This window comes from Bradyrhizobium sp., from assembly GCF_027307225.1.
Classification (GTDB): Bacteria; Pseudomonadota; Alphaproteobacteria; order Rhizobiales; family Xanthobacteraceae; genus Bradyrhizobium.
The window spans coordinates 1-56,100 of sequence record NZ_DAHUXJ010000128.1 but is presented as its reverse complement, the minus strand read 5'-3'; the positions used below and the strand labels follow the sequence as shown (position 1 = coordinate 56,100).

Genomic DNA, 56,100 nt, shown 5'->3' with positions numbered 1-56,100 from the left:
GTGACGGTCACCGGCCGCAACAAACAGACGCTTGATGCGGCAGCAAAGGAATTGGGGCCGAATGCTCTGGCCGTCATCGCCGACGCCAACGACGTTGCCGCAACCGAAGCGGCGGTGAAGCAGGCGGCGGAAAAGTTCGGCAAGCTCGATATTGTCTTCGCCAATGCCGGCATTCCCGGCAACACGCCGGTCGGCAAGACCACGCTTGCCGCCTTCGAGCAGGTGATCCGCACCAACCTCACCTCGGTCTTCTTCACGGTGCAGGCGGCATTGCCTTACCTGAACGACAATGCCTCGATCGTCCTCAACGGCTCGGTGATCTCCGTGCTCGGCAATCCCGGCTACTCGGCTTACGCGGCGACCAAGGCCGGCGTGACGGCGATGGCGCGGGTGATGGTGTCGGAACTCTCGCCGCGCGGCATCCGGATCAATGTCGTGGCGCCGGGTGCTGCCCGCACGCCGATCTGGAATGGCGCGGCGCCGACCGCAGAGGCTTTTGCGGCATTGGAGAAGCGCATCGCCGGCGTCACCCCGCTCGGGCGGATCGCCGAGCCCGATCACATCGCCAAAACCGTGCTGTTCCTCGCGTCTGACGATGCGGCCCACGTGCAGGGTCAGGAGATCTTCGTCGATGGCGGCGCGACCAGTTCGCCCGCGGGTGCGCCGGTCTTCCGCGGCTAATCGTCGAGCAGTGAACGAACCCGCTGCTTCATCGCAGCGGGCTCTTATTCGTCTTAAGCCGCGCGCAAGTTAGTGACGGCCTCAAGCGCGCTCGCAAGCGCTTTTTCGCGGTACTCCGGGCCGACCTGGATGCCATCAGCCGAAATGAATTCGGGTTGCGTCACGCCGATGAAACCGAAGATTCCACGCAGGTAAGATTCTAGGTGTTCCAGCGCCGCAGCGGGCGTGTCCGCGCCATAGAAGCCGCCACGCGAGATCGCCACGATGACGCGCTTGTCGCCGGCCAGGCCCTTCGGCCCTTGCGCGTCATATTTGAAGGTCTTGCCGGCCACGACGATACGATCGATCCAGGCCTTGAGCTGGCTTGGAATGGTGAAGTTGTACATCGGCGCGCCCAATACCACGGTATCGGAGGCAAGAAACTCATCGAGCACGACCTGACCCGTTGCCAATTCCTGCGCGATGTCCGCATTCGCAGTGGCGCCTTGCGCAGCCGCAAGATGTGCGCCGGACAGATGAGCAAGCGGCGTCGAAGTCAGGTCGCGGTAGCGGACCTCGAGGTTCGGCGCCGCTCGGCGCAGCTGGTCGACAATCGCGGCCGACAATTGCCGGCTGACGGAGTGAGGACCGAGCACGCTGGAATCGATGTGGAGGAGCTTTTTCATTGGGAGTCACCCTTGGTATTGGTTTGTAACCAACGCTATATGAGTGACTACCCCGACCCCACAAGAACGCACTTTTTTGAGCCCAAGGCACTTTCTTGAAACCCGAGGCACATTCTTGAAACCGAAGAACAGCAAAGTTCCCGTCCTTCCTTCGTCACCGGACCCGCACGCAGATTGCCGAAGCGTCGCTTCGGTGCTCGCGCGCATCGGCGACAAATGGAGCGTCTTCGTCATCATGATGCTGTTCGACGGGCCAAAGCGCTTCAACGAGATCAAGCGCCTGATCAACGGCATCTCGCAGCGGATGCTGACCCTGACGTTGCGGGGCCTGGAGCGAGACGGCCTCGTCACACGAACGGTCTTTCCGACCATCCCGCCGCGGGTCGATTACGAGCTCACCGATCTCGGACGCGGTTTGAGCAAGCCGGTGATAGCGCTTGGCCAATGGGCCATGGAGCATCAGACCGAGATCGAAGGGGCGCGCACCAAGTTCGATGGCCGGAAGGACGCGGCGGAGTAAGCTAAATCAGCGAAATCAATCCGCCGCCGTGCCGCTCCAGCCGCCCCGCGAGTTCAAGTTCGAGCAGCACGGTGCGCACCACCGCGGCCGAGGCGCCTGACAGGCGGATGAGGTCGTCGAGTTGGACCGGCGTGGGGCCGAGCAGGGAGACAACGCGGTCGCGTTCGGCCGTATCTGGATCGGGCGCGAGCGGCTCGACGTCGTCTTCGCGCAAGTCGATTGGCCGGCCCATGATCGGCTGGACCGCGTCGATCACGTCAGCCGCTTCGGTAATCAGCGTCGCGCCCTGCTTGATCAGGCCGTTGGTGCCGGCGGCCCGCGGATCGAGCGGCGAACCCGGCACGGCGAAGACTTCGCGGCCCTGTTCGTTGGCGAGGCGCGCGGTGATCAGTGAGCCCGACCGCAGCGCGGCTTCGACCACGATCACGCCCAGCGAGCTACCCGAGACCAGGCGGTTGCGCCGCGGGAAATCATGGGCGCGCGCCACATAGCCGAGCGGCATTTCCGAGATCGCGGCGCCATGCCTGAGGATCGCGGTCAACAGGTCCGTGTGTTCGGGCGGATAGATTTTGTCGGGACCGCCGGCGAGCACCGCGAGCGTGCCGCCTTCGATCGAGGCGCGATGCGCGGCCTGGTCGATGCCGCGCGCCAGGCCGGACACGACGACAAAACCGGCATTGGAAAGATCATGCGCCAGCACTTGTGCGAATTTCAATCCGGCGGCGGACGCATTGCGCGAGCCGACGATGGCGATCATCGGCCGCATCAGGACGTCAATGACGCCGCGCACGCCAAGCAAAGGCGGCGCATCGTCCAGCTCGGTCAGCCGCGGCGGATAGCCGGCTTCTTCAGGCGCGATGAGACTGACGCCGAGCTTCGCGCAGGCGTCCAGCTCCGCGTGCGCATCCGCCTCGCTCGGGATGCGCTGCGGACGCGATGCTCCGCCGCGGCGGGCGAACTCCGGCAACCGCTCCAGTGCAGCGCGCGCGCTGCCGAAATGACGAACCAGCGACCGAAACGTCCGTGGCCCGACGTTATCGGCGCGGATCAGCCGCAAGCGGTCGATGCGCTCTGCGTCGGTGAGATGTGTTGTCGGGGGCGATCGCTTGTCCATGCGGTGCAGGATGGATCAACCGGACGGTGAGGGGAAGGGGGCACGCCGCCCGCATAACACCCATCGTCAGGTGTGGGCTTGTCCCGGCCATCCACGTCTTGCTACGTGTCAAACCGAAGACGTGGATGCCCGCCATAAAGCGGGCACGACCAAGGGGGAAACCGCATGATCTCGCTCGCCGACCAGAAGTGCCGCATCGAGCAGGGCGCGCTCACCCCGGATGCCGCGCTTGCGGAGTCGCTTGCCGCGATCGACAAGCACGAGGGCGAGATCAAGGCCTTCGTCTGCCGTGCCAAAAATCCGAAGGCGCAGCAAAAGGGCCCGCTCGCCGGCATCGCGGTCGGGATCAAGGACATCATCGATACGGCCGACCTGCCGACCGAAATGGGCGCCGCGATCTACAGGGGTCATCAGCCGCTTGCGGACGCGCCGATCGTGATGCTGCTCAAGCAGGCCGGCGCTACCGTGGCCGGCAAGACGACGACCACGGCCTTTGCAGCGAACGATCCGACGCCTACGCACAACCCGCGCAACCTCGGCCATACGCCCGGCGGATCGTCGTCGGGCTCGGCCGCGGCGGTCGGCGCCGGAATGCTTCCGCTCGCGGTCGGCACGCAAACCGGCGGCTCGGTGATCCGGCCCGCGTCGTTCTGCGGCGTGGCGGCGATCAAGCCGTCCTATCGGCTGCTGCCGCCGGTCGGCGTCAAATGTTTTTCCTGGACGCTCGACACCGTCGGCCTGTTTGCCGCCGGCGTCGAGGATGTCGCGATCGCGCTTGCGGCCATCACCGGCCGCAGCGAGTTGAACGCGTCCGAGATGAAGTCGCCGCGCATCGGCGTGGTGACGCAGGATTTTGCCGGCGCTCCCGAAGCGGGCGGGGCGGAAGCCTTGCAGCATGCCGCACGTGCGGCGGCGAAAGCGGGCGCCTCGGTGCGCGAACTGAAAATGCCTGACATCGTCGCGGAAGCCTGGCGGATTCACAACGTGGTGCAGCAGGTCGAAGCACACCAGGCCTTCGCCTGGGAGTACCGCGAGAAGTACGACATCATGCCGCCGCTATTGCGCAAGCGGCTCGACGACAGCCGCCACTACACGGCGGCCGACTATGACGCGGCACGTATCGTGACGTTGAAAGCGCGCGCGGCGTTGAGCGAAATCCTGAAAGACGTCGACGTGCTGCTCGCGCTGTCGGCGCCAGGCGTTCCGCCTGCGGGTTTGGATTCGACCGGCGATCCCCGTTACAACCAGCTCTGGACGCTGATGGGATCGCCCTGCGTTAACGTGCCGGCCTATGTCGCCGAGGGTAATTTGCCGGTCGGCGTGCAGATTATCGCCGATTTCGGTGACGACGCGAAGGCGATCGCGGCGGCGCGCTTCATGGAGCGCGCGCTGAAGTCGCAACTACAAGAATGATCAATGGGATTCTGGTCATCTCAGTTTCCTTGAGGGTGCGTTAACGTTCAATCGCGTTCAAATCGAAAATTCCCGCCCTCCCGCTCGGTCAGCCGATAACCCTGATGGCAGGCCAGGAATATGGCTTCCGGGATCGACGTTTCGCGATAGGCAACATCTTTGACGTCAGTCGTCCCCGGAATGATGCCCGGGCCGTTGTCGACAAGACGCGTCACCTGCATTCGGCTTTCAACTGATGCTGTCGACAGAGTCAATCTCTTCCAAAGCATGATGCGAGCGCGGACGGCACACAGCGCGCGGACGGTTGCTTCCGGGTCTGGCGTGTACTGTATCGCGCCATTGGAATGCATGACGTCGACGCTGCCAAGCCAGCTGACTGCGGCGTCTATTCCCGTAAAGAATTGCAGGCTTTCGGTCGAGAGTTCAGCGGCGCGCCGCGCCATCGCCGGCGTTTCCACAACGGCCCAGCGGATCGCGGGGTCGCAGGCCATCTTGTAATGAACGCCGCAAGCGCCGCCAAAGTCCAGAACCGTTTTCGCGCCGGACAGCTCGTCGCGGAAAGATCGAAAGGCCAACGTTTTCCGGAAGGTGATTTCGATCAATTCCGGGTTTTCATAACCTTCCAATACCTCGCGATGTGGCGCGGCCGGAGCGCTGGTCTCGACCATTCTTCGCAAGAGACGTTTTGCGATCCCAATCATTCGTCCATCCACTTGTTCAGCTTCGCCGGCGTCACTTCTGCCCGATCTTGCCTTCGGTGCCCGCCATCAGCCGGCTGATATTGGCGCGGTGCATGTAGAACAGCAGCAGCGTAAGCAGCGCAAACAGCGCCGCGAGCGTGAGGTGCCCGAACGAGAGCAGGAAGATCGGCGTCACGACGCTGGCGACCAGCGCCGAGAGCGAGGAGTAGCGCGAGATCACGGCCGTGATCAGCCATACCGCGCAGAACACGATCGCGGCCGGCCAGAACAGGCCGATCAGAATGCCGATATAGACGGCAACGCCTTTGCCGCCCTTGAACTTCAGCCACACCGGAAAAAGATGGCCGAGAAAGGCGCCGAGGCCGGCGAGCATCGCCGCTTCCGCGCCACCATAGCTCGCAATGATCACGGCGACCGTGCCCTTCAGCGCGTCGAGCACAAGCGTTGCGGCCGCGAGACCCTTGCGGCCGGTGCGCAGCACATTGGTAGCGCCGATATTGCCGGAGCCGATCGAGCGCAGGTCTTCCGTGCCGGCCAACCGGGTCAGGATCAGGCCGAAGGGGATCGAGCCGAGCAGATAGCCGATGATCAAAGCGAGCGGCAGCCACATATTGGCGGACATCACAGCCTCCCCATTGCGCTCATTTCGCGCATCAGTGTGCCGCGTTTTGCTCGCGCAAGCTAGCTGGCTCAGACATGTTCATACGCAGTTCGTCCGCCGACGATGGTGCGGACGACGCGTCCCGAAAAGCGCGCTTCATCGAATGGCGTGTTCTTGCACTGCGACTTGAGGTCGGTGGGATCGAGCACCCACGGCGTGTCGGTGTCGATCACGATCACGTCCGCTGGCGATCCCGGCCGCAGCGAGCCGCCGGGCAGGCCGAGCAACTCGGCCGGTCGTGTCGACATCGCACGGATCAGCGTCTTGAAATCCATCTCGCCCTGATGGATCAGGCGCAGCGCCGCTGGCAGCATGGTCTCCAGCCCGACCGCGCCGACAGCGGCCTCCGCAAAGGGCAGGCGCTTGACCTCGACGTCCTGCGGATTGTGGTCGGACATGATCACATCGATCAGGCCCGAGGCGAGCGCCTCGACCAGCGCGCGCCGATCGTCCTCGGTGCGCAGCGGCGGGCACATTTTAAGGAACGTCCGGTAGGGGCCGATGTCGTTCTCGTTCAGCGTGACGTGGTTGATCGAGACCGAGGCCGAAACGTCGAGGCCTGCCTCGCGGGCGCGCTTGAGGATCTCGAGCGATTCCCTGCAGGTGAGCGATCCCGCGTGATAGCGGCCGCCGGTGAGCGCTACGAGCCGCATGTCGCGCTCGAGCATCACGGCTTCGGCCGCGGTCGGAATGCCCATCAGCCCAAGGCGCGTGGCGAATTCGCCTTCGTTCATGACGCCTTCGCCGACCAGATGCGGGTCCTCGGTGTGGTGGACGATCAGCGCATCGAAGTCCCGTGCGTAGGTCAGGGCGCGCCGCATCACCTGCGCATTGGTGACGCTCTTGTCGCCGTCGGTGAAGGCGACCGCACCGGCGGCCTTCAACAGCCCGATCTCGGTCATTTCTTCGCCGGCGAGGCCCTTGGTCAGCGCCGCCATCGGATGAATGTTGACGATCGCGGTGTCGCGGGCGCGCCGCAGCACGAAATCGACCGTCGCGGAATTATCGATCACCGGCGAGGTCGAGGGCTGGCAGACGATGGTGGTGATACCGCCGGTCGCTGCGGCCTGGCTGGCCGACGCAAAGGTCTCGCGGTGGCTGGCGCCGGGCTCTCCGACAAACGCACGCATGTCGATGAGGCCGGGCGCGACGATCTTGCCGGCGCAGTTGATGACGTCGGTGCCCTCGGGCACGCCGGCAGCACCAATGCCGCGCTTGTTGTCGCGGACCAGGCCGTCGGCGATCAGGATATCGCCGGGACCGTCGAAGTCCCGCGACGGATCGATCACGCGGGCGTTAGCGAGCAGGATGGGGCGGCGATCGGTTAACATCTAGAATAAATTCCGCTTCAGTAGAACGACGGGCTCTATCTCGGCCTCATGATCTCGGCCTCATGGTTCGAGACGCGCTTCGCGCTCCTCACCATGAGGAACAGGCCTATCGCCTCGTCCTGAGGAGCCGCGAAGCGGCGTCTCGAAGGATGACGCGACATCTGTATCATCGTCACGCGTTCGGCAGGTTGCGGGCGAGCGCTTCCAGCACCGCCATGCGCACTGCCACTCCCATTTCCACCTGCTCGCGGATCAGCGATTGCGCGCCGTCGGCGACAATGGAGTCGATTTCCACGCCCCGGTTCATCGGGCCCGGATGCATGACGAGCGCATCCGGCTTGGCGTAAGCGAGTTTCTTCTGGTCGAGCCCGAAGTAATGAAAGTACTCGCCGCTCGACGGCACGAACGAGCCGTTCATGCGCTCGCGTTGCAGCCTAAGCATCATCACGATATCGGCGCCTTGCAGTCCCTCGCGCATGTCGCGGGCGACCTCGACACCCATCCGTTCGATGCCGTGCGGCAACAGCGTGGAGGGCGCGACGACCCGCACGCGCGCACCCATGGTGTTGAGCAGGATGATGTTGGAGCGCGCCACGCGCGAATGCAGGACGTCGCCACAGATCGCAACCGTCAGTCCTTCGAGCCGCCCCTTGTTGCGGCGGATGGTGAGTGCGTCGAGCAGCGCCTGCGTCGGATGCTCGTGCGCGCCGTCGCCGGCATTGACAACGGAACCGTCGACTTTGCGTGCCAGCAGTTCCACCGCGCCGGAGGCGTGATGCCGGACTACGAGAATGTCCGGGTGCATGGCGTTCAGCGTGACGGCGGTGTCCATCAGCGTCTCGCCCTTGCGGATAGAGGACGAGGACACCGACATGTTCATGACGTCGGCGCCGAGCCGCTTGCCCGCCAGTTCGAACGAGGACTGGGTACGGGTCGAGGCTTCGAAGAACAGATTGACCTGGGTACGGCCGCGCAGCGACGTGCGCTTCTTGTCGACCTGGCGGTTGAGCTCGACATATTCCTCGGAGAGGTCGAGGAGGCCAGTAATGTCGGCGGCGGAAAGGCCCTCAATGCCCAGCAGATGCCGGTGACCGAGGACAAAGGTCGATTTCGATGCTGTAGTCATTAAAGCGAGAGCTATAGGCGTGGGGGCGGCATCGAGCAAGGGCGAAGCGGGAACTTAAAAGTTATCCCCCGGTCTGTCCGCCTCGCTAACGTTAATCCGGGCAAGGTCTTGTCCACCATGCCGGTGGAGGGGGCCATATATTTAACGTGGCGCCCGCGTATGATTGCGCGAAGGCCTCTTTCAGAGAGGGGAGTTTCCATGAGCTTGACGCACGAAGTGCTCAACCAGTCGCCGCCTTTTGCCGATGTCGATCTGTTCGCGCTCGATACCGCGTTGGCCGAGGCCGTAGCGGCCAATGGCGGGGCGGGAGCAGGCAGGGAACTATCCGAGTTCGGCCGCCACTGGGGTTCGGCGGTCATGGCCGAGCGCGGACGGCTCGCCAACGAAAATACGCCGAAACTGCGCACGTTTGACTCGAAGGGAAATCGCCGGGACCAGGTCGAGTTTCATCCGGCCTATCACGAACTGATGGCGCACAGTGCCCATGCCGGGTTGCACAATTCGACCTGGAGCCCGGACGGCCGCCCCGCGGGCAAGGCCTCCGAAGTGGTTCGCGCGGCGAAATTCTACATGGCCGCCGGTGTCGAGACCGGGCATCTCTGTCCGATCACGATGACCCGCGCCTCGGTGGCCGCGCTCGCCGTGCAGCCGGATCTCCTGAACGGGACCATGCCTGTCATAGGCACGCGCGCCTATGATCCGACGTTTGCGCCATGGCCGACCAAGCGCGGGATGACGCTCGGCATGGGCATGACCGAGAAGCAGGGCGGCACCGATGTGCGCGCCAACATGACGCGCGCGGAGCGCGACGGGAGCGCCTATCGCATCACCGGTCACAAATGGTTCATGTCGGCGCCGATGTGCGATGCGTTCCTGGTGTTGGCACAGGCCGAGCAGGGCTTGAGCTGCTTCTTCATGCCCCGCTTTCACCCGGACGGATCGGTCAACGCGATCGAGTTCCAGCGGCTGAAGGACAAGCTCGGCAACCGCTCGAACGCCTCATCCGAAGTCGAATTCCTCGGCGCTTATGGCGAACTGGTCGGCGAGGAAGGCAAGGGCATCCGCACCATCATCCAGATGGTGCAGCTGACGCGGCAGGATTGCGCGATCGCTTCCGTCGGGCTGATGCGCTCGGGGCTCGCGCATGCGCTGCATCACGTCAGGCATCGCAGCGTGTTCCAGAAACACCTCGCCGATCAGCCCTTGATGCGTGCGGTGCTCTCCGACATGGCGTTGCATGTCGAAGCTTCGATCGCGCTCGTGATGCGGCTCTGCCGTGCGTTCGACGGCGCGCCCGTGGACGCCAATGAAGCCGCTTACATGCGGCTGCTGACACCGGCGATCAAATACTGGACCTGCAAGAGCGCGCCCGGATTTCTCTATGAGGCGATGGAATGCCTCGGCGGCAATGGCTATGTCGAGGAAAGCATTCTCGCGCGTCACTACCGCGAGGCGCCGGTCAACGCGATCTGGGAAGGTTCGGGCAATGTGATGTGCCTCGACGTGCTGCGCGCGCTGTCGCGCGAAGCCGAGGCTGCGACGGGAATTCTGCAACGGCTCGCTGAGGAAACTCACGGTCTGCCGGGGGCGGGCGAGGCGATGGCCTTTATCGGCAAGGCTTTTCGTCGCCCGGACGCCGAAGGCGTGGCGCGGCTCGCAGTTGAAAAACTGGCGTTGCTGGCCGCAACGGCGGCGCTCAACCAGATCTCGCCGCGCCACTCCGAATTGTTTGCAACGACCCGCCTTGCGGGGAATCACGGCGGCATGTACGGCGCTGTGGACCTCCCGCCTGATGATATCGGCCGGTTGCTCGACCGCGCATTACCTCAGTAGAAGGTTAGTTGATGGATTCTCTCAACCCTGAATCTCCCATCGCCGCCGAGCCGACCGTCACGTCCAGCCCTCGGGTCTGGAAGTTCTGGGGCACGTCGTTCTGGGGCCTTGTCGTTTTCGCCGCGATGTTCATCGGCCAGCTGGCGGTCGTCGCCTGGTTTCTGTTCCGGCAAAGCGAGCCGATCAATCAGGAGACGTTTGCAGATGCGGTTGGTATTGTCGTCAGCAATGGCCTGACGATCTCGCTCTCGGTGATCACCGGATTGCCGGCGGTGGCCTTGGCGTTGTGGATCGCGATCCGGATCAAGGGAGCGCGGTTTGCCGACTACCTCGGCTTGCGTTCCTTCTCATGGATCAATCTCGCCATCGGCGTCGTCGCGCTGTTCGTCCTTGTCATGGGTTGGGATGCGGTGTCGCGAGCCACGGGACGCGAGGTCGAGCCGGGCTTCATGGGTGACGTGCTGAAGACGGCCCGGGCCGATGGCGCGCTCTGGATCCTGGTTTTTGCGTTTTGCGTCGCAGCCCCGATCACGGAAGAATTCTTCGCCCGCGGCTTCCTTTACCGCGGCTGGTCGGAATCGTTTCTGCGCGTTCCCGGCGCGATCGTGCTGTCGTCGCTGGTCTGGACCGGGCTGCACCTGCAATACAACTGGTATTTCCTCGGCGAGGTCTTTTCGATCGGACTCTTGCTTGGATATCTGCGCTATCGCTCCGGCTCGACGTGGCTGACGATCATTCTGCACGGTCTCAATAATCTCGGCGCCGTGGTGCAGACGATCCTGCTGACGAACTCATAGTTTCTTCGAAAGCCGGTCCAGCGCGCCCTGCAGGATAAAGATCGCCGCGTGCTCGTCGATCACTTCGGCGCGGCGGGCGCGGCTCATGTCCATGCCGATCAATTCGCGTTCGACGGCGGCGGTCGAAAGCCGCTCGTCCCATAGCGCGATCGCAAGCTGCGTCAGTTGCGAGAAATTGCGCGCAAAGGCGCGTGTCGACTGCGCGCGCGGCCCTTCGCTGCCGTCCATGTTGATCGGCAGCCCCAGCACAAAGCCGACCACCGCGCGTTCGGCCGCGATCCCGATCAGTTGCGCGGCGTCAGCCTTGAACGCCTTGCGCTGGATGGTGGTCACGCCCGTCGCCAGCCGCCGGTCGGGATCGGACACGGCGACGCCAACGGTCTTGGTGCCGAGATCGAGCCCGATCAGCGCGCCGCGTGCGGGCCAATGCGTGGCGGCTTCGATCAGGGGGAGAATAGGCGCGGGCATGTTGTCCCGAATAGCACCGGGCCAATCGATGCGCAAAGCTTCGGTCAGGCCGCGATGACGTGATCGGCGCCGGTCAGGCAGGAGGTAAAGCCGCCCAACGCGCTATATTGATGGGCGCTGCGGCGCTGGATGAAGAGCGTGTCGACCTGCGACCACGGCGCTTCGAGAGGATGGATGCTGACATCCTGGCGCTGCTCGCTGCGTTCGACGACCGCGCGTGGTAACACCGAGACTCCCATGCCCGCGGCGACGCAGCCGATCATGCCGTCCAGCGTGCCAAGCTCGAAACGGGCGGCCGATGGCCAGCCGAAATCGGTCAACAACTGCTCGAGCCGCTGACGGTAGGTGCAGCCTGTGCGAAACACCAGCGCCGTGGGACCGGATTCCGGCGTGCCAGTGCGCAATGAGGCCAGGCTCGTGAAACGCCGCGGCGTGACCAGCACCAGTTCTTCATGGAAAGCGACGGTCGAGGCGAGATCGTCATGCTCGATCGGAGCCGCGACAAAGGCGCCGTCAAGCGTGCCGTCCAGAACGGCAGCGATGAGATCCGCAGTCGTTGCCGTTTTCAGCGTCAGCGTCACTTTCGGAAGGCGGCGGTGGAATTCGGCCAAAAGCCCCGGCAAACGAACCGCGGCGGTTGTTTCCATCGAGCCGATCGCAAGCGGGCCCTTCGGCTCGCCGTCATCGCGCGCCGCCAGCACCGCTTCGCGCGACAGCGCCGCCATCCGCTGCGCATAAGGGAATAGCCGGCGGCCGGCGCCCGTTAGGGTCATGCCGCGGCTATGTCGCTCAAACAATGTGGTGCCGATTTCGGCCTCGAGCGCTTTCACCCGCTGGGTGACATTGGATTGCACAGTGTTGAGCTCTTCGGCGGCGCGGGTGATGCCGCCGTTGCGCGCAACGGCGGAGAACGTCACCAGGTCGATCAGTTCCACCGGCGGCTCCCGTTTTCATTTCGAGATAGCTAGCTTCTCGAATATTCACTTTTGAAGAATGCTAGTCCGGGCTACCATGCCTGTCCATAGGATAAGGAGCGATCATGCCGATCAGCACGCCACTCACCTCCTTGCTGGGAATCCGGCATCCTGTCCTTTCGGCTCCGATGGCGATCATTGCCGGTTCGCGGCTCGTTGAGGCGGTCGGTCGGGCCGGCGGCTTTGGCATTCTCGGCGGTGGTTACGGCGAGAAAGAGTGGCTGGAGCGGGAAACGGCGAAACTCCAAAAATCCTCGGTGCCATTTGGTGTCGGTTTCATTACCTGGAGCATGGCCAGGAAGCCCGAACTATTGGACATCGCGCTCAAGGCGCAGCCGCGCGCGATCATGCTGTCGTTCGGTGATCCAAAACCCTTTGGGCAGCGGATCAAGTCGGCCGGCAGCCTTTTGATCTGCCAGGTCCAGACCGAGGACATGGCGAAGCAGGCGCTGGATGCCGGCGCCGACATCCTGATCGCGCAGGGCACCGAAGCCGGTGGCCACGGCGCCTCCCGCACGACGCTCGACATCGTGCCAGCGATCGTTGATTTCGCCGCTGGCCGCGTACCGGTCGTCGCGGCCGGCGGCATTGCGGACGGGCGAGGGTTGGCGGCTATGCTGATGATGGGCGCGAGCGGCGTCCTGCTCGGCACGCGCTTTTATGCAAGCCGCGAATGCGATGGCGCCGACGAAGCCAAACAACGGATTTGTGCTGCGACCTCTGCCGATACGGTGCGAGGCATGATCTTCGACATCTCGCGCAAGATCTGGTGGCCGGCGCCTTTCACCGCTCGTACTTTGATCAATGACCATGCGCGGCGATGGATCGGACGCGAGACCGAGTTGGTCCACAACGTCGAGGCCGTCGCGGCCGAGTACGCGCTCCAGCGCGACGCCGGGAATTACGATGTTGCCGCCGTCTTTGCCGGCGGAGCCGCCGCCCTGATCCACGACGTTCCGCCGGCGGGTGAAATCGTTGAGCGGATCGTCACTGAGGCCGACCAGATCCTGGCCGGCCGGCGTAACTTCCAGGCAGCGTGAAAGCGAGGTACGAACATGTGGCCCGACCGCCGATTGATCGACCTTTTCAAGACGGAATTTCCAATCGTGCTGGCGCCGATGGCGGGTGTGATGGACGCGGACCTCGTGGTTGCGGCAGCTAAGGGTGGTGCGCTGGGATCGCTGCCTTGCGCGATGCTCTCGGCGGACAAGGCGCGGGAGCAGGTTCAGATCATCCGCCAGCGCATCTCGGCGCCAATCAACATGAATTTCTTCTGCCACAAGCAGGCGGCGGCCGATCCCTCGCAACAGGCCGCCTGGAAAGAACGGCTCACGCCGTACTACAAGGAATTCGGCCTCGATCCGGCTGAGCCGATCAATGCCGCCAACCGCGCGCCCTTTGACGCGGCCATGTGCGAGGTCGTCGAAGAGCTGAAGCCCGAGATCGTGAGTTTTCACTTCGGCCTGCCCGAGCAAAGCCTGCTGGCGCGGGTCAGGGCGACCGGTTGCAAGATCATCGCGGCGGCGACGACGGTGAAGGAAGCAATCTGGCTCGAGGAGCACGGCGTTGACGCGATCACCGCGCAAGGTGCGGAAGCAGGCGGCCATCGCGGCATGTTCCTGACCGACAATATTGCCGAACAGCCGGGTACCTTCGCCTTGGTGCCGCAGGTGGTCGATGCCGTGCACGTGCCAGTGATTGCAGCGGGCGGTATCGCCGACGGGCGTGGTATAGCGGCCGCCTTTGCGCTGGGCGCGGCCGGGGTAGTGATCGGGACCGCATATCTGCGCTGTCCGGAATCGAAGGTTTCCGCATTGGCGCGGACCGCGCTGGCGCAGGGACGCGACGATTCTACCGTCGTCACCAATGTCATGACTGGGCGTCCGGCACGGGGGCTGGTCAACCGCGCCATGCGGGAAGTCGGTCCGGTTTCGCCGCTCGCGCCGCAGTTTCCCCATGCGGCGACGCCTTTCGCGCCGTTGCGGGGCGGCGGCCGAAAAGCGGGGCAGCCTCGATTTCACCAATGTCTGGGCCGGTCAGGCCGTACGGCTGGGCCGGGACATGCCGGCCGCCGAGCTGACGCGGGCGCTGGCCGGCAGCGCCTTGGCGCGGTTGAGCAAAATGGCGGGGTGATAGGGCTGCCAATCCGCCATCTTTTGCCGCTCCCGGTGGGACAGCCAAAAGAGGCTGAGGTTGCCGCGCAAAACCGGCCTCTGCTATACCGCAGGCTGAAAATCCGCACGTGAGGCCATATATTATGTCGGTCGATGCTGACACCGTTCGCCGTATCGCGCATCTGGCGCGGATCGGGGTGAAGGATTCCGAGGTTTCCCACCTTCAGGGCGAGCTGAACGCGATGCTCAAGTTCGTCGAGCAGCTCGAGGAGGTCAACGTCGACGGCGTCGAGCCGATGACCTCGGTGACGCCGATGGCCATGAAGAAGCGGGCCGATGTGGTCAACGATGGCGACATCGCCGACGACATCGTCAAGAATGCGCCCGAAACCCAGGATCACTTCTTCCTGGTGCCGAAAGTCGTCGAGTAGGATATTTGAGCGAGGCGTCCGATGTGCATGCTCTGCGACGATGAACAAGCCTACCGCGCCTACATGGAATATCTCGACGCCATGGAGCGGCAGGGCAAGCAGGCCGATCCCGACAAGGCGATCGATGCGGTGCTCGATGCGCTGGAAGCCGCAAGCGAAGCGCGCGGCGAACTGAAGCGCGACGATCCCGCCGCCGACAAGACGCTCTCTCCGTTCTTCTGCAGCCCGGTTAATAGCAGCAATAAATGACCGACTTGACATCGCTGACGCTGAGCGAGGCCCGCGACGGCCTCGCCAGGAAGTCTTTCACCTCGCTTGAATTGACCGAAGCCCATTTGAAGGCAATGGAAGCGGCACGCGCGCTCAATGCGTTCGTGCTGGAGACGCCGGATCGTGCGCGCGACATGGCCAAAGCCGCCGATGGCAATATCGCCAAAGGCGCGGGCGGTCCGCTCGCCGGCATTCCTTTGGGGATCAAGGATCTCTTTGCGACCAAGGACGTCAGAACCACCGCCTGCTCGAAGATTCTCGGTAACTTCGTGCCGACCTACGAGTCGACGATCACCTCGCAGCTCTGGCGCGACGGCGCCGTGCTGCTCGGCAAGCTCAACAACGACGAATTCGCCATGGGCTCCTCCAACGAGACGTCGTGCTTCGGCCCGGTGGTCAATCCATGGCGGCGCGAGGGCTCCAATACTTCGCTGGTGCCGGGCGGCTCGTCCGGCGGATCGGCGTCGGCCGTCGCCGCGCTGCTTTGCATGGGCGCGACCGCAACCGACACCGGCGGATCGATCCGCCAGCCCGCCGCGTTCACGGCGACCGTTGGCATGAAGCCGACCTACGGGCGGTGTTCGCGCTGGGGTATCGTCGCGTTTGCCTCCTCGCTCGACCAGGCCGGCCCGATCGGCCGCACCGTGCGCGACGCCTCGATCCTGATGCGCTCGATGGCGGGCCATGACCCGAAGGACACGACTTCGGTCGCCCGTCCGGTGCCGGACTACGAAGCGGCGATCGGAAAGTCCGTAAAAGGCATGAAGATCGGCATCCCGAAGGAGTATCGCCTCGACGGCATGCCCGCGGAAATCGAGAAACTCTGGAGCGAGGGCGCGGCGTGGCTGAAGGCGGCAGGCGCCGAGCTCGTCGAGGTGTCGCTGCCGCACACCAAATACGCGTTGCCAGCCTATTATATCGTGGCGCCGGCGGAAGCATCCTCCAACCTGGCGCGCTACGACGGCGTGCGTTATGGCTTGCGTGTGCCGGGCCGCGCCATCGCCGACCTGTACGAAAACACCCGCGCCGAAGGTTTTGGCGCCGAAGTCCGCCGCCGCGTCATGATCGGCACCTATGTGCTCTCGGCCGGTTACTACGACGCATATTATCTGCGGGCGCAAAAGGTCCGCACGTTGATCAAGAAGGATTTTGAGGATTGCTTTGCGCGAGGGGTGAACGCGATCCTCACTCCGGCGACGCCGTCGGCTGCCTTTGGTGTCGGCGAGAAGGGCGGCGCCGATCCGGTCGAGATGTACCTCAATGACATCTTCACGGTGACGGTGAACATGGCGGGCTTGCCGGGCATCGCGGTGCCCGCCGGCAAGGATTCACAAAGCCTGCCGCTTGGCCTGCAGCTGATCGGGCGTCCCTTCGATGAAGAGACGCTGTTCTCGCTCGGCGAAGTGATCGAGCAGGCGGCCGGACGCTTCACGCCTATGAAGTGGTGGTGATAATGGCGCACTTGAAAATGACGCTCGCCAACGCAACCCCGGAAAGCGGCCTCAAGCCGCCGCTCGCCGCGCTCTGGTGGGCAGCCAAGGGCGACTGGGACGCCGCCCACAAGATCGTCCAGGACGAGAGCGACGCCAATTCCGCCTGGGTGCACGCGTATCTGCACCGTGTCGAGGGCGATCTTTCCAACGCTGGATATTGGTATCGCCAGGCCGGCCAGCCGGTGGCGGCGGATACGCTTGATGCGGAGTGGGAGCGGATCGTCTCCGCGCTCGGGGGTCAACACGCATGACGGCGACGAGCGGAAAATTGATCAAGGGTTCGACCGGCGATTGGGAAGTCGTGATCGGCTTGGAAGTTCATGCCCAGGTCACGTCCAACGCCAAACTGTTCTCGGGGGCCTCGACGGCGTTCGGCGGCGAGCCGAACAGCCATGTCTCGCTGGTCGATGCGGCGATGCCGGGAATGCTGCCAGTCATCAACGAGCAATGCGTCAAGCAGGCGGTCCGCACCGGACTCGGGTTGAACGCGCAGATCAACCTTCGCTCGGTGTTCGACCGCAAAAATTACTTTTATGCGGATTCGCCGCAGGGCTATCAGATCAGCCAGTACAAGTCGCCGATCGTGGGCGAGGGCGAGGTGACGGTCGAGTTGGAAGGCGGCAGGACCGCCACCATCGGCATCGAGCGGCTGCATCTGGAACAGGATGCCGGCAAGTTGCTGCACGACCAGTCGCCGACCATGTCCTTTGTCGATTTCAACCGCTGCGGCGTGGCACTGATGGAGATTGTCTCAAAACCGGACATTCGCGACGCCGAGCAGGCCAAGGCCTATGTGACCAAGGTGCGCTCGATCCTGCGCTATCTCGGCACCTGCGATGGCGACATGGAGAAGGGGAACCTGCGCGCCGACGTGAACGTCTCGGTGCGCAAGGTGGGCGGGCCGCTCGGCACGCGCTGCGAAATCAAGAACATGAACTCGATCAATTTCATCGGCCAGGCGATCGAGTACGAGGCGCGCCGGCAGATTGAAATCATCGAGGAAGGTGGTGCGATCGACCAAGAAACCCGCTTGTTCGATCCCAACAAGGGCGAAACCCGTTCGATGCGCTCCAAGGAAGAGGCGCACGACTATCGATATTTCCCGGATCCAGACCTTTTGCCACTGGAATTTACCGACGCGTACGTCGCGGAGATTAAAGCGGGCCTGCCGGAACTGCCGGACCAGAAGAAAGCCCGCTTCATCGCCGAGTTTTCGCTCTCGCCCTATGATGCGGGCGTGCTGGTGGCCGAGCGCGAAAGCGCGGATTTCTTCGAGACGGTGCTGGGTGGCCTTTCCAACAAGGCGCGCGACGGGAAAGTTGCGGCCAACTGGGTGATCAACGAGTTGTTCGGGCGGCTGAACAAGGAAAGTGTAGCGATCGGCGCCTCGCCGGTCTCCGCAGCGCAACTCGGCGGGATCGTCGGCCTGATCGGCGAGGGCAAGATCTCCGGCAAGATTGCCAAGGACCTGTTCGAGATCGTCTGGCAGGAGGGCGGCGACCCCCGCGCGATCGTCGAGGCACGCGGCATGAAGCAGGTGACCGACTTGTCCGCGATCGAGAAGGTGGTCGACGAGATCATCGCGGCCAATCCGGACAAGGTGGCGCAGGCCAGGGAGAAGCCGCAGGCGCTTGGCTGGTTCGTTGGTCAGGTGATGAAATCATCCGGCGGCAAAGCCAACCCGCAAGCCGTCAACGATCTCCTGAAATCCAAGCTCGGCATCTGAGTTCGCCGCGTCGACGTCGTGCATTGGCTCGGCGCGGCTCACGCTTGGTCACCGATCATTCACGATGTTTGGCGATACGCGGCGTCGGTCGCGTGGTGTCGCCCCGAATCGGCCGCATTCGAGTCCAGCCGAAATCGGCGCTTGACGAGTGCCGACGAGGCCGCGAAGGCGTTGATCGCAAAAAATTTTTTTGTTGCCAAAAGCCAAGACTCAGAGTCCGAAACCGCCCTCCGCGGACAGACTCCACGACGCACCGCGTCGTCCGTCGCCCACGCATCGTCGTGGCCGTGAGTAACAGAAATGCTGCAATAGAAGCGTATTCCTTCAATCGTGCGAATGTCACGCCGTCGCGGCGTGCGGATTTTTCGCGTCAGTGCGCAAACGTCTTCTGTTCGCGTTGGTCGTCGCGCGTCGCGTGTTCGCCGCGCGAGGCGTCAATACTTCCTTAAGCGGGAAGCTGTTTTTTTCACTGTGTTGGTGTATTCGGGATGCAGTGCATTTCGATTCCCGAGTGCACGCAGCGATTAGGCCATCTCACATTGGAGGGCAACATGGCTAAGAAAGCGAAGAAGGCGAAGAAGGCGAAGAGCGCAGTGAAGAAGACTGCGAAGAAGACCCGCAAGGTCTCCAAGAAGAAGTAAGTCTCGCCTGACGAAGATGCCGGCGGTTTGATGCTGGCACGTCACACGAGCCTTCCGACCGTTTGCTTCCCTTTGCGGAAGCGGATTTGAAGAGAGGCTCTTGTCGACGATAGAGGGTGTCGGCGAGACATCAGGTCAAACGGCTGGACCGCTACCCCGAGGGAGTTCGCTTTTCTCGAAGAGGTCCGGCAGAAGAAACAGGTTTTCTTCGTTCGGTGCGGATCGCAAGTGGTTCGCAATTTCACCGGTCCCACGGCCCGATTGCCGGAAGACCCCAAGTGAAATCTGGTCCTGACGTGTTCGCCGACGCCCTCGTTCCAAGCCGGAAGCGAGTAGGCCCGGCATCCCTTTTTCAAAAATCCCGTAAACTGCCGCCGCCGCATCCGCCTGGCCGATGCGCGAAGTATCTCGGCCGCTGTGGCCGGCCGGTTGCGGCAATGGTTATCGGTTGGCGAAGCGCCAGGGTAAACCGATCTCTTAAATCCGCCGGAAAGACGCATAAACGGGCACTTCTCGTATGTTGCCACGGCGGCGGGCGATCGTTCGTTTACGCGCGATTCATCGCGACGCTTAAACTGTCCTTCAAATTTTAGCAGCCATGATCGCCCCACCAGCCTGTCAACGGCGATGCGCGTCAAAAGCGCATGGGGAAAACAAAGTGGACAGGGGCTCCGCGCGGAAATGCGCGCGGACGAACAACAAAAACGGGGAGACCACCATGTTTCAGGGTTCTTTCGATCTGGATTTGGCCGTGCCGGTGACGGCGACCGCCATTCCTGACGTGCTGTTCGAGCGCGGCCTTTACTGGGCGAGCGGTCGTTCCGGCGTCGTCAACCTGGTCGCTGCGCACAAATGGTTCAACCTGGCGGCCGTGAAGGGTCGCTGCGATGCCATCCAGATGCGCCGCGAGGTTGCCGAGTTGATGACGGAAGCGGAGATCGCGACGGCCCAGCGCGAGGCTCGCGACTGGATGAAGACGCATTGATCGTCTGATGCTGACGCCTGATCACTGTGGTTCGGCGTCATTTCGGCTGGCCCGCACGGTTTATCGGTCGCGACGCCCGGGCCTCCAGCGCGCTGACGCGAAAGCGGTCATCGTGGCAACCGAAGGAACGTGGATCGCTGTCCGGCCTTGTGGCGTTGCAGGTCATCGACCACTGATCGTCAGCCCCTCGTTGTCCTCGGGCGCAGGTCTCCTCGCGAGGGGAAGCTGCGCTCGATTGTTTTCGACATGGCCTTGCCGCTACGTCCAACCCTCAACCAATGAGGTTGATCCCGGCGTCATCGAACGCCGTGCGCCTTGGCGCATCGACGATGAAGGCCCCTTCGTTTTTGGACCCTACGAGAAACAGAATTCCGCAAATTTCGAACTTGGGATTGCCGGAGATCGCTTATACTCCATCCTTGAATGAGTGGGGTTCAAGTGACTGCAAGACCGGATGCCTCGACGTCTCGGCATTGGCTCGCCATTGCCGCGTTGATCGCGGGCATGACGGCGCTTCGGTTGATTTACGCCAGTACGGTCGATCTGCGGACGGACGAGGCCTATTACTGGACCTGGTCGAAAGAGAACGTGCTTTCCTTCCTCGATCATCCGCCGATGATTGCCTGGCTTATCCGCCTAAGCACCGCGGTCTTTGGCGATACCAATCTCGGCGTCCGGTTCCCGGGCATCCTGGCGATGCTGGCGACGCAAGGCCTGCTTGCCGATATCGTATGGCGCGTGACGCGCGACTCCCGCGCTGTCGTCGTCGCGGTCCTGATGATGGAAGCGTCGCTTTATTTTGGCCTGCTGATGGCAAAGGTCTCGCCAGACGTCGCGCTGATTCCCTTTGTCATGGCGATGGCATGGGCGCTGGTCCGCCTCGTGGAGAGCAATGATGAGCGCTGGTGGCTGGCCGCCGGCACATTCGCAGGTTTGGCGTCACTTTCGAAGTTCACCTGTGTTCTTCTGCTCCCGGCGTTGTTGGCGTTCATGCTTGTGCCGCGGTGGCGCGTGCGATGGCTGCGCAGCCCCTATCCGTGGGCGGCGGCTCTGATTGCGCTTGTGCTGTTCCTGCCTGTTCTGATCTGGAACATGCAGCACGACTGGGCATCGTTTCGCTTCCAGTTTGTCCGGGTGGTGGCGACCCATGCATGGTCGCTGCGCACGCTCGGAGAATTCATCGGCCTGCAGTTGGGACTGGTCGGATTCATCCTGCTGCCCGTGGTCCTGGCCGGCGTCGCGCTGACGGCAAGACGCGGCTATCGCCACCTCGATGCGGTCGCTGTTTTGTTGTCGACGGCTGTGATTTTCCCACTCCTTTTCTTGCTGTGGAGGTCGCTCCGTCTGAGGATCGGCGACACCTGGCCGATGTTTATCTGGCCGTTCGGGTTTGCCGCCGCCGCCATCAATCTTGCGATGCAGCCCGATGGTTGGCGGAAATCATCCGCGCGCTCGGCGCATGTGGCGATTTTTTCCGGCATCGCCTTTGTCGTTGCCGCGTTCCTTTATTCTGTGGCAGCGCCATGGAACTTGATCGGGAGAACCGACCCGATCGGCCGCGAAGCCGGCTATGAGCCCATCGCGCGCCACGCCGAGGCCGAGCTGAAAAAGACAGGCGGCACCTGGATCGCCACCACCGACTACCGGACCTACGCGATGCTGCGCTGGTTTTTGCGAGACCGCGTACCAGTGGTCCAGATCAACGAGCGCGGACGTTACATAGGCTTTCGCGAACCCAATATGGATCAGATCAGGGGCCACACCGGCATCTATGTCGCCCGCGAGCCCGACAATAACCCCGGCAATCCGCTGTGGCCCCTGATCACGGCGACCCGGGAGCCGCTCGAAAGGGTCGACCGCGTCTGGCGCGGGACCGTGATGGACACCTACGCGTTGGAAAAGTTCACCGGCTGGACGCCGGAGCTTTCACCGCCGCCGGACTCGCAGCTGTTTCGCTGGAACCTGCTGGCGGGCGCCGGCGGCGTTCCGGCATTTTATCCGCCGTGGATTTCTGTTGCAGCTTCGCTCCCAGCGGCCCGGCGGGACGGATAATTGACGTCGAGCGTGGTCGCAGCGCGATCAATTGGCTGAGGAGACCCTTGAATCCGATCAAGACGGGCCAGATATTCATGGATTGGCGGAGCCGGAGGGATTCGAACCCTCGATAGGCCTTTACAAGCCTATAACGGTTTAGCAAACCGCCGCCTTCAGCCACTCGGCCACAGCTCCGTTCAGCGCGGATATGCCCGACACCGGGCCAAGCCGCAAGCAGCAGATTTGACGGACCGCCGTTTCATGGCCGAAACGGCCGTGCCCGGTTAGCGCTCCAACCGATTTGCGTGCTTTTTGTGCAACATCTTCCAGAAACATCGATCTGAAAGCGGCTCCCGCGCCGTCTTTTCATTGCGTGTGCAGAAGCCTTCGGTAATTCTCGCGGCGCGACGGAGGGGGCACCCGAGGTCGTTCTCGGCGGTTCGCAGGAATTCCCGCGCTCCACGCGGGAGAGGCGAGGGCGCTAAGAAGCTGAGCAGTGTTCCCGGGGGACATATCCTGGGGGGTGTGGGGGAACCTGCTCAGCTTTTTTGGCTTCTGTCGAATATCCGCCGCGGCGGACGACGCCGTGCTTGCAACGCTCATCATCAGCTTTGTCGGACAAGCGCAGCCGGGCTCAGCGAGCGCGCAGGCAGGCTCGCGCCTTGTAGCCTCACTTGAGCGGAATCAACTCCGCCACTGCAGCGGTTGATTCGACGTAAGTTGGCGGGCAATTGTCGGCGGCGAGCTTGAGCAGCTTTTGCGCTTCCTTCTTGTTCTTCTTCAGAAGCGCGAATTCGCCGCTGTAGAAATTAGCCTCACAGGTCTGCGCCGCCTTGACTTGCGGATCGGTATCGGACGCCGCGCCAAGGGTCTGTTCGATGCTCGTCTCGCCGAGGAACAGGCGAATCACCGGCGCCGGCCAAACCGTCATGTCGAGTTGTTTGGCAGCTTGTGCCAGATGGCTTGGCGCACTGTTGCGGCGCTCGGCAAGCTCGCGCCACAACGCGGCGTAAGCGTCCTTCGGGTTGAGTTCTGTGGCTTTCCTGAAATCGGCTTCCGCATCTGCATTGCGGTCACCGATGGTGTAGTAGGCGACGCCGCGGTCGAAATAGGACATGGAGTCGTTAGGCTCCAGTTTGATGGCCTTGCCGAAATCCGTGAGTGCCGCGGGACCATTGCCGAGCATGAAGGAGAGGCGCCCGCGCGTGAAATAGGCGAGCGGATAGTTGGGATCGAGCCGCAGCGTTTCGTTCATGTCGTCCATGGCGCGCGCGAGATCGCCCTTTTTCCTGTACAGATCGCCTCGCAGGAAATGCGCGAACGCATAGTTCGGATCGAGCGTGATCGCCTCGTTCAAATCCGCCAGCGCGTGATCGAGGTCTCCCTTGTTCCTGTAGAGATTGCCGCGCTCGGTATAGGCCCAGGCGTTTTTGGGATCGAGCCGGAGCGCTTCGTTGAAGTCGGCGAGTGCGCGGTCCGGATCCGATTTGCTGAGGTAGACGTTGCCGCGGTTGAGATAGGCGGCCGCGGCGTTGCGATTGACGCTGATGGCTTCATTGCAGTCGGTCAATGCACGATCTGTATCTTTCTTGGCCCACCACCATCCGCAGCGGCTGCTCAAGGCGTCGGCGCGATCTTGCGCGGAGGTCTTCGAATCCTTGATGACGCGATCGCAGGCTGCGATCCCGGCATCGGCCTTTTCGAGTTGTCCAACGAACTTGCATTGATCCGGGTCGCTCTGCGCATCGGCTACATCGATGCCGAAGAGCATCAACGACGCGGCCAAGGCCGCCAATGCGGCGGAGCACGAACTCCTAAAAGTGGGCGCCGGCGCCGCCCATTTGAAATTCCTGGACAGCACTCGGCAGAATCCCTTTGGCAGCTTCAAATGAAACGTAGGCACTACTGGAAACCGCATTTTCCCTCCGCCGCTTTTTCGCGCGCCGCAGCCGGCTGATGTTGTGCGACTACCTACGTTGGCGGAGGGGTTTTCTGCAAGATTCTTGAGGCCTCTGCGTGATCGCGAGAGTGTGTTGCGGCCGTGACCTGCGGCCTCAAATTGAACATGACGACGTCGCAACGCGCGAAAAGCTACACAGCCAATTTCGTCGCAAGGAATTTTGGGAGTCGTTGTGACAGCCGCCAGAGATGCAAAAATCGCTATAAAAAACAGTGGCTTGCTTGATTTAATGCCGACGACCTGTGTGTGCATATTTTGCAACACCTATCGGAAAAGAGACTGTGACAAAGAGTCATAAACCAAGTTTAAATTGCCTTTTCACCCCTGAGCGGCAACTCTCCGGAACAAGAGATAGGCACGTCGGATTCGTCGCGTTCGGATAATTCCGATGACGAGGGGCCAAAGTAAAACCGGCGGCCTGGGGTGGTTTTGAGTTTCACACTAAGAGGGGACACATGAAATTTAGCAGCAAAGCTCTCGTGGCGGCAGCGGGTCTGACCGCTCTCGCATTTACGCCCGCCTACGCAACCGAGGGCGGCGATCAAGCCACCAAGCCGGGTGCGTTCATCGGCTCGAGCGCGGGCGTTCCCCCGCCGGGCATCTACATGTTCAACCAGGTCTTCACCTATCAGGCTAACTTAGTTGGACCTGGTACCGTGAACGCGTTGGGGAATGCACCTGGCCACAAGACCGGGGTTCAGGCGGCTGTTGACGTCCAAGGCTTCTTGTTCGTTCCGGGCTGGACCTTCCTGGGCGCAACCTATGATGCCGTCTTCGTGCAGCCGTTTGTGATGCAGAGCCTCGGCACTCCCATCAACGTGCAATCTTCCGGCATGTTCAACAGCTATATCGTTCCGGTCGAATTGAGCTGGAAGCTCGGGGCCAGCGGCTTTGCCGTCAAGACCGGCCTTGGCATTTACCTGGCGGATGGAACTGACACGAGTCCAACTACCCTCAACGGCCCCGCCAACCCGTACTACACCTTCCAGCCTGAGTTGATCCTCTCGTATCTGGCTAATGGCTGGAACCTCAGCGTTGCCATGTACGATGAAATCAACACCGAAAACCGGGTCACCCACTACACGACGGGTGATATCTTCCACGCCGACTTCACTGCTACCAAGACCATCGGCAAGTGGACGTTCGGTCCTGTCGCCTATTACGTCGGTCAGGTTACCAACGACTCCTGTAACGCCGGTTGTATTGGCAATACCTTGTTCCACGTTCAGCGATACAATGAGTGGGCAGTCGGTGGTCTCGTAGGATATGACTTCGGTCCGGCAAGCTTGTCGGTCTGGGCTACGCAGGAAGTCAGCGCCAATGGGAAGAACGCCGCAGCTGCTGCGCTTGGGGCGGATCCTTCTCTGGTCGCTCAAGGTGCCACGGTTTTTGCGACCCTCAGCTATCGCCTCTGGGCGCCTGAGGAGCCTGCAAAGGCCCCGATGTTCCACAAGTAAGGACGATCGGGTAACGACCTGAACGTAACAAAGTCCCCCTTCCGAGAAATCGGAGGGGGGATTTTCTGTTTTCGGCTACTTCTTTCCGCCTCATGTCGAAGTCTGGCGCCCGCTTTCAGAGGCTCGTGGTCCACCTCGGCGCGCGCCGTTCAAGAAATTCGGAAGGTCATCGGCATTCGCCGCGCGACAGGCGCAGGCGCGCCGGCCCCTCCAAGCCTTCATCAAACGGGAATGGCTTGGGCGTGAATCGCTACTCGACGCTGCCGCGATGCAGGTCGGCTTCGATTTGCAGCCGCGTTCCGCCGCCGAAGCGGGCGCGATAGACCTGCAAATTCTCGATGATCCGCTGCACGTAGTTTCGAGTTTCGGAGAACGGGATGAGTTCGACCCAGTCGACGGCATCGACCCTGGGATCGCGGGGGTCGCCGTAACGCTCGATCCATTTTTTGACGCTGCCGCGGCCGGCGTTGTAGGCCGCAAAGGTCATGATGTAGGAGCCGCGGTAATCATTGAGCAGGCCGCCAAGCTCGGCCGCGCCCAGCGCGGCGTTGTAGACGGAATCGGTCTTCATCCGCGTGAGGTCGAAGTTCGCGCCGTACTTCTTGCAGACATATCTGCCGGCTTCCGGCGTCACCTGCATCAGGCCGTAGGCCTGGGCGGGCGAGACGACCGCCGGATTGAAGGCACTCTCCTGCCGAGCGATAGCGTAGACGACGCTCGGCTCGACTTCAGGGCCGATCGAGCGGAACGGCGGAACTCCCGTCACCGGATAGGCGTAGAAATCGAACGGCAGCCCGCGATTGAGCGCGGCTTTGCCCATCAATAGCATGCCGCGGGCATCGCCATAGCGGGCGGCCACCTCGCCAAGTCCGACCAGCGCGTCGGCGTCGCCATTCTCGCCCATGTCGGCAAAAATCGGCACGGCGATTTCGCCTTCGTCGAGTTCGAACAAGAGGTGCACTGCGCGCACGATCTCCAGCCGCTCGACGCCGCGGCTGCGCGCGGTCGGCTGCCCGTTCAGGACGAGCTGGGGTAGGCCGAGCTTGGCGCGCGCGAGCTGCCCATAGTAGCTGGTCGACTGTTGCGCAGCGGCTGAATAGGCGGCGCGTGCCTCCTGCGTGTGGCCGGCCGCTTCCGCCGCGCGGCCCTGCCAATAGCCGGCGCGGGCCAAAGTCGTCGGATTGGCGCTGCCGACGCCGATGCGGGCAAAATGCTGTGCGGCCGTTGCCGGGTCGTCAAGGAAGCGCAGCGCAATCCAGCCCGCGGTGAATTCCTGCTCGGTCTTGTAGATGTCGCGCGAAGGCAGGGCTGCATCGCGCGCGATCAGATACGCGGTGCGGTGCTCGCCGATGTCGATCATCTTGCGCGCCAGCAGCCGCCGTTCGACCCACCACTCATCGAGATTATAGAGGCGGTTGGGATCCCTCGGCGCACTCATCATCAACTGGGCGGCCTCGGCGAATTTCTCTTCCCGCCGCAAAACCTGAATCTTGCTGAAGATGTAGCCGGGATCGCTGTGCAGCTCGTATGGGACCTGTTCCAGCAGCGCACGGCTGTTGGGGGCCTTGCGGTAGGTTGCGATGCGGGCTTTGGCCAGCGCCACTTCGTCGCTGCCGAGACGTTTGGCCGCGCGTAGCGCTATTTCGTGCTCGCTGCCATAGAGGAAACGGTCCATCCGCGCCTTCTGATCGCCGGGCGTGATCAGCGCCCCGAACAGGTCGAGCGCGGTGTTTTCGGTTTCCTCCGACATGGTGTCGTTGCGCCAGGCGTCGCGCACCAGGCGCTCGGCATTGACCCGGTCGCCGCGCCGGAGCATGACCCGCGCCAACGCGAATTTGCCCTTGGCTGAAATCGGCGATTCGTTCTCGAACCACGACCAGACAGTCGCGTCGTCGCGGCGGTCGTCCCATAAAGCGGCCTCAAGCCGCCGCCGCAGGAAGGTCTGCGAAGGCCAGCTCGGATTGGCGGCGATGAAGGCACGGTAGCGTTCGACGGTGGCACCATTGTCGTCGCTGCGCAGGACGATCCATTCGGCAAGCTTTCTGGCGAGTGGATCGGAGATCGATGTTTCAGCCTCGGTCGCGTCGGCGGGCTTGTGCTTGCGCACGAGGTCAATGACGTTCTCGAGCGTTTCCTTGTCGTCGGCCGAGGTCGAGGACGTGGCCGCAACTGCAGCCGGCACTGTCGGTTTGCGGGCCGGCGGCGGCGGTAACGTGGCGTGCTGGCGCGTGAAGGGCACGAGCGCGGGGCTGACTGGCGTGGCCTTGGCGGACGACTTGGGGGCCGTCTTGGCCTTGGCCTTATCGGCTGACCTGTCCGCCTTTTTTTCGGTCTTCTTCTCGGCTTTCTTCTCGGTCTTGTCAGTCTTCTTCTCGGTCTCCTTTTTAGCCTTCTTTTCCTTCTTTTCGGTCTTTTCGCTTCGTTTTTCAGGCTTCTTTTCAGCCGTCTTGTCGGTCTTTTTGGATCCGGCGTTGTGGGTAACCGGATGAGCCTTAGGCGGCGGCACCTTGTCCTTGTCCGTCGTCTCGGTCGCGAGGGCATGCGAGCCCAGGACCAGTGCAAGCACGGCCGCCAGGGTCGTTGCCAAGGCGGTCGAGCGCAAAACTGCGGCGCGGACGGAACGGGTCACGGCATTCCTTCGGCGAATCACGAAAGACCTCGAACTTAAGGTCTACCTGATTGACTATTTGGAAAAAAACACCCGACACGCCGGGAAGGGCGTTGGTTTGCTTCATCACCACGGCAAAATCGCGGCCGGCGGTTCCGTGAGACGCCGGACCTGTGACCTTTCGCCAGACCGCCATACCCGGTATGAATGGGCTCAATTCGGTGAAGAAACGAGCGGCCGGGCCGCTTTCGGAGTTGAGGAGAAGTCCATGGCAGCGAAGACGAAATTCCGCGGATCCTTCACCGCCCTGGTCACGCCGTTCAAGAACGGTTCGCTGGACGAGGCGGCGTTTCGTGGCCTCGTCAATTGGCAGATCTCAGAGGGAACCCACGGCCTTGTGCCGGTAGGAACCACTGGCGAAAGTCCGACGCTGAATCATGAAGAGCACAAGCGTGTCGTGGAATGGTGCATCGAAGAAGCGCATGGGCGGGTTCCCGTGATCGCGGGTGCCGGATCGAATTCCACCAAGGAGGCGATCGAACTCGCCGAGCACGCCGAGAAGGCGGGCGCGGACGCCGTGCTGGTGGTGACGCCCTACTACAACAAGCCGACCCAGGAGGGCCTGTACCAGCATTTCAAGGCGATCAACGACGCCATCGGCATTCCGATCATCATCTACAACATCCCGCCGCGCTCGGTGATCGACATGAGCGTGGACACCATGGCGCGGCTGTTCCAGCTCAAGAACATCGCGGGCGTCAAGGACGCGACGGCCAGTATGGTGCGGGTCTCGCAGCAGCGCGCGCAGCTCGGTGAGGATTTCAACCAGCTTTCGGGCGAGGATGCGACCGTCATCGGTTATATGGCCCATGGCGGCCATGGCTGCATTTCGGTGACCTCCAATGTCGCCCCGCGGCTATGTTCGGAATTTCATCAAGCTTGGCAGAAGGGCGACCATGCCACGGCGCTCAGGCTGCACGACAAGCTGATGCCGCTCCACACCAATCTCTTCATCGAGTCCAATCCGTCGCCGGTCAAATACGCGCTGTCGCTGCTCGGCAAGATGGAGGAGACGCTGCGGCTGCCGATGGTGCCGGTCTCCGAGCCGACGCGCGTTGCGGTCCGCAACGCGATGGTGCATGCGGGTTTGATCAACTGATTTTTTCACGCGGCTAGACGTTTTCCTGTTCGCATCACTGAAGAAGGGGTCAGAAAATGTTGAAGGAATTTCGCGACTTCGCAATGAAGGGCAACGTGGTCGACCTTGCGTTCGCCGTGATCATCGGTGCGGCGTTCGGCGCCATCGTCAATTCACTGGTCGGCGACATCATCATGCCGATTGTCGGCGCCTTCGGCAGCCTCGACTTTTCCAACTATTTCCTGTCGCTGTCGAAATCGGTCACGGCCGCCAATCTGGCCGACGCGAAGAAGCAGGGAGCGGTCCTGGCCTACGGCAGCTTCATCACCGTGACGGTGAATTTCATCATAATTGCCTTCGTGCTGTTCCTTATGGTCCGCCTGATGAACCACCTCAAGCGCAAGGATGCGGTGGCTCCCGCGGAGCCGCCAAAACCCGCCGCGGAAGTCATGCTCCTGACCGAAATTCGCGACCTCCTGAAGAAGGGGTAGATCGGAAGTCCAAGTGGCCGAGAAGAAAGAGCGCCCTATCAAGGTGATTGCGGAAAACCGCAAGGCGCGTTTCAACTATGCCGTCGACGATACGGTTGAGGCCGGGATCGCGCTGACGGGTACCGAGGTCAAGTCGTTGCGCAGCGGCAAGTCCACGATCGCGGAATCCTATGCCGATTCCAAGAACGGCGAGATATGGCTGATCAACGCCAATATCCCCGAATATCTGCAGGCCAACCGTTTCAACCACGAGCCGAAGCGGCCGCGCAAACTGCTGCTGCACCGCAAGCAGATCAACCGCCTGATGGGCGCGGTCGATCGCGACGGCATGACGCTGATCCCGCTTAAGCTGTATTTCAACGAGCGCGGCCGCGCCAAGCTGCTGCTGGCGATAGCCAAGGGCAAGAAGCTGCACGACAAGCGCGAGAGCGCAAAGAAGCGCGACTGGAGCAGGGAGAAGGGCCGCCTGATGCGGGCGCGGGGGTAACGGCATTTATCGATAAGTTGGGACGCAAGATGAATCAGAAAAACCTGCTTGAAGTCGACTGGAGTCAGATTCCCGCACCGAAGGATGATGGTGCCGCCGATCATCTCAAGGGCCGGAAGCTTCCGCCGGTCGGCCTTGTCGCGACCGATGACACGTCGGTCATGCTCTCGGCGCTGCCGGGCCGCAGCGTGGTGTTTGCCTATCCGCGCACGGGCGAGCCAGGCAAGATCTCGCTGGTCGACGATTGGGACCTGATCCCGGGCGCGAGGGGCTGCACGCCGCAGACTTGCTCATTTCGCGACCTCTTTGCAGAACTGCGATCAGCCGGCGCGCAACACGTGTTCGGTCTGTCGACGCAGAGCAACGCTTACCAGCTTGAGATGGCCTCGCGGCTGCATTTGCCGTTCCCGGTTCTCTCCGATGAGAAGCTCGAATTGACGCGGGCTCTGAATCTTCCGACCTTGGAAGTTGCCGGTCTCGTGCTGATCAAGCGGCTGGCGCTGATCATCGACGACGCGCGCATCACGCATGTGTTCTATCCGGTCTTCCCGCCGGACCGGAATGCCGGCGACGTGCTGGAATGGCTGAGGGAGAACCGGCGCTAGGCGAGCAGCGCTAGACCAGATCGGCGCGCACTTTCGCGAAGACGCTGCGAAACATGTCGGGCGTCAGCACGCCGGTGTTCGTGTTGTAACGCGAGCAATGATAGCTGTCATAGAGCCTGAACCGGCCGGCCTCGTGGATGGCGCCGTGTGCAAACGGCACAGATGAGGCGCGGAGTCCGAGCGCCTTGACGGTCGTTTCGTGGGCGATATGGCCGAGCGCAACGAAGGCCTTCAGCCTTGGCATGTTCTCGATGGCCGCCAAGAGAAACGGGCGGCAATTCGCGATCTCGGCGGGCAGGGGTTTGTTCTGGGGCGGCACGCAACGCACGCCGTTGACGATGCGGCAGTCGACCAGCGTCATGCCGTCATCGGGGCGGGCCTGGTAGATGCCATTGGCGAAGCCGTATTCGATCAGAGTGGCGTAGAGGAGATCGCCGGCGTAGTCGCCCGTGAACGGCCGTCCGGTGCGGTTGGCGCCCTGCAAGCCCGGCGCGAGGCCGACAATCGCGAGCCGTCCGTTTCGGTCCCCGAACGACGGAACCGGCGAGTTGAACCATTCCGGCTTTTGTGCGCGGTTGGTCGCGCGGAAGGCCGCGAGCCGCGGGCAAAGCTGACAGTCGCGGTCAGGCTCGGGGTTGGACGGACGGGGAGTGGCTGTGGCCGGAGCAGGGCTCTTAATCGTCGAAGTCGTCGCCATCGCCCCTCGACGCCAGCGTGGTCGCCCGTTGCAGAAACTGCGGCGCGTGATGGCGCGGCTCACGGGGCGCGGGGCGTTCGGAAGGGTCGCGCCCGAGCTTGGATTGCAGCTCGACCAGGTCGGTGAAGACGTCGGCCTGGCGGCGCAATTCGTCGGCGATCATCGGCGGTTGGCTCGCAATCGTCGAGATCACGGTGACGCGCACGCCGCGGCGCTGCACGGCTTCCACCAGCGAGCGGAAATCGCCATCGCCGGAGAACAGCACCATCTGATCGACATGCTCGGCGAGCTCCATTGCATCGACCGCCAGTTCGATGTCCATGTTGCCCTTCACCTTGCGCCGCCCGCTCGCATCGATGAATTCCTTGGTCGCCTTGGTCACGACGGTGTAGCCGTTGTAGTCGAGCCAATCGATCAGCGGGCGGATCGAGGAATATTCCTGATCCTCGATGATGGCGGTGTAGTAGAACGCCCGGACCAACGTTCCCCGACTTTGGAATTCCTTGAGAAGGCGCTTGTAATCGATGTCGAAGCCTAGCGTCTTGGCGGTTGCGTAAAGGTTGGCACCATCGATAAAGAGCGCGATCTTATTGGAAGCGGGTGACATTCAGAGTTCTCACAGAGTTCTCACAGGGGTTTTCCGGAATTGTTCTTGGCACGACCGAAGCGCTCGGCGGATCGTGGTGACGATGCTGCCGAGCCCTGCGGATGTCCAGACGCCGCCGGAAGAAAAGGGAGGTCGAAACAACCCGGAAGTGGATTTTGTCAACGCAATGAAGCGTTTTCTTGTCCGCGCCGATGTCGTGACAGCGCGAAAATGCCGCGCCGCCGGCCCCCTGATCTGGGTTATCAGAACAAATTAGGCGGGCCAAATCACAAATTAATCTTGCAGAACGACCCTCGCCCATATAACTAGCCCAACATAATCAACATATTCCATCCCCTTTAGCGGAGCGACAGACGATGGCTCGCGTCACCGTAGAAGATTGCATTGATAAGGTCGACAACCGGTTCGACCTGGTCCTTTTAGCCGCGCATCGCGCCCGGATGATCTCGTCAGGGTCGCAACTCACCGTCGACCGCGACAACGACAAGAACCCGGTTGTATCGCTGCGCGAGATCGCCGATTCGGCGATCTCGCCGGAAGACTTGCGCGAAGAACTCGTTCATTCCCTCCAGAAATTCGTTGAAGTCGATGAGCCCGAGCCCGACACGGTTCCCCTGATCGGTTCGGCCGGCGCCAGTGTCGATGCGGACGATACCGAGGTCGCCATCGAGCGCATGACCGAAGAAGAACTCCTGAAGGGTCTGGAGGGGCTCGCTCCCCCGGAAGAACAACCCGAAGAAGACGAGTAAGTCGTCTAAATTAGATTTTAGGGGTCTCTTGCCCCGCCCTGGTTGACCAAAAGGCCCGGACCCAGTCCGGGCCTTTGGTTTTTGTCAGCGGCCTTTATGGTTACCACCCCTAAACTGAGCTCGTCGAAACCGTCGGAAGCTGTCTGGAATTTGAGCTGACGACAGCTCGTTTCGCGTTAGACTGCTGGCGTGTTCCCTGCGGCCGCGCGCACCCCGCTGGCAGGGAGGGTGACGCAGGGCTTGGGAACCCACTACATTATTTCGATCATTTGGGACGCGGACCTCGGGCGAGGGTTCGCTGGTAGAGGTGTTGACCCGATGGCGTATCGGCGCCAGAGCCCGGAGCAGATGCAGGCCGGGAGTTCGATCTCGGCGGCGCCGGCTTCGGCTGCGCCCGCCGCCGGGGCGAGGCTGGCCAAGTCCCGCGCGCGCATGATGCGGCAATACGATCTGGTTGAACGCGTCCGCTCCTACAATCCCGACACCAACGAAGATCTCCTGAACCGCGCCTACGTCTACGCGATGAAGGCGCATGGTTCGCAGACGCGCGCCTCCGGCGATCCCTATTTCTCGCATCCGCTTGAGGTCGCGGCGATCCTGACCGACCTCAAGCTCGACGATGCCACGATCGTGGCCGCGCTTCTGCACGACACCATCGAGGATACGGAAGCCACTCGCGCCGAAATCGATGCGGTATTCGGGCAGGAGATCGGCGCGCTGGTGGAGGGCCTGACCAAGCTGAAACGGCTTGAGCTGGTGTCACGCGAGGCCAAGCAGGCGGAAAACCTGCGCAAGCTTCTGCTCGCGATCTCCGACGATGTGCGCGTACTGCTGATCAAACTCGCCGACCGCCTGCACAATATGCGCACGCTCGAATTCGTGCCTCCAGCCTCGCGCCAGCGCATCGCCGAAGAGACGCTCGACATCTATGCGCCGCTGGCCGGCCGCATGGGCATGCAGGAGATGCGCGAGGAGCTCGAGGACCTCTCGTTCAAGACGCTCGATCCGGAAGCCTATTCGGTGGTGCGGCAGCGGCTCGACTCGGTGGCGGAACGCAACCGCAATCTGATCGGCGAGATCGAAAGCCAGCTCTCCAAGGACCTCCAGAAAAACGGCCTGAGGGCACGCGTCTACGGCCGCCGCAAACAACCGTTCTCGATCTGGACCAAGATGCAGCGCAAGTCGGTGGGATTCGAGCAACTGTCCGACATTTTCGCCTTCCGCGTCGTGCTGGGGGACGTCGAGTGCTGCTACCGCGCGCTTGGCGTCGTGCACACCACCTGGCCCGTGGTGCCGGGCCGCTTCAAGGATTACATCTCGACGCCGAAGCAGAACGACTACCGCTCGCTCCACACCACGGTGATCGGTCCGGGCAAGCAGCGCGTCGAACTGCAAATCCGCACCGAGGACATGGACGAGATCGCCGAACTCGGCATTGCCGCGCACGCCTTCTACAAGGACGGCGCGGGATCGCCGACCGAGCGGCTGAAACGCGAATCCTCGGCTTTCGCCTGGTTGCGCCACACCATCGCGATTCTATCCGAGAGCGCCAATCCGGAAGAGTTTCTCGAACATACCAAGCTCGAGCTGTTCCACGACCAGGTGTTCTGCTTCACGCCCAAGGGCAAGCTGATCGCGCTGCCGCGCCAGGCCAATGTGATCGATTTCGCCTATGCCGTGCACACCGATGTCGGCAACAGCGCGGTCGGTTGCAAGATCAACGGGCAGTTCGCGCCGCTGTCGTCGGAATTGCAGAACGGCGACGAGGTCGAGGTCCTGACCTCGGATGCCCAGTCGTCGCCGCCGTCGGCTTGGGAATCGCTCGCCGTGACCGGCAAGGCGCGGGCGGCGATTCGCCGGGCGACGCGCACTGCTGTGCGCGACCAATATGCCGGCCTTGGCCGCCGTCTGGTCGAGCGGCTGTTTGCCCGCGCCAAGATCGAATATGCCGACGACAAGCTGAAGGGCGCGCTGCCGCGGCTGGCGCGCGCCTCGATTGACGATGTGATGGCCGCGGTCGGCCGCGGCGAGATGAAAGCCTCCAACGTCGCGCGCGCGATGTATCCGGACTACAAGGAAGAGCGGGTCGCACGCTACGGCGGCAAGAAGGGGGTTGCCGAGAACCTGAAGCTGAAATCGCCCAGCGGGACAGGACGGAACCTTTCGGCCATTCCGATCCGCGGCATCAATTCGGACCTGCCGGTCAAGTTCGCGCCAAATGGCGGCGCCGTGCCGGGCGACCGTATCGTCGGGATCATCTCGCCGGCAGAGGGGATCACGATCTATCCGATCCAGTCGCCGGCCCTGAAGGATTTTGAGGAGCAGCCCGAGCGCTGGCTTGACGTGCGCTGGGATGTCGATGACAGCACGCCGCAGCGCTTTCCGGCGCGGATCCTGGTGGACAACGTCAACGAGCCCGGAAGCCTCGCCCAGATCGCGACCGTGATAGCCGAGCACGACGGCAATATCGACAATATCCACATGGCCCGCCGCTCGCCGGATTTCACCGAGCTCACCATCGATCTTGAGGTCTATGACCTCAAGCATCTCAGCGCTATTATCGCCCAGTTGCGTGCCAAGGCCGTGGTCGCACGGGTCGAGCGCGTCAACGGGTGAAACCTTCAACCCTCATCCTGAGGAGCGGCGTTGCGCCGCGTCTCGAAGGATGAGGCCTGACTGGGGCCTCATGGTTCGAGACGGCGCACGCGCCTCCTCACCATGAGGATCGCCAGCCTCATTGAGAGTTAGAGATGTCTACGGCTTTGCCGCTACGCCTCGGAGTAAACGTCGACCATATCGCGACCCTTCGCAATGCGCGGGGAGGGACGCGGCCCGATCCGGTGCGCGCGGCGCTGCTTGCGATCGAGGCCGGCGCTGACGGCATCACGGCGCATTTGCGTGAGGATCGCCGCCACATCCGCGATGCAGACATGGCGCGGCTGAAGGCGGAAATCTCAAAACCGCTGAATTTCGAGATGGCGGCGACCGCCGACATGATGACGATCTCGCTGGCGACCAAGCCTCATGCGGTCTGCCTGGTGCCGGAGCGGCGGGAAGAATTGACGACCGAGGGCGGCCTTGACGTCGTCGGTCAGCACAATGCGCTGGCGCCGTTCATCGCGCGGTTGAACGATGCCGGCATTCGGGTGTCGCTGTTCATCGCGGCCGATCCGGCGCAGATCGAAATGGCCGCCAGATTGCGCGCGCCCGTGATCGAAATTCACACCGGCGCCTGGTGCGACGCCGTAGGCGACGGCCTCCTCGGCAAGGCCGAATCGGAATGGCAGCGCATCGTCGCAGGCGCCGCCCTGGCGCGCGCGGCGGGCCTCGAGGTGCACGCCGGCCACGGGCTCGACTACGCCACCGCGGAAAGGATCGCCGCCTTGCCGGAAATCGCCGAACTCAATATTGGCTACTACATGGTCGGCGAGGCCTTGTTCGTTGGCCTTGCGGAAACGGTTCGCACGATGCGGGCTGCGATGGATCGCGGCCGCGGCAAGGCCGCGGGGAATGGATAGGGCATGATCATCGGCATCGGCTCCGACCTGATCGATATCCGCCGGGTCGCCAAGGTCATCGAGCGCCACGGCGATCGCTTTCTGGATCGGATTTTCACCGACGCCGAGCGCGCCAAGGCCGAACGGCGGGCCAAAAACCAGAACATGGTCGTGGCGACCTATGCCAAGCGATTCGCCGCCAAGGAGGCCTGTTCCAAGGCGCTCGGGACCGGCATCCGGCAGGGGGTCTGGTGGCGCGACATGGGGGTGGTCAATCTGCCGGGCGGGCGGCCGACCATGCTTCTGACCGGCGGGGCGCTGGTCCGCCTGCAGGAGCTCACACCGGTGGGCTTTGACGCCCGGATAGACCTCAGCATTACCGACGATTGGCCCTTGGCGCAGGCCTTCGTCATCATTTCGGCTGATGATGCGCGGAAGGCCTAGGCTTTGGCTCCGCGGCTGGCTTCAAAACTAAAATGATATATATTTCAATGGCTTGTAAAATTTTGATAGCGCCATTGATTGCGCCCCCCAAAACAACCGTCTACAAACGGCGCTAACATATTCGCTACCCGAGCGGATTCGGACCGGGGTGCCGTAAGCTCGCTCGCCACATCAGAAACATTCCTCCACGCGAAGCGAATGGCTGGTCGCGCATGGGGATCGTTTTTCTGCCGCGCTTCCGGTGCGGCGGGCACCAGGAAGCAGGAAGTTTAGGGAATCGATGAGCGTGACATCCTCTACAAAATCCGAAGGCGGCGTCGGTGAGACCATTCGCGTCGTCGTTCATGCCCTCCTGATCGCGCTCGTCATCCGAACTTTCCTGTTCCAGCCTTTCAACATTCCGTCGGGATCGATGAAGGCGACGCTCCTGGTCGGCGATTATCTGTTCGTTTCGAAATACTCCTATGGCTACAGCCGCTATTCGTTTCCGTTTTCGCCGCCGCTGTTTTCGGGCCGCATCTTCGGCTCCTATCCCACGCGCGGCGACGTCGTCGTGTTCCGCCCGCCCAATGACACCTCGACCGATTTCATCAAGCGCGTGATCGGCCTGCCAGGCGACCGTATCCAGATGAAAGAGGGGCTGCTCTACATCAACGGCACCCCGATCAAGCGCCAGCGCCTCAGCGATTTTGTCGGCGATGACCCATGCGGCCGATCCGAGCCGGTGAAGCGCTGGAAGGAGACGCTGCCTAACGGCGTCAGTTACGAATCTCTCGATTGCGTCGATAGTCCGGGCTTTCCCGACAACACCAATGTCTACGAGGTGCCGCCGGGAGATTTCTTCATGATGGGTGACAACCGCGATAATTCCAGCGATAGCCGCGTCTTCGGGTACGTGCCGTTCGAGAATCTGGTCGGTCGGGCCCAGATGCTGTTTTTCTCGATTCACGAGGGTGACAGCGCCTGGATGTTCTGGCGCTGGCCGTGGACGGTTCGCTGGAATCGCATATTCAAACTGGTGCGATGAGCGACGACGCCTCCGACATCATCAATCCATTGGCATCCGGCGAAGCGGGCTCGCAGATTGAAGCCGCCGGACGCGAGGCTGCGGCAAAAAAGAAGAAGCGGCCGAAGGCAAAATCCGGCTCCAAGGCCTTGGGTTCGAAGGCGGCCACCGCCGCCGTCGAGACGCGGATCGGACACAAGTTCGCGGACGCAACGTTGCTGGCGACTGCGCTCACTCACGTCTCCGCGCTAAAGCCTTCGCGCAAGCGGGGCGATAGCTATCAGCGGCTGGAATTCCTCGGCGATCACGTGCTCGGGCTTATTGTCTCGGACATGCTCTATCGCGCGTTTCCGAACGCCGACGAGGGCGAGCTGTCGAAGCGGCTCGCCGATCTCGTGCGCAAGGAGAGCTGCGCCGACGTCGCGAAATCCCTGGGCCTCGTCGACGACATCAAACTGGGCGCGGTCGGGGCAACCGCGGGCGTACGGCTGCGCAAATCCGTGCTGGGCGATATCTGCGAGGCGGTGATTGGCGCGGTGTTTCTTGACGGCGGCTATCAGGCCGCGGCCGAATTCGTCGAGCGCAACTGGACGGAGCGGATGCACAAGTTGCGGCGACCGCTGCGCGATCCCAAGACCACGTTGCAGGAATGGGCGCAGGGCAAGGGACTGCCGACGCCGGTCTATCGCGAAATCGAGCGCACCGGACCGCATCATGATCCGCAGTTCCGGATTGCGGTCGAATTGCCCGGACTTGCCGCCGCAGAAGGCGTCGGCGGCAGCAAGCGCGTTGCCGAGAAAGCTGCGGCTTCCGCCATGATCGCGCGCGAGGGCGTTGGCGGCAGCAATGACTGAACCGTCGCCGGGCGGCGCCACGCCCTCCGCCACGCGTTGCGGCTTTGTTGCGCTGATTGGCGCGCCGAACGTCGGCAAGTCGACGCTGGTCAATGCGCTGGTCGGCTCCAAGGTCACGATCGTCTCGCGCAAGGTGCAGACCACCCGAGCTCTGATCCGCGGCATCGTGGTCGAGAAAAATGCGCAGATTATTCTGGTCGACACCCCCGGCATCTTTGCGCCGAAACGGCGGCTCGATCGGGCCATGGTGTCAACCGCCTGGAGCGGAGCGCATGACGCCGATCTCGTCTGCGTACTGCTCGACGCCCGCGAGGGCCTGGACGAGGAGGCCGACGCGATCTTCACCCGCCTGGCGGATGTCGCCCACCCGAAATTGCTCGTGATCAACAAGATCGACCTGTTGCTGCGCGAAAAGCTGCTCGCGCTCGCCAAGACCGCCAACGATCGTCTCGCTTTCGCGCAGACCTTCATGATTTCCGCGCTCTCGGGCGACGGCGTCGACGATTTGCGCCGCACGCTGGCTGCGATGGTGCCGCCGGGGCCATTTCACTATCCTGAAGACCAGATGTCGGATGCACCGATCCGGCAACTGGCCGCGGAAATCACGCGCGAGAAAATTTTCCAGAAACTGCACCAGGAACTGCCGTATCGCTCGACCGTCGAGACCGACAGCTGGACCGAACGCAAGGACGGATCCGTTCGCATCGAGCAAACCATCTTCGTCGAACGCGAAAGCCAGCGAAAGATCGTGCTCGGCAAGGCGGGCGCCACCATCAAGTCGATCGGGGCGGACGCGCGCAAGGAGATCGCCGCCATCATCGAGCAGCCGGTTCATCTGTTTCTGTTCGTGAAAGTGCGCGAGAACTGGGGTGAAGATCCCGACCGCTACCGTGAGATGGGGCTTGAGTTCCCGACCGAATGATTGCGGGATGGTCTGTGAAGAATTGAGGGATCGTTGGCGGCGTCGATGAAAGTTCCGAACAACGTAGTCTGGTTCGAAGTGTTGCTGTACCTGTCGCTGACGCTCGATGCGCTGTCGGTTGCATTGCAGGATCGGTCCAGCATTGAGGGCGATCTTCTCGCGCCGATGATCCTGGAAGCCGGGCTGATCCTGCTGCTGGTCTATTTCGTTCACCTCGCGGCACGGAAGCGCAAGAACTGGCCGCGTTGGGTGCTGACGGCGCTGCTGGTGCTGTCGGTCTTTTCCCTACTGCCGATGCTGGCCGAAAACGGCCTTCAGATCGATAGCGCAATCGAGATCGTATCCTGCATCCTGACCGCGGTTGGCCTCTATTGTTCCTATACCGGCGACGCCCGCGGCTGGTTCAATGCGTAGCGGCAGATACGTCATTCCGGGGCGCGAGCGAAACGAGCGAGCTCCGATGTGCAATTGCACATCGGAGAATCTCGAGATTCCAGGTCTGGTGCTGACGCACCATCCCGGAATGACGTAACTCCGGCTGCGCGCTCGACCGGAATCCGGTAAGACTACTCCATGGAATGGACTGACGAAGGCGTCGTGCTGGGGGTCAGGCGGCATGGCGAGTCCTCCGCCATTGTTGAACTGCTGACGCGCGGCCATGGCCGGCATCTGGGCCTCGTACGCGGCGGCGCAGGAAAACGGATGCGGCCGTTGCTGCAACCCGGCAACAGCGTCACGGCAGTGTGGCGGGCGCGGCTGGATGAACACCTTGGATATTATCTGATCGAAGGCACGCGGCTGCGTGCGGCCAACCTGTTTGCCTCGTCGCATGCGGTCTATGGCGTCACCCATCTGGCCTCTGTGGTCCGATTGTTGCCGGAGCGGGACCCGCACGAGGACATCTACGAGATGGTTGTCCATATGCTGGACGATTTTGACGATGCGAGTGGAGCGGCGGCGCATCTGATCCGGTTTGAACTCGCCATGCTCGCCGAACTCGGCTTTGGCCTTGACCTTGAGACCTGCGCGGCGACGGGCGCCACGGCTGATCTCGTCTATGTCTCGCCGAAATCCGGTGGCGCGGTTTCGCGCAGCGCCGGCGCGCCGTTCCAGGACCGTCTGCTGCGGTTACCTGCGTTCTTGCGCCAAAGCGAGGAGGCTGCGAACGATTGGACCGAGCAGGATCTGCGCGACGGCTTTGCCTTGACGGGGCTGTTTTTGTTGCGCCATGTGCTGGAGCCGCGCGGCCAAGGCCATTCCGACGCCCGCGACGGCTTTATCAACGCCGTGACTCGGCCCAGGGCCAAGGCTGCGGTTTCGTAGCGCCGCTAGGAGGTTTTTGTTTGCAAACGACTGTCATCGCGATTCCAGTCGACCAGATCACTGGATGGGACAGTTTCCATTCGGTCTTTCAGGCTGCACTCGGGTTTCCTGACTTCTATGGCCGTAACATGGATGCGTGGATCGATTGCATGACGTCCATCGACACCCCGTCGCACGGCATGACCAGCGTTTATGCTCCAGCGGGAGGACTAGTTGCCCTCCGCATTGACAGCGCGCCGGAGTTCCAGCGGCGCTGTCCTGAGCAGTATCAGGCCTTGTTGGAGTGTGCTGCTTTCGTGAACTTTCGGCGCGAGGAGGTCGGCGAGAAGCCGGTCCTGACGCTTATGCTTAGTGGCCAGTTTTCTGTGGTCTCGTTTACTTGACATTGCAAAGGCCCTTGGCCTCACGCGCTGGAACCCGCGGACGCGAATCAGTTCGACGATTTAACCTCGCTTTTTTGACCTGTCGTCCCGGCGAACGCAGGGACCCATACTCTGAGCCCTCTCGATCCAAGCCGCGGCGGCAGCTATTTTTGTCATAAACTCCTGTGGTTATGGGTCTCTGCGTTCGCAGGGACGACGCCGCAAAATATTGCCTCCATTCGTTTCTTGCCCGATCGATTGCCAGAGTCTAATTCGTCCCCATGGGAAAACGAACACCTCCGCCCGAGCCGGCCGAAATTCACGAGGTCATGCTGCGCGATGCGCTGGAAGAGCGCTATCTCGCCTATGCCCTCTCGACCATCACAGGCCGCGCCTTGCCGGACGCGCGCGACGGCTTGAAGCCGGTGCATCGGCGCATCCTCTATGGCATGCGGCTGCTTAATCTTAATCCGACCGCTGTTCCCAAGAAGTCGGCGAAGATCGTTGGCGACGTCATGGGTTCGTTCCATCCGCATGGCGACCAGGCCATCTACGACGCCATGGTGCGGCTCGCGCAGAATTTCTCCTCGCGCTATCCGCTGGTCGACGGTCAGGGCAATTTCGGCAATATCGACGGCGACAATCCCGCTGCCTATCGTTACACCGAAGCGCGCATGACCGACGTCGCGCGCCTTCTTCTCGAAGGTATCGACGAGGATGGGGTCGAATTCAAACCGACCTACGACAGCACCGCCAAAGAACCGATGGTTCTTCCCGGCGGATTCCCGAATTTGCTCGCCAATGGCGCGCAGGGCATTGCGGTCGGCATGGCGACCTCGATCCCGCCGCACAACGCAGCCGAGCTTTGCGACGCCGCGCTGCATCTGATCGAGAAACCCGACGCGAAATCGAAGTCGCTATTGAAATGGGTCAAGGGCCCGGACTTCCCGACCGGCGGCATTGTTGTCGATTCCAAGGAAGCCATCACGGAGGCCTACGTCACCGGCCGCGGCTCCTTCCGCGTCCGCGCCAAGTGGCAACAGGAAGAGGGCGCGCGCGGCACCTGGGTGATCGTGATCACCGAGATTCCGTACCTTGTGCAGAAGTCGCGGCTGGTCGAGAAGATCGCCGAACTTCTCAACGAAAAGAAGCTGCCGCTGGTCGGCGATGTTCGCGATGAATCGGCCGAAGACGTCCGTCTGGTGATCGAGCCGAAGTCGCGCGCGGTCGATCCCGAGCTGATGATGGAATCTCTGTTCCGTCTCACCGAGCTCGAAAGCCGGATTCCGCTGAACCTCAACGTGCTGATGAAAGGCCGCATTCCCAAGGTCGTCGGCCTTGCCGAGTGCCTGAGGGAATGGCTCGACCATCTGCGCGAGGTGCTGATCCGCCGTACCAATTACCGCAAAGAGCAGATCGAGCATCGCCTGGAAGTGCTCGGCGGCTTCCTGATCGCCTATCTCAATATCGACAAGGTGATCAAGATCATCCGGACCGAGGACGAGCCGAAGCCGGCCTTGATCAAGGCGTTCAAGCTGACGGAAATCCAGGCCGAGGCCATTCTCAACATGCGCCTGCGCAACTTGCGCAAGCTGGAGGAGATGGAGATCCGCGGCGAAGACAAGGAACTTCGTGCCGAATTGAAAGGCGTCAAGGGGATCCTCGCCTCGGAAGCCGAGCAGTGGAAGAAGGTCGGCGAACAGGTTGGCAAGGTCCGCGACATGTTCGGACCGAAGACGCCGCTCGGCAAACGCCGCACGCAATTCGCCGACGCGCCCGAGCATGATCTCGCCGCGATAGAGGAAGCCTTTGTCGAGCGCGAGCCGGCGACGGTCGTGATTTCCGAGAAGGGCTGGGTGCGCACGCTCAAGGGCCACGTCGCCGATCTCTCGAGCCTGGCCTTCAAGACCGACGACAAGCTCGACCAGGCCTTCTTCGCCGAGACCACCTCGAAGCTGCTGCTGTTCGCCACCAACGGCAAGTTCTATTCGCTCGATGTCGCAAAACTGCCTGGCGGCCGCGGCCATGGCGAGCCGATCCGCATGTTCATCGATCTCGATCAGGATGCCGCGGTTGTCTCGACCTTCGTCAACAAGGGCGGCCGCAAGTTCCTGATCGCAAGCGGGGAAGGACAGGGCTTCGTCGTCAACGAGGACGATTGCGTCTCGACCACCCGCAAGGGCAAGCAGATCCTCAATGTCGAGATGCCGAACGAAGCGCGCGCGATGACGGTTGTGGCGGGCGACCGGGTCGCGGTGATCGGCACCAACCACAAGATGGTGATATTCCCGATCGATCAGGTGCCGGAGATGGCGCGCGGCCGCGGCGTGCGTTTGCAGAAATACCTCAAGGCCGAACTGTCGGACGTCACGGTGTTCGACGCCAAGACGGGTTTGACCTGGAAAGATTCCGCCGGTCGCGAGCAGAGCCTCACGGCCAAGGAATTGTCCGACTGGAACGGCAACCGCGCCGACGCCGGGCGGCTGGCGCACGGCCTGCCGAAATCCAACAAGTTCGGCAAGCCGGTGGAATAATCCGATATCCCCGGTGTGACGTGATCGACGCCGCTTCGCCATTGTTGACGCGGCGTCCGTCACGGTAAGGTAGTATGCTCGGCCCAAGAGGCTGGCAGGCAGAAACCTGAGACCAGAAAAATCGGGGAGGGGCAGCGTGCAAAAGGCATTCGGCCTGGCGATCTTTAGCCTTGTGGCAATGGGCGTAATCCAGGCCAGCCCGGCAAAAGCCGGCGTCGAGAGGCTTTACATCCTCAATTGCGGTGAAGGCACGGCCGGCGACATCTCTCGATGGTCGCCCGGCGTCAACGTCGGCAAGTCGATGGACTTCGTCGACAATTGCTACCTGATCAAGCACTCACAAGGCTGGTTCCTGTGGGACACCGGCATTCCGGATGCGGTCGCCGACATGCCGAACGGTCTCGCGCCGGCCGATCCGAGGTCGGTCACCTGGCACCGGCCGAAGAAGCTCGCCGCACAGCTCGAGCAATTGGGCGTCAAGCCTTCGGACATCAAGGCGATGGCGATCTCGCACACCCATCCCGACCATATCGGCAATGTCGAGATGTTCCCGAATACGATGCTGTACGTGCAGAAGGCCGAGTATGACTGGCCGGGCGCCAACAATGGGCCGCGCTTCAAGGCGGGGCATCCCGTCACCAAGCTCGAAGGCGACCGTGATGTCTTCGGCGACGGCAGCATCGTCATTCTCTCCACGCCCGGCCACACGCCAGGGCATCAGTCGCTGCTTGTGAAGCTGCCGAAGACCGGTGAGGTCATTCTTTCCGGCGATGCGGTGCACTTCAGGAGCAATTGGGAAAGCCGTGGCGTGCCCTCCAATAACTTCAGCAAGGAAGGGACGCTGGCGTCGATGCAGAAGATCGCCGACCATCTGGCGCAGGACAAGGCGACGCTCTGGATCAATCACGACAAGGTCCAGCGCGATACTCTGAAAATGTCGCCGGAGTTTTATGAGTGAGGCGATTTCATCTCGTCGCAAACAGCGCCGCTGGAAACGCCATTTCGCAGCGGCGCTCGTCGTTGCGTCGATGACGATGGCCACGATTCCCGCGCGGGCCGAACCGGAGCGGGAAATCGCATTCTATGACAATATCCGCATTGAGGTCCTCTCCGAGGGACACGGGCCGCTCATTGTCATGTTGCCGTCGCGCGGCCGCGGTGCGGAGGATTTCGACGGCGTCGCCGATGAATTGGTCAAAGCCGGATTTTTTGTAGTGAGGCCGCAGCCGCGGGGCGCTTCACTTAGCCTTGGGCCGACGCAAAACCTCACGCTTCACGATCTGGCCAACGATGTCGCGGCCGTGATCCGCATCAAGGGCCATGGTGGTCCCGCCATTGTCGTGGGACATGCCTTCGGCAGTTGGGTCGCGCGAACGCTGGCGGTCGATCATCCCGATCTCGTGCGAGGTGTCGTGATGGTTGCCGCCGCAGCAAAGGCTTACCCGGCCGGATTCGCCGGCGCGAAGGAGTTGTCGGAAGCCGTGCGGAAATCAGGCGATTTCGCACTCTCCGACGCCGACCGGTTGAACTATCTGCACCTGGCCTTCTTCGCGCCGAATAACGACGCAAGGACCTGGCTTCAGGGCTGGCATCCGGCGGCAGACGAAATGGAATCGGCCGCCGCTCGTGCCACCAAACAGTCAGAGTATTGGGCGGGCGGCACGGTGCCGTTGCTCGATCTTCAAGGCGCGTTCGATCCGTTCAAGCCACGGGCCATGTCGAACGAAATGCGCGAGGAGTGCGGCGAACGTGCGTCAGTGGTCGTGATACCCAACGCGAGCCATGCGTTGATCGCCGAGCAGCCGCGGGCGGTGGCGGCGGCCATCGTCGACTGGATCGGCAAACTGCCGAAATAGATCTCAACCGCTTGCCGCATCCGTCACAGGTTGGGTTGAATTCGGCCGCAGCAACAACAGTGCCGCCAGCGCCGAAAGGCAGAGCGCGGAAGAGACGATCAGGACCTTGATGCCGATCAGGTCGATCAGCAGACCGAATGCCAATGGCGCTGCTGCCTGCGCCATTCGCGCCGGCGCGCCGATCAGGCCGAGGCGATAGCCGTAATCCTTGGGGCCGAAGATCGCCAGGGGAAGGGTGCCGCGGGCGATCGTCAGGACGCCGTTGCCCATTCCGAAGAAGATCGCAAACGCTCCCGCTGCCGGTCCGCCAGCGACGGCCAGGATAGCTGCGCCGATCGGATGGGTGAGGCAGGCCAGACGCGTCGAGACCAGCGGATGGTAACGCTTGAGCAGCGTCGCTTCGAGAATACGCGCGAAAACCTGTGCCGGACCGAACAGGGCGCCGGCCGCCACGGCTTGCACGGCGGTGGCGCCGCCGGCTTCGAGAATGCGCGGCATATGGGCTGCCATGGCGCCCGTCACCGTCCAACCCGCCGCAAACGTAAACGCCAGCAGGATCATGGTGCGATCGATCGGGACGTGCGGCTTGACCGCGTTGGCGGCAGCGGCCTTGCCGCCCGCAACCTTCGGCAGCATGAAGAAATTGAGCGGCAGACCGATCAGCATATGCGCGAGAGCCCACGCAAAGCAGGTGTCGCGCCAGCCGATATGGTCGAGCCCCAGCGCGGTCAGCGGCCAGCCGACCGTCGAGGCAAAACCCGCCATCAGCGTAATGCCGGTGATCGGGCCGCGCGCCGCATCGCCATAGATCCGCCCGAGCGCCGCGAAGGCCGCATCGTAGAGGCCATAGCCCATACCGATGCCGAGCAGGATCCAGGCTAGGATCAGCACCGGAATCGAATTGCAGAAGCCGAGCAAGACGAGCCCGCCTGCGATAGTGAGATTGGAGGTGCAAAGCACGGGCCGGCCGCCGAACAGATCGATCTGCCGGCCGATCCGGGGGCCAAGTACCGCCGAGATCACCAGCGCTGCCGAGAACGCGGCAAAGATCCAGTTGGCGGACATGCCGAGGTCGTGCCCGATCGGATCGGCGAGGATGGCGGGCAGGTAGTAGCTCGACGCCCACGCCAGTGTCTGCGTCGTGCCGAGCGCCAGAATAATCGGAAGCCGGCGGCCGCTCATACCTTAGTCGCCATATAGTGCTCGCCTCACTTGCATCCGCATCCTGTCTTGCCCCCCTGGCGTGCATTTGCATCAGCCACGCAACAAGCGTCAACATCCGTTAGTGCAGGACCACCACAGCATTTATTCGCATCAGGCGTAGCCGATCGGTTGCAAACCCCGGTTTCGGGGAGTTCAAGTTCGACGCGTTCGGCCGCTTCGTGGTCGCCGGCGATTTCTGCGGCGATCGAGCGAACCTGTTCATACCCCGTGATCATGAGAAAGGTCGGCGCGCGTCCGTAGGATTTAACGCCGGCGAAATAGAATCCCGGCTCAATTTGCGCCAATTCGCGCGCCCCATGCGGCCGCACCGTGCCGCAGCTATGCTCGTTCGGATCGATCAACGGTGCCAGCGCCACCGGGCATTCGACGGTCGGATCGAGCTGAATACGAAGTTCGCGTACAAAATCCAGATTCGGCCGAAAACCGGTTGCCACAACAAGTTCGTCCGCGACCACCTGACGACCGCAACAGGCACCGCCGGTACCGATCGTCAGGTGCGAACCCGCAGCGGTGAGATGCGAAACACGAAATTCAGTTTCCACGCTCACCCGACGGGACGCAACCAAGGTGGCGAAAACCGCGCCAAGTTCACCTCGGGCGACGAGCTTGTCGTTCGCACCGCCGAAAGCCTTTGCCGGATCGCTGCCGCGCAACAACCATATTGGCGTGGTTTCTGGCACTTGAGCTGCAAGGTGCGCCAGCTCGGTGAGGGTTCCGATCGCCGAATGTCCCGCGCCCAGCACAGCAACGGTCTTGCCCGCGTATCGTGCCCGATCCCGCCCCCGCACATCGGGCATCCCGTAAGCGATCTTCCCTGCGGCCTGCGCCTCGCCAATGGCGGGGAGGCCGTTGGCCCCGGCCGGATTTGGAGACTGCCACGTACCGGAAGCGTCGATCACGGCGTCCGCTCGCAACACCTTCGGGCCTTGCCCGTTCCGATAGCGAATTTCGAACGGCGCGGCGTCTCGGCCCTTGGTCTTGAGCTTGTCGAACCCAACGCGGCTGATCCCGGTGACACGGCTCGATGTATGAATGTGGGTCGCGAGAACGGTCTTGGCAGCGAGCGGCTCGAGGTAGCGTTCGAACAATTCCGCGCCGGTTGGATACTGATCGGGCTCGGGCGAGTTCCAGCCGGTCGGCGCCAACAAGCGGGCAGCTGCGCGATCGATGTTGTACTCCCAGGGCGAGAACAGTTGGACGTGACCCCATTGGCGCACCGCGTGTCCCGCGCTTTCGCCGGCTTCCAGCACGATCGGGCGAAGTCCCCGCTCCAGAACATACGCAGCTGCGGCGAGGCCGACTGGGCCGGCTCCGATGATTGCTACCGTCTTGATTTCGGCCATGGCATCTTCCTATAGTTCCAGAAATATCGAAATTATAGTCGCACAAAAGCTATGCTGCCTTGCTATCGTTGTCCTCCACAGCATCGGCACAGCATTCGGCGGCCAGAAAATCCACCAGCCCTCGCATCACCTCGTAGTTCGCGTGACACATCAGCGTGGTGGAATCCCGCACTTGGTTGACGAGGCCAACCACCACCAGCGTCTTGATGTGATGAGACAGCGTTGAGGGAGCGATCTTCAGCTTGTCCTGAAGTCGACCGACGGCAAGTCCGGCATCCCCGGCGCGAACGAGTGCGCGATAAATCTTGAGCCGGGTAGGATTGCCCAGGGCTTCGAGATTTGCGGCGGCGTCATCAAGTTTCATGACCACACCTTGTCACGTCGCGGGCTGGGCTGTCAATTGGTATTTCTAGAAAGATAGAAATATACTCCGATGGCCTTAATAGGTCTGGTCGGGCTGGCGTGTCAGCGGGTGCCACAATAGGGCGCGGACCATGAGTGGAATCCCAATGACCGCCGGCAACAGCCAATACGTCACCGGTGGGAGTTCCTTCCAGAGCGGCAGACTCTTGCCGTTGTCAACATAGAACGCGATCAATAGCAGAACATATGACGTTGCCATGCCGGCGATGTGCAGTCTGATCCAATGACGCCAACGACGCCGTCTCGCTTCGCGTCCAAAGCAAGCCGCGGCGAACGATAACGTGCCCAGGATAAACAAGTGGTAGTCCTGAGCCCAGCGCACGGCGGCCAGGCCAGCCATGGTCAGGAACACCCCGGCCAGGCACCAAAAGTAGATTGTGCCGTTGCTGGGATGGCGACCTGCGCGTTTCTCGCTCAGCATCGCAATCGCGCCAGTGACGACGCAGGCGAGCCCCAGCAGGATGTGAATTCCGACGATGGTCAGAAACACCGGATTGGCGGAGGGGATTTCGATCCCGGCTATGACGGTTGCGCCCATGTCATTTCGGCCCAGCGCGGCGGCCCTCGATGTTCGAGGTTCTCGCCAGTGTTAACAGAAAGATTCGGCGAGGGGTTGCGGGGCAGGTTGACAAGAAATAATATATCGAGATATCTGGATATATGGAATTAAAAAAAGCGGTCGTTGCGCTGGCGGCTCTCGCCCAATCGACGCGGCTCGAGGTGTTTCGCCTGCTCATCAAGCACGAGCCGGAGGGGCTTGCGGCCGGCGAACTCGCGCGGTTGCTGGCGATCCCGCAAAACACGATGTCGTCGCATCTTTCGGTACTGTCCCGTGCAAGGCTTGTGTCGGCGGAGCGTTTCGGCCGGTCGATCGTCTACCGCGTCGATCTTGAATCCTTCCGCGCCGTCATGCTGTTCATGCTGAAAGACTGCTGCAACGGCCGCCCGGAAATCTGCACGCCATTGATCGAAGATCTGGCATCCGGTTGCCCGCCGGCTTCCAAGAAACGCGCACATGCAAAACTTTGACCTGACCCGCCGGCTCGCCGCGGAGGCGCTCGGCACCATGTTTCTGGTCGCGGCCGTCGTCGGTTCCGGCATCATGGCCGAAAGCCTCACCGAGGACGTGGCGCTTGCACTGCTGGCCAATACGCTGGCGACCGGCGCGGTTCTGGTCGTGCTGATCACGATCCTCGGTCCGATTTCGGGCGCGCATTTCAATCCGGCCGTCACCATGATCTTCGCTCTCAAGCGCGAGCTCGCGCCAAGCGAGGCATTGGGTTACGTCCTGGCGCAAATCGCCAGCGGCATCGCCGGGACTTTGGTGGCGCATGCGATGTTCGCATTGCCGCTCTGGGAAGCCTCGCTGAAGGTGCGGACTGGCGGGCCGCAATGGCTGGCGGAAGGCATCGCCGACTTCGGCCTCATTGCGACGATTCTGGCCGGGCTGAAATTCAACCGGCCGGCGATCCCCTGGCTGGTCGGCCTCTATATCATCGCGGCTTATTGGTTTACGTCTTCCACCTCGTTTGCGAATCCGGCCGTTGCCATCGCAAGGTCGCTGACGAACACGTTTTCCGGCATTCGGCCGGTCGATCTTCCCGGCTTCATCGCCGCCGAACTTGCCGGCTCGCTCGCCGCGCTGTGGCTGATGAACTGGCTGCTACGCTCCAAAAGCGAGGCGACTTTCATCAAGGAAGAACACGCATGAGCATCACGATCTATCACAATCCCTCCTGCGGCACCTCGCGCAACACGCTGGCCATGATCCGCGCGAGCGGTGAGGAGCCTGACATCATCGAATATCTGAAGACGCCGCCGGACCGTGCAACGCTGCTCGAACTGGCCAAGGCGATGGGGATTTCAATCCGCGGGCTGCTGCGCGAGAAGGGTACGCCCTATGCAGAACTCGGTCTTGCCGATCCCAAGTGGAGCGATGACGAATTGATCGATTTCATGCTGGCGCATCCGATCCTGATCAACCGGCCGATCGTCGTCACGGCGACGGGCACGCGGCTCTGCCGGCCATCGGAAGCGGTGCTCGATCTGCTCGACAATCCCGTGACGTCGTTCGTCAAGGAAGACGGAGAGAAGGTCACGCGAGGGTAAGCCAGGTTTGAGGGTACAGGTGCTTTCGCGTGTCACGATGGCGGGGCATAATCCGGCCATGGAAATCACCGCCCGCGTCGGATTGATGAACTGGCTGGTCGGCCAGGGCCTCACCGGCCTCTCCGAAAACGACGTGATCCGCGGCTTCTGCGAGCGCTGCGGTGCCGCAGGCCTCGATCTGTCGCGCGCCCTCGTCGCCATCGATACGCTTCATCCGATCTTCGAGGGGCGCGGATTTCGCTGGAACGATTTCGAGACCAACGAGAGCGATCGGTTCGAATATGGACCGGTCGGCGACAATGACGAGAGATGGCGCCACTCGATCTTCTATCACATGCTCGAACACGGGCACGATGAGCTGCGGCTCGACCTGGCCGATCCCGCGGTCCTCAGCTTCTCGCGGGTCCCCGAACTCGTCGAAAAAGGCCACCGGCACATGCTGGGTTTCGTCCATCGCTTCGGCGAGACCGGCGCGCTCGGACAGATGGACTGTTTCTATTCCTACTGGCTGACCCGGCGCGTCGAAGGATTTGCCGAAACGGAATTGGCCGCGTTGCGGGACCTGGTGCCGGTGCTCGGCCTCGTCATCAAGTCGGCGCAGCAGGTCGACATCGTCCGCACCCTGGGTCGCGTCTATCTCGGGCGCGACGCGTCCGAGCGGGTCCTGCACGGGAAAATCTCACGCGGCGTGACCGAGCAGATCAACGCCGTCTTATGGTACTCGGACCTGCGCGGGTCGACGGCCATCGCCGAAAGCATTTCTCCCGACGAAATCATTCCGTTCCTCAACGATTATGCGCAGGCCGCCATCGGCGCGGTCCATGATGCCGGCGGCGACGTGCTCAAGCTTATCGGCGACGGCGTGCTGGCGATGTTCACCGGCGAGAATCCCGCTCACGCCAAACGCGCAGCGCTGCGGGCCGAGCATCGCTTTCGACTCAATATGATCGCGCTCAATGCCAGCCGCGGCGCGGAGGGAAGGGCGGTCACCTCCGCCTACGTCGGCCTGCATGTCGGCGAAGTGTTCTACGGCAATATCGGCCATGACGACCGGCTGGATTTCACCGTGGTGGGACCGGCGGTCAACGAAGTGAGCCGCATCGCCTCGATGTGCCGTTCGGTCGACCGCGAACTCCTGGTGTCGGCGGCCTTTCGCGACGGCCTCGACACCGCCGGGCGGAATTATCTGGTCTCCACCGGCCGCTTTGCGCTGCGCGGCATCGGCCGCGCGCAGGATCTCTATACGCTCGAGCCTGCGATCGCGATCGATGAAGTGCTGGCCGGGCGCTACGAGCGGTATCTGAAAGGATAGATGCCGCCGTCGTGATCAGCCCGCCGCCCGGCGCGGCACTGCGTCCGGTGCGTCGTCGCGTGCGGGCGCTCCGACCTGCACGAGGATGGTCTGCTTTCCGGAGGCGATCTCGATGCCGCATTCCTGAAAGCGGCGCTTCATGCGGCGATTGAACTCGCGCTGGACGGGCCAGCGTCCGCTGTCGCTGCAGCGGATCTGGCCGACGATCGTCGCCGTGGAGCCATCGATCTTGTCGACACCCCACAGTTCAAGATCGCCGCGGATCAACATCCGGTATTCCGGCTCCTTGCGCATGTCCGCGACGATATCCTTCAGAATCTGGCTGACGCGATCGGTGTCCTCCTTGTAGGCGACGCTGACGCTGACAGCGGCATTGCCGGCCCCGCGGCTCGCATTGGTGATCGTCGTCACTGCACTGAAGGGAACGATATGGACCGAACCGTCGCCGGCGCGCAGGCGAATGGTGCGGATCGATACGTTCTCCACATTGCCCGTCAGGCCGGCGACACTGACGTCGTCGCCGACCTGGACGCCGTTTTCCACGAGCAGAAACAGTCCCGTGATCAGGTCCTGCACCAGCTTCTGCGAGCCGAAGCCGATCGCGATGCCGACGATGCCGGCACCGGCGAGCAGCGGAGCGACATTGACGCCGATCTCGCTGAGCACGGTGAGGCCGACCACGGTGACGATCAGGCACAGCAGCGCCGTGCGCAGCATCGGCTGGAACGTGCGAAGCCGTGCGGCGCGCGCGTAATGACCGCCGCGCGAGAGCGCATTGATCTGGCGATCCAGAAGTGCGTTGCTGGTCTCCCAGATCGCGGCGGCCACCAGTGCGGCGATGGCGACGGTGGCCAACGCGGACAGAAGGCGGCTGCCGATCTGGCCGCCATAGAACCAGACGATGGCGTCCACGCCCCATACCTCAAGCACGGCAACGAAGCCGATAAAGGCGATGATGCTCGCGACGATCTTGCGCAGGAGTGGCAGATAGCGGTTGGCGCGGATTTCCAGTCCGGGGAAACGCTGCAGGACCTCGGGGCGGATCGAGAAACCGCGATCGATCAGGCCGAGCGCCACGATTGTGGCGAGGCGCGCGATCACGATCACCGCGGCGGTGCCGACGAAATATTGCAGCAGCAGCGAATAGCCGTTGTGGATATTCAGCGCCCACACGGCCCAGAGCGCAATATCGAGCGTGATCGCGAGATAGTGCCACACGGCTGCAAGCCGGTTGCGCGCCCTCGCCGCGATGCCTTCGCGGCCATGAGGCGCGCGAATGAGGTGGGCCACCTGCGCGCGGCATTGCAGGATGATGACGACGATGAAGAGATGCACGACCAGCATCACCAGACGCAACAGTGCGGCATAGCCGCCGCGGCTCAAGCCGAGCAGCAGCGCCACGTTGGCGAAGGCGATGCCGGAGACCGCGACACTGACGATGCGCCTTGCCCATATTTCGGCATAGGCTGCGGTCTCGGCACGGACGCGCAGCAGGCCGAATGGCCCGGCGAGTGCGCGCACGGCGCAGATCAATCCGCGCGAGAGCGCATAGGCATTCACCACGGCGAGGATCACGAGCCGTGTGGTCCGCATGTCGCCGATCCCGGTGCCGAGCAGCAGGGTGGCGACGCCGACGAAAACGACGACGGGAAGCAATTCAAGCAGAAGACGTCCGAATAAAAAGGGCAATCGGATCATCGACTGCCAGGTCCGAGTCAGGCTAAGGCGGCGGCGCTGTGGCTCCGCCTCGGCCATCACATCGGCCGCGGAGGACGGCGGATCGACCAACATCTGCGCCGGTGCGCGTGCGGCCAGTGGAATGCGCGCTTCCAGAAGCGCTACCGGCCGTTTGACCAAACGGAAGATCAGCCATTCGGCAACGAAGGCGCAGCCAAATACCAGCGCGAGCTTCCAGCCGATGTCGAGCAGCTGATCATAAGCTTCGGGATCGTTGGCGGTGCGAATGAACCACCAGTAGAACGCCCTGAAATGTGTCAGCGAGCGCGCGATGCCGGCAACCTGGTGTGAAATGTCGCCGATCTGGTCGGACACGGTCGCGAGGAGCTGTGCGCCGAGGCTGTCTGCGGTGAGCGGGATCGCGGACGGCTTTTCGGTTGCCGACGGGGCCGCTTGGGCCTGAGGTGAAGCGTTGGCGATCGCCCGCAACGTCTGGATCATCCGCGCGCGTTTCTGGTCGTCCTGAAGGGTTTCGAGCGCCCGCTTGGCCTGCTCAGGTGTCAGCGCGTCCGCCTTGTTCGCCGCGGCTGGCGGTGGGGCGTTGGTCTGGGCGAAGGCGGGGGCTGAGACCAGGACGAAGGCGAGCAGGATCGCGGAAACGAGCTTTTGCGGCACGCAGGCCTCTTTTGGATCGGTTGGGCAGCCCCGGGTGCGGAGTTGCGATGGGTCATGTCAGAACACACCGTTTCTCCGCCACCATGTGTCGGAAGTTTGCCGGTGTGACGGCTTTCTTTTGGAATCTGTAACGTTTTCGAACGAAGTGGGACCGGTTCGCGTGAAGAAAACGCGTCGAAACAAAATCTCGATCCCGATTTTGATTCAATCAAATCCGGAGAGGCTCAAGTCCAGAACAAACCCGACACCGGCCTGAATTTGTCAGGCCGTCAGACCAATCAGCCTAAGCGCACTCTCCGACCATCTCCGGCTGCCGCGTCAGCGCCACCGCCGGCGACATCAGGATGACCAGCGCCTGCACGGCGAAGATCACGGCGGCAAGGTAAAGGCACGCCTGCGCACCGTAGAGTCCGCCGATGATGGCGCCGAGTGCCGAGCCGAGCGGACGCGCGCCATAGCTCAGGATATTGATGGCCGAGACACGCCCGAGCAGGCTCGGCGGGGTCACCGATTGCCGCAACGTCGTGGTGCTGATGACCCAGAGGATCGGGCCGACACCGAGCAGAAAGAAGCTCAAGCCCGCCAGCGGCGCGGCTGGAATGAAGGTGGTGAGCGCCATGATGGCGGAGGCCGCGAATCCCGTGACCGGGCCAAGGCCGATCACGGTGCCGAACGAGATGCGGCGCATCACCCGCGTCGCGAGCAGTGCACCGACCACCATGCCGACGCCATACATCGCAAGCGTAACGCCGACGCCGGTTGCGGACAGTGCCAGATGGTTCACGGCGTAGGGCACGAAGATCGCCAGCATCAGGAACGAGCCGGTGTTGAAAATGAACTGTGTGATGAACACCGGCCGCAACAGCGAATGCTGCATGACGAAGGCCGCGCCTTCCTTGACCTCGTGCAACGGATGCCGCCGGGGCGCCGCCGTGCGCGCGGGCTCGTAGAGGCCGGCCAGCAGGACAACCGCGACTACCGACAGTGCGGCGGCGACGGCGAAAGCGGGTGCGGCGCCAAGCCAACCGACCAGCACGCCGCCGAGCGCGGGGCCGCTGGCGAAAGCGATGGTGCGGGCAAGTTCAATTCTGGCGTTCGCCGCCGGCAAGGCTTGCGCCGATACCAGGGAGGGGACAAGGGCCGGCGCCGCGACGCTGTAGACGACGGTGCCGCATACCGCAACGAACCCGACCACGGCCAGCAGCGGCAGCGTCAGCCAGTGAAACGCGATCAGCAGCAGGATCGTGGCCAGCGCGGCCGCGCGCAGGGCTTCGGCACCCGCCATCAGGCGCCGCCGCGAGATGCGGTCGGCGAGCAAACCTGCGGGGACCGCGACCAGCACGAAGGGCAGCGTTAGCGCCGTCTGCAGCAGGCCGGTAGCGCCTTCGCCGACACCGAGCATGAGCACGGCGACGATCGGGGCGGCGGCAAGCGCGATCTGTTCAGCCGATTGCGCGGCGAGATTCGACCAGGCGAGGCGGTTGAAGGTTGCGGGCAGCGTGGGATTGTTCGGGGCGGACATGACGGGTTCCTCAATTCCAATTCCATTTCTCATGCTGACTGTGTGGGGGTTGTCCCCGGTCCAACCCACCCGTTTCCGGACGAAATAGCTTGAGGGCGGCAGATGCACTTGCAAATCAGTTGCAAAAATGATGAGTTTCCGGCATCTTCTCGCCATGGACGCGCGACCCAACAACTTGCGATCGGATTCCCGGTCGAGATCCGCCTCAGGCCGGATTTCCGGGACAGCCTGGCGTACCGA

General features: G+C 62.6%; 55 protein-coding genes, 1 tRNA gene and 1 pseudogene (1 of these 57 only partly in view). 38 read left to right on the top strand and 19 right to left on the bottom strand.

The window, feature by feature from the left end:
- Positions 1 to 681, top strand: partial view of an SDR family oxidoreductase gene (locus M6D32_RS21670; RefSeq protein ID WP_298260068.1) — the 3' portion only. The gene continues 99 nt to the left of window position 1, outside the view; 681 of the gene's 780 nt are visible here — the last part of the coding sequence; its start codon lies beyond the left edge, outside the window; the stop codon is at positions 679 to 681.
- Between the two features lie 53 nt (positions 682 to 734).
- Here the strand turns inward: M6D32_RS21670 and M6D32_RS21665 are convergent, their stop codons facing one another.
- Positions 735 to 1,346, bottom strand: a complete 612-nt coding sequence (locus M6D32_RS21665) for an FMN-dependent NADH-azoreductase (RefSeq protein WP_298260066.1) — start codon at positions 1,344 to 1,346, stop codon at positions 735 to 737.
- Positions 1,347 to 1,461: 115 nt separating this feature from the next.
- Between M6D32_RS21665 and M6D32_RS21660 the strand changes: the two genes are divergently transcribed.
- Positions 1,462 to 1,866, top strand: coding sequence for a helix-turn-helix domain-containing protein (locus M6D32_RS21660; RefSeq protein WP_298260064.1), 405 nt, complete (start codon positions 1,462 to 1,464; stop codon positions 1,864 to 1,866).
- Position 1,867: 1 nt separating this feature from the next.
- On the opposite strand, the gene dprA is transcribed toward M6D32_RS21660, so the two are convergent.
- Positions 1,868 to 2,980 carry a DNA-processing protein DprA gene (gene dprA, locus M6D32_RS21655; RefSeq protein ID WP_298260062.1) on the bottom strand — a complete coding sequence of 371 codons (1,113 nt, stop codon included), beginning with the start codon at positions 2,978 to 2,980 and terminating at the stop codon, positions 1,868 to 1,870.
- Between the two features lie 165 nt (positions 2,981 to 3,145).
- On the opposite strand from dprA, the gene M6D32_RS21650 reads away from it, so the two are divergent.
- Entirely contained in the window at positions 3,146 to 4,393 is a 1,248-nt protein-coding gene (locus M6D32_RS21650) for an amidase (protein WP_298260061.1), read from the top strand.
- Between the two features lie 47 nt (positions 4,394 to 4,440).
- Here the strand turns inward: M6D32_RS21650 and M6D32_RS21645 are convergent, their stop codons facing one another.
- From M6D32_RS21645 to M6D32_RS21630, 4 genes are all read right to left on the bottom strand, one after another.
- Entirely contained in the window at positions 4,441 to 5,061 is a 621-nt protein-coding gene (locus tag M6D32_RS21645) for a hypothetical protein (protein ID WP_298260059.1), read from the bottom strand.
- A 64-nt stretch (positions 5,062 to 5,125) separates the two neighbouring features.
- Entirely contained in the window at positions 5,126 to 5,716 is a 591-nt protein-coding gene (gene plsY / locus M6D32_RS21640) for a glycerol-3-phosphate 1-O-acyltransferase PlsY (RefSeq protein WP_298260057.1), read from the bottom strand.
- 68 nt (positions 5,717 to 5,784) lie between these two features.
- A complete protein-coding gene (locus tag M6D32_RS21635; RefSeq protein WP_298260055.1) occupies positions 5,785 to 7,086 on the bottom strand; it encodes a dihydroorotase in 1,302 nt (433 codons plus the stop codon).
- Positions 7,087 to 7,258: 172 nt separating this feature from the next.
- A complete protein-coding gene (locus M6D32_RS21630) occupies positions 7,259 to 8,212 on the bottom strand; it encodes an aspartate carbamoyltransferase catalytic subunit (protein ID WP_298260053.1) in 954 nt (317 codons plus the stop codon).
- A gap of 198 nt (positions 8,213 to 8,410) precedes the next feature.
- On the opposite strand from M6D32_RS21630, the gene M6D32_RS21625 reads away from it, so the two are divergent.
- Positions 8,411 to 10,045: an acyl-CoA dehydrogenase family protein gene (locus M6D32_RS21625; RefSeq protein ID WP_298260051.1), complete on the top strand. Its 1,635-nt coding sequence runs from the start codon at positions 8,411 to 8,413 to the stop codon at positions 10,043 to 10,045.
- Between the two features lie 11 nt (positions 10,046 to 10,056).
- A complete protein-coding gene (locus M6D32_RS21620) occupies positions 10,057 to 10,842 on the top strand; it encodes a type II CAAX endopeptidase family protein (RefSeq protein WP_298260049.1) in 786 nt (261 codons plus the stop codon).
- Here the strand turns inward: M6D32_RS21620 and ruvX are convergent.
- A complete protein-coding gene (ruvX, locus tag M6D32_RS21615; RefSeq protein WP_298260047.1) occupies positions 10,837 to 11,310 on the bottom strand; it encodes a Holliday junction resolvase RuvX in 474 nt (157 codons plus the stop codon). The two genes, M6D32_RS21620 and ruvX, sit on opposite strands and share 6 nt — an antisense overlap.
- 44 nt (positions 11,311 to 11,354) lie before the next feature.
- Entirely contained in the window at positions 11,355 to 12,245 is an 891-nt protein-coding gene (locus M6D32_RS21610) for a LysR family transcriptional regulator (RefSeq protein ID WP_298260045.1), read from the bottom strand.
- A gap of 104 nt (positions 12,246 to 12,349) precedes the next feature.
- Here M6D32_RS21610 and M6D32_RS21605 point away from each other — a divergent pair, with 104 nt between their 5' ends.
- The 9 genes and pseudogenes from M6D32_RS21605 to M6D32_RS21565 all read left to right on the top strand — a co-directional run bounded on the left by M6D32_RS21605 (position 12,350) and on the right by M6D32_RS21565 (position 21,996).
- Positions 12,350 to 13,324 carry a nitronate monooxygenase gene (locus tag M6D32_RS21605; RefSeq protein ID WP_298260043.1) on the top strand — a complete coding sequence of 325 codons (975 nt, stop codon included), beginning with the start codon at positions 12,350 to 12,352 and terminating at the stop codon, positions 13,322 to 13,324.
- Between the two features lie 15 nt (positions 13,325 to 13,339).
- Positions 13,340 to 14,417 (top strand): annotated as a pseudogene (locus tag M6D32_RS21600) (nitronate monooxygenase).
- Positions 14,418 to 14,541: 124 nt separating this feature from the next.
- On the top strand, positions 14,542 to 14,829 hold the full coding sequence (gene gatC / locus M6D32_RS21595) for an Asp-tRNA(Asn)/Glu-tRNA(Gln) amidotransferase subunit GatC (RefSeq protein ID WP_298260041.1): 288 nt from the start codon (positions 14,542 to 14,544) through the stop codon (positions 14,827 to 14,829).
- A gap of 21 nt (positions 14,830 to 14,850) precedes the next feature.
- Positions 14,851 to 15,078, top strand: coding sequence for a hypothetical protein (locus M6D32_RS21590; RefSeq protein WP_298260039.1), 228 nt, complete (start codon positions 14,851 to 14,853; stop codon positions 15,076 to 15,078).
- Positions 15,075 to 16,550, top strand: coding sequence for an Asp-tRNA(Asn)/Glu-tRNA(Gln) amidotransferase subunit GatA (gene gatA, locus M6D32_RS21585; protein ID WP_298260037.1), 1,476 nt, complete (start codon positions 15,075 to 15,077; stop codon positions 16,548 to 16,550). Before M6D32_RS21590 ends, gatA begins: the two co-directional genes overlap by 4 nt.
- A gap of 2 nt (positions 16,551 to 16,552) precedes the next feature.
- On the top strand, positions 16,553 to 16,843 hold the full coding sequence (locus tag M6D32_RS21580; RefSeq protein WP_298260035.1) for a hypothetical protein: 291 nt from the start codon (positions 16,553 to 16,555) through the stop codon (positions 16,841 to 16,843).
- Positions 16,840 to 18,318 carry an Asp-tRNA(Asn)/Glu-tRNA(Gln) amidotransferase subunit GatB gene (gatB, locus tag M6D32_RS21575; protein ID WP_298260033.1) on the top strand — a complete coding sequence of 493 codons (1,479 nt, stop codon included), beginning with the start codon at positions 16,840 to 16,842 and terminating at the stop codon, positions 18,316 to 18,318. The genes M6D32_RS21580 and gatB overlap by 4 nt, the downstream gene beginning before the upstream one ends.
- Positions 18,319 to 19,677: 1,359 nt before the next feature.
- On the top strand, positions 19,678 to 19,944 hold the full coding sequence (locus M6D32_RS21570) for a hypothetical protein (RefSeq protein ID WP_298260031.1): 267 nt from the start codon (positions 19,678 to 19,680) through the stop codon (positions 19,942 to 19,944).
- A gap of 504 nt (positions 19,945 to 20,448) precedes the next feature.
- The gene (locus M6D32_RS21565; protein WP_298260098.1) at positions 20,449 to 21,996 is read left to right on the top strand and encodes a glycosyltransferase family 39 protein; all 1,548 of its coding nucleotides are present in this window, start codon (positions 20,449 to 20,451) and stop codon (positions 21,994 to 21,996) included.
- A gap of 83 nt (positions 21,997 to 22,079) precedes the next feature.
- On the opposite strand, the gene M6D32_RS21560 is transcribed toward M6D32_RS21565, so the two are convergent.
- Positions 22,080 to 22,173: transfer RNA gene (locus M6D32_RS21560), tRNA-Ser, on the bottom strand.
- 475 nt (positions 22,174 to 22,648) lie between these two features.
- The gene (locus M6D32_RS21555; protein ID WP_298260029.1) at positions 22,649 to 23,749 is read right to left on the bottom strand and encodes a tetratricopeptide repeat protein; all 1,101 of its coding nucleotides are present in this window, start codon (positions 23,747 to 23,749) and stop codon (positions 22,649 to 22,651) included.
- On the opposite strand from M6D32_RS21555, the gene M6D32_RS21550 reads away from it, so the two are divergent.
- Together M6D32_RS21550 and M6D32_RS21545 are read left to right on the top strand one after the other, a co-directional pair.
- Positions 23,736 to 23,870 (top strand): hypothetical protein, encoded by a 135-nt coding sequence (locus M6D32_RS21550; RefSeq protein ID WP_298260027.1) that lies wholly within the window; start codon positions 23,736 to 23,738, stop codon positions 23,868 to 23,870. The genes M6D32_RS21555 and M6D32_RS21550 overlap by 14 nt on opposite strands.
- Before the next feature lie 523 nt (positions 23,871 to 24,393).
- Positions 24,394 to 25,395: a transporter gene (locus tag M6D32_RS21545; protein WP_298260025.1), complete on the top strand. Its 1,002-nt coding sequence runs from the start codon at positions 24,394 to 24,396 to the stop codon at positions 25,393 to 25,395.
- A 250-nt stretch (positions 25,396 to 25,645) separates the two neighbouring features.
- On the opposite strand, the gene M6D32_RS21540 is transcribed toward M6D32_RS21545, so the two are convergent.
- A complete protein-coding gene (locus M6D32_RS21540; protein ID WP_298260024.1) occupies positions 25,646 to 28,024 on the bottom strand; it encodes a lytic transglycosylase domain-containing protein in 2,379 nt (792 codons plus the stop codon).
- Positions 28,025 to 28,271: 247 nt separating this feature from the next.
- On the opposite strand from M6D32_RS21540, the gene dapA reads away from it, so the two are divergent.
- Genes dapA through M6D32_RS21520 form a run of 4 tightly spaced genes read left to right on the top strand, consistent with a single transcriptional unit; the run spans position 28,272 to position 30,724 of the window.
- Positions 28,272 to 29,162 (top strand): 4-hydroxy-tetrahydrodipicolinate synthase, encoded by an 891-nt coding sequence (dapA, locus tag M6D32_RS21535; RefSeq protein ID WP_298260022.1) that lies wholly within the window; start codon positions 28,272 to 28,274, stop codon positions 29,160 to 29,162.
- Positions 29,163 to 29,218: 56 nt separating this feature from the next.
- Entirely contained in the window at positions 29,219 to 29,632 is a 414-nt protein-coding gene (mscL, locus tag M6D32_RS21530; RefSeq protein WP_298260020.1) for a large conductance mechanosensitive channel protein MscL, read from the top strand.
- 13 nt (positions 29,633 to 29,645) lie between these two features.
- Entirely contained in the window at positions 29,646 to 30,119 is a 474-nt protein-coding gene (gene smpB, locus M6D32_RS21525) for an SsrA-binding protein SmpB (RefSeq protein ID WP_298260018.1), read from the top strand.
- Between the two features lie 29 nt (positions 30,120 to 30,148).
- On the top strand, positions 30,149 to 30,724 hold the full coding sequence (locus M6D32_RS21520) for a peroxiredoxin (RefSeq protein ID WP_298260016.1): 576 nt from the start codon (positions 30,149 to 30,151) through the stop codon (positions 30,722 to 30,724).
- 10 nt (positions 30,725 to 30,734) lie between these two features.
- Here the strand turns inward: M6D32_RS21520 and M6D32_RS21515 are convergent, their stop codons facing one another.
- Both M6D32_RS21515 and M6D32_RS21510 read right to left on the bottom strand, forming a co-directional pair.
- Positions 30,735 to 31,421: a uracil-DNA glycosylase gene (locus tag M6D32_RS21515; RefSeq protein ID WP_298260014.1), complete on the bottom strand. Its 687-nt coding sequence runs from the start codon at positions 31,419 to 31,421 to the stop codon at positions 30,735 to 30,737.
- Entirely contained in the window at positions 31,399 to 32,028 is a 630-nt protein-coding gene (locus M6D32_RS21510; protein WP_298112248.1) for an NYN domain-containing protein, read from the bottom strand. The genes M6D32_RS21515 and M6D32_RS21510 overlap by 23 nt, the downstream gene beginning before the upstream one ends.
- Before the next feature lie 73 nt (positions 32,029 to 32,101).
- Between M6D32_RS21510 and M6D32_RS21505 the strand changes: the two genes are divergently transcribed.
- The 14 genes from M6D32_RS21505 (at position 32,102) to M6D32_RS21440 (ending at position 45,575) form a co-directional block, all read left to right on the top strand.
- Complete coding sequence (locus M6D32_RS21505) at positions 32,102 to 32,284, top strand: hypothetical protein (protein ID WP_298260011.1); 183 nt, start codon at positions 32,102 to 32,104, stop codon at positions 32,282 to 32,284.
- 100 nt (positions 32,285 to 32,384) lie between these two features.
- Complete coding sequence (rpoZ, locus tag M6D32_RS21500) at positions 32,385 to 32,777, top strand: DNA-directed RNA polymerase subunit omega (protein WP_298260009.1); 393 nt, start codon at positions 32,385 to 32,387, stop codon at positions 32,775 to 32,777.
- 318 nt (positions 32,778 to 33,095) lie between these two features.
- Positions 33,096 to 35,393: a bifunctional (p)ppGpp synthetase/guanosine-3',5'-bis(diphosphate) 3'-pyrophosphohydrolase gene (locus M6D32_RS21495; RefSeq protein WP_298260007.1), complete on the top strand. Its 2,298-nt coding sequence runs from the start codon at positions 33,096 to 33,098 to the stop codon at positions 35,391 to 35,393.
- A gap of 134 nt (positions 35,394 to 35,527) precedes the next feature.
- Positions 35,528 to 36,295 carry a pyridoxine 5'-phosphate synthase gene (locus tag M6D32_RS21490; protein ID WP_298260005.1) on the top strand — a complete coding sequence of 256 codons (768 nt, stop codon included), beginning with the start codon at positions 35,528 to 35,530 and terminating at the stop codon, positions 36,293 to 36,295.
- A 3-nt stretch (positions 36,296 to 36,298) separates the two neighbouring features.
- The gene (acpS, locus tag M6D32_RS21485) at positions 36,299 to 36,718 is read left to right on the top strand and encodes a holo-ACP synthase (protein ID WP_298260003.1); all 420 of its coding nucleotides are present in this window, start codon (positions 36,299 to 36,301) and stop codon (positions 36,716 to 36,718) included.
- A gap of 280 nt (positions 36,719 to 36,998) precedes the next feature.
- Positions 36,999 to 37,745, top strand: a complete 747-nt coding sequence (gene lepB / locus M6D32_RS21480; RefSeq protein WP_298260001.1) for a signal peptidase I — start codon at positions 36,999 to 37,001, stop codon at positions 37,743 to 37,745.
- Positions 37,742 to 38,578 carry a ribonuclease III gene (gene rnc / locus M6D32_RS21475; protein WP_298259999.1) on the top strand — a complete coding sequence of 279 codons (837 nt, stop codon included), beginning with the start codon at positions 37,742 to 37,744 and terminating at the stop codon, positions 38,576 to 38,578. The genes lepB and rnc overlap by 4 nt, the downstream gene beginning before the upstream one ends.
- Positions 38,571 to 39,500 (top strand): GTPase Era, encoded by a 930-nt coding sequence (gene era / locus M6D32_RS21470; RefSeq protein ID WP_298259997.1) that lies wholly within the window; start codon positions 38,571 to 38,573, stop codon positions 39,498 to 39,500. The genes rnc and era overlap by 8 nt, the downstream gene beginning before the upstream one ends.
- A 45-nt stretch (positions 39,501 to 39,545) precedes the next feature.
- Positions 39,546 to 39,914 (top strand): hypothetical protein, encoded by a 369-nt coding sequence (locus tag M6D32_RS21465; RefSeq protein ID WP_298259995.1) that lies wholly within the window; start codon positions 39,546 to 39,548, stop codon positions 39,912 to 39,914.
- 159 nt (positions 39,915 to 40,073) lie between these two features.
- Positions 40,074 to 40,823, top strand: a complete 750-nt coding sequence (gene recO, locus M6D32_RS21460; protein ID WP_298259993.1) for a DNA repair protein RecO — start codon at positions 40,074 to 40,076, stop codon at positions 40,821 to 40,823.
- Positions 40,824 to 40,843: 20 nt separating this feature from the next.
- The gene (locus M6D32_RS21455; protein ID WP_298259991.1) at positions 40,844 to 41,206 is read left to right on the top strand and encodes a barstar family protein; all 363 of its coding nucleotides are present in this window, start codon (positions 40,844 to 40,846) and stop codon (positions 41,204 to 41,206) included.
- Between the two features lie 260 nt (positions 41,207 to 41,466).
- The gene (parC, locus tag M6D32_RS21450) at positions 41,467 to 43,719 is read left to right on the top strand and encodes a DNA topoisomerase IV subunit A (protein WP_298259989.1); all 2,253 of its coding nucleotides are present in this window, start codon (positions 41,467 to 41,469) and stop codon (positions 43,717 to 43,719) included.
- 178 nt (positions 43,720 to 43,897) lie between these two features.
- On the top strand, positions 43,898 to 44,677 hold the full coding sequence (locus M6D32_RS21445) for an N-acyl homoserine lactonase family protein (RefSeq protein ID WP_298260096.1): 780 nt from the start codon (positions 43,898 to 43,900) through the stop codon (positions 44,675 to 44,677).
- Entirely contained in the window at positions 44,670 to 45,575 is a 906-nt protein-coding gene (locus tag M6D32_RS21440; RefSeq protein WP_298259987.1) for an alpha/beta hydrolase, read from the top strand. The genes M6D32_RS21445 and M6D32_RS21440 overlap by 8 nt, the downstream gene beginning before the upstream one ends.
- 3 nt (positions 45,576 to 45,578) lie before the next feature.
- On the opposite strand, the gene M6D32_RS21435 is transcribed toward M6D32_RS21440, so the two are convergent.
- The 4 genes from M6D32_RS21435 to M6D32_RS21420 all read right to left on the bottom strand — a co-directional run bounded on the left by M6D32_RS21435 (position 45,579) and on the right by M6D32_RS21420 (position 49,103).
- Positions 45,579 to 46,757: an MFS transporter gene (locus tag M6D32_RS21435; RefSeq protein WP_298259985.1), complete on the bottom strand. Its 1,179-nt coding sequence runs from the start codon at positions 46,755 to 46,757 to the stop codon at positions 45,579 to 45,581.
- A gap of 26 nt (positions 46,758 to 46,783) precedes the next feature.
- Complete coding sequence (locus tag M6D32_RS21430) at positions 46,784 to 48,142, bottom strand: NAD(P)-binding domain-containing protein (RefSeq protein WP_298259982.1); 1,359 nt, start codon at positions 48,140 to 48,142, stop codon at positions 46,784 to 46,786.
- 49 nt (positions 48,143 to 48,191) lie between these two features.
- A complete protein-coding gene (locus tag M6D32_RS21425; RefSeq protein WP_298259980.1) occupies positions 48,192 to 48,506 on the bottom strand; it encodes a metalloregulator ArsR/SmtB family transcription factor in 315 nt (104 codons plus the stop codon).
- A 75-nt stretch (positions 48,507 to 48,581) separates the two neighbouring features.
- Positions 48,582 to 49,103 (bottom strand): hypothetical protein, encoded by a 522-nt coding sequence (locus tag M6D32_RS21420; RefSeq protein ID WP_298259978.1) that lies wholly within the window; start codon positions 49,101 to 49,103, stop codon positions 48,582 to 48,584.
- A gap of 122 nt (positions 49,104 to 49,225) precedes the next feature.
- Here M6D32_RS21420 and M6D32_RS21415 point away from each other — a divergent pair, with 122 nt between their 5' ends.
- From M6D32_RS21415 to M6D32_RS21400, 4 genes are read left to right on the top strand one after another with little or no spacing between them, the layout of a single operon-like run.
- Entirely contained in the window at positions 49,226 to 49,594 is a 369-nt protein-coding gene (locus M6D32_RS21415; protein WP_298259977.1) for a metalloregulator ArsR/SmtB family transcription factor, read from the top strand.
- Positions 49,581 to 50,276: an MIP/aquaporin family protein gene (locus M6D32_RS21410; protein WP_298259976.1), complete on the top strand. Its 696-nt coding sequence runs from the start codon at positions 49,581 to 49,583 to the stop codon at positions 50,274 to 50,276. Before M6D32_RS21415 ends, M6D32_RS21410 begins: the two co-directional genes overlap by 14 nt.
- Entirely contained in the window at positions 50,273 to 50,674 is a 402-nt protein-coding gene (arsC, locus tag M6D32_RS21405; protein WP_298259975.1) for an arsenate reductase (glutaredoxin), read from the top strand. The genes M6D32_RS21410 and arsC overlap by 4 nt, the downstream gene beginning before the upstream one ends.
- Positions 50,675 to 50,732: 58 nt before the next feature.
- Positions 50,733 to 51,986 (top strand): adenylate/guanylate cyclase domain-containing protein, encoded by a 1,254-nt coding sequence (locus M6D32_RS21400; RefSeq protein WP_298260094.1) that lies wholly within the window; start codon positions 50,733 to 50,735, stop codon positions 51,984 to 51,986.
- 15 nt (positions 51,987 to 52,001) lie between these two features.
- Here M6D32_RS21400 and M6D32_RS21395 read toward each other — a convergent pair whose 3' ends face one another.
- Together M6D32_RS21395 and M6D32_RS21390 are read right to left on the bottom strand one after the other, a co-directional pair.
- Entirely contained in the window at positions 52,002 to 54,338 is a 2,337-nt protein-coding gene (locus M6D32_RS21395; protein ID WP_298259974.1) for a mechanosensitive ion channel domain-containing protein, read from the bottom strand.
- 283 nt (positions 54,339 to 54,621) lie between these two features.
- A complete protein-coding gene (locus tag M6D32_RS21390; RefSeq protein ID WP_298259972.1) occupies positions 54,622 to 55,860 on the bottom strand; it encodes an MFS transporter in 1,239 nt (412 codons plus the stop codon).
- Positions 55,861 to 56,100: the final 240 nt, after the last annotated feature.

Coding starts and splice junctions, on each gene's coding strand:
- M6D32_RS21515 (WP_298260014.1), bottom strand. CDS start 31,421: ATGGCGACGACTTCGACGATTAAGAGCCCTGCTCCGGCCACAGCCACT.
- dapA (WP_298260022.1), top strand. CDS start 28,272: ATGGCAGCGAAGACGAAATTCCGCGGATCCTTCACCGCCCTGGTCACG.
- M6D32_RS21410 (WP_298259976.1), top strand. CDS start 49,581: ATGCAAAACTTTGACCTGACCCGCCGGCTCGCCGCGGAGGCGCTCGGC.
- M6D32_RS21545 (WP_298260025.1), top strand. CDS start 24,394: ATGAAATTTAGCAGCAAAGCTCTCGTGGCGGCAGCGGGTCTGACCGCT.
- M6D32_RS21605 (WP_298260043.1), top strand. CDS start 12,350: ATGCCGATCAGCACGCCACTCACCTCCTTGCTGGGAATCCGGCATCCT.
- M6D32_RS21390 (WP_298259972.1), bottom strand. CDS start 55,860: ATGTCCGCCCCGAACAATCCCACGCTGCCCGCAACCTTCAACCGCCTC.
- M6D32_RS21415 (WP_298259977.1), top strand. CDS start 49,226: ATGGAATTAAAAAAAGCGGTCGTTGCGCTGGCGGCTCTCGCCCAATCG.
- M6D32_RS21620 (WP_298260049.1), top strand. CDS start 10,057: ATGGATTCTCTCAACCCTGAATCTCCCATCGCCGCCGAGCCGACCGTC.
- M6D32_RS21420 (WP_298259978.1), bottom strand. CDS start 49,103: ATGGGCGCAACCGTCATAGCCGGGATCGAAATCCCCTCCGCCAATCCG.
- parC (WP_298259989.1), top strand. CDS start 41,467: ATGGGAAAACGAACACCTCCGCCCGAGCCGGCCGAAATTCACGAGGTC.
- era (WP_298259997.1), top strand. CDS start 38,571: ATGACTGAACCGTCGCCGGGCGGCGCCACGCCCTCCGCCACGCGTTGC.
- M6D32_RS21550 (WP_298260027.1), top strand. CDS start 23,736: ATGCCGAAGAGCATCAACGACGCGGCCAAGGCCGCCAATGCGGCGGAG.
- M6D32_RS21440 (WP_298259987.1), top strand. CDS start 44,670: ATGAGTGAGGCGATTTCATCTCGTCGCAAACAGCGCCGCTGGAAACGC.
- M6D32_RS21635 (WP_298260055.1), bottom strand. CDS start 7,086: ATGTTAACCGATCGCCGCCCCATCCTGCTCGCTAACGCCCGCGTGATC.
- gatB (WP_298260033.1), top strand. CDS start 16,840: ATGACGGCGACGAGCGGAAAATTGATCAAGGGTTCGACCGGCGATTGG.
- M6D32_RS21400 (WP_298260094.1), top strand. CDS start 50,733: ATGGAAATCACCGCCCGCGTCGGATTGATGAACTGGCTGGTCGGCCAG.
- arsC (WP_298259975.1), top strand. CDS start 50,273: ATGAGCATCACGATCTATCACAATCCCTCCTGCGGCACCTCGCGCAAC.
- recO (WP_298259993.1), top strand. CDS start 40,074: ATGGAATGGACTGACGAAGGCGTCGTGCTGGGGGTCAGGCGGCATGGC.
- M6D32_RS21580 (WP_298260035.1), top strand. CDS start 16,553: ATGGCGCACTTGAAAATGACGCTCGCCAACGCAACCCCGGAAAGCGGC.
- acpS (WP_298260003.1), top strand. CDS start 36,299: ATGATCATCGGCATCGGCTCCGACCTGATCGATATCCGCCGGGTCGCC.
- M6D32_RS21435 (WP_298259985.1), bottom strand. CDS start 46,757: ATGAGCGGCCGCCGGCTTCCGATTATTCTGGCGCTCGGCACGACGCAG.
- M6D32_RS21510 (WP_298112248.1), bottom strand. CDS start 32,028: ATGTCACCCGCTTCCAATAAGATCGCGCTCTTTATCGATGGTGCCAAC.
- lepB (WP_298260001.1), top strand. CDS start 36,999: ATGAGCGTGACATCCTCTACAAAATCCGAAGGCGGCGTCGGTGAGACC.
- M6D32_RS21430 (WP_298259982.1), bottom strand. CDS start 48,142: ATGGCCGAAATCAAGACGGTAGCAATCATCGGAGCCGGCCCAGTCGGC.
- rnc (WP_298259999.1), top strand. CDS start 37,742: ATGAGCGACGACGCCTCCGACATCATCAATCCATTGGCATCCGGCGAA.
- M6D32_RS21625 (WP_298260051.1), top strand. CDS start 8,411: ATGAGCTTGACGCACGAAGTGCTCAACCAGTCGCCGCCTTTTGCCGAT.
- rpoZ (WP_298260009.1), top strand. CDS start 32,385: ATGGCTCGCGTCACCGTAGAAGATTGCATTGATAAGGTCGACAACCGG.
- M6D32_RS21465 (WP_298259995.1), top strand. CDS start 39,546: ATGAAAGTTCCGAACAACGTAGTCTGGTTCGAAGTGTTGCTGTACCTG.
- M6D32_RS21630 (WP_298260053.1), bottom strand. CDS start 8,212: ATGACTACAGCATCGAAATCGACCTTTGTCCTCGGTCACCGGCATCTG.
- M6D32_RS21650 (WP_298260061.1), top strand. CDS start 3,146: ATGATCTCGCTCGCCGACCAGAAGTGCCGCATCGAGCAGGGCGCGCTC.
- M6D32_RS21495 (WP_298260007.1), top strand. CDS start 33,096: ATGGCGTATCGGCGCCAGAGCCCGGAGCAGATGCAGGCCGGGAGTTCG.
- M6D32_RS21565 (WP_298260098.1), top strand. CDS start 20,449: ATGACGGCGCTTCGGTTGATTTACGCCAGTACGGTCGATCTGCGGACG.
- M6D32_RS21665 (WP_298260066.1), bottom strand. CDS start 1,346: ATGAAAAAGCTCCTCCACATCGATTCCAGCGTGCTCGGTCCTCACTCC.
- M6D32_RS21590 (WP_298260039.1), top strand. CDS start 14,851: ATGTGCATGCTCTGCGACGATGAACAAGCCTACCGCGCCTACATGGAA.
- plsY (WP_298260057.1), bottom strand. CDS start 5,716: ATGTCCGCCAATATGTGGCTGCCGCTCGCTTTGATCATCGGCTATCTG.
- M6D32_RS21570 (WP_298260031.1), top strand. CDS start 19,678: ATGTTTCAGGGTTCTTTCGATCTGGATTTGGCCGTGCCGGTGACGGCG.
- M6D32_RS21555 (WP_298260029.1), bottom strand. CDS start 23,749: ATGCTCTTCGGCATCGATGTAGCCGATGCGCAGAGCGACCCGGATCAA.
- mscL (WP_298260020.1), top strand. CDS start 29,219: ATGTTGAAGGAATTTCGCGACTTCGCAATGAAGGGCAACGTGGTCGAC.
- dprA (WP_298260062.1), bottom strand. CDS start 2,980: ATGGACAAGCGATCGCCCCCGACAACACATCTCACCGACGCAGAGCGC.
- M6D32_RS21520 (WP_298260016.1), top strand. CDS start 30,149: ATGAATCAGAAAAACCTGCTTGAAGTCGACTGGAGTCAGATTCCCGCA.
- ruvX (WP_298260047.1), bottom strand. CDS start 11,310: ATGCCCGCGCCTATTCTCCCCCTGATCGAAGCCGCCACGCATTGGCCC.
- M6D32_RS21445 (WP_298260096.1), top strand. CDS start 43,898: ATGGGCGTAATCCAGGCCAGCCCGGCAAAAGCCGGCGTCGAGAGGCTT.
- M6D32_RS21425 (WP_298259980.1), bottom strand. CDS start 48,506: ATGAAACTTGATGACGCCGCCGCAAATCTCGAAGCCCTGGGCAATCCT.
- gatA (WP_298260037.1), top strand. CDS start 15,075: ATGACCGACTTGACATCGCTGACGCTGAGCGAGGCCCGCGACGGCCTC.
- M6D32_RS21490 (WP_298260005.1), top strand. CDS start 35,528: ATGTCTACGGCTTTGCCGCTACGCCTCGGAGTAAACGTCGACCATATC.
- M6D32_RS21645 (WP_298260059.1), bottom strand. CDS start 5,061: ATGGTCGAGACCAGCGCTCCGGCCGCGCCACATCGCGAGGTATTGGAA.
- gatC (WP_298260041.1), top strand. CDS start 14,542: ATGTCGGTCGATGCTGACACCGTTCGCCGTATCGCGCATCTGGCGCGG.